The organism is Streptomyces sp. NPDC059875, assembly GCF_042731085.1.
Classification (GTDB): Bacteria; Actinomycetota; Actinomycetes; order Streptomycetales; family Streptomycetaceae; genus Streptomyces.
The window spans coordinates 55,897-113,567 of the sequence record NZ_JBHWJZ010000026.1; the positions used below are offsets into that span (position 1 = coordinate 55,897).

Here is a 57,671-nt window from a genome sequence, read left to right on the forward strand (position 1 = left end):
CGGCCGGCAGCGGGGCGAGGGCGCAGTGGGCCGCGTACGAGGCCCCGACGGCCACCACGCGTCCGTCGCTCCACTCCTGCCCGCGGATCCAGGCAAGCGCCGCGGCGCCGTCCGCCGCTTCGGAGCGGTACGGATGCCAGGCGCCGGCGGACGCGGAGGCGTGCCGCCCCCGGACGTCCTGCCCGACGGCGGCGAACCCGCGGGCCGCCCAGGCGCGCAGCTCGGCGCGGTGGCGGCGCCGGTCGTAGGGGGTGCGGAGGAGGACGGCGGGGTGGGGGCCCGCGCCGTCCGGGAGGCAGAGGTCGGTGGCGAGGCCGTCGATGAGCAGGGTCCTCATCGAACGCCCTGGGGATCCGTGGCACTTGGCGTGCGCGAAGCGCCGTCCGGCACGGCGATTCCCGCGACCTGCGGGACCGGCGTGTCTGTTGTCACCGGCGGGACCGGCGCGATCCGCGCCACCGGCGGGACCGGCAGGACGCGGTGGTCGGTGACCGTGAGCGTGCGCAGGTCGATTCGGCGCAGGGTGCGGCGCACGGCCCGGAAGCGGGGGCCGTCGGGGTCCGTCGCCCAGGCGAGGAGGTCGGCGGTGACGAGGGCCGCGGTGAGGGCGGCGGAGGCCGCCTGATGACCGGGGTCGGAGGCAGCCGCGTACTGGCCCTGCCAGTACGCGGTGAGTTCGCGGTGCGCCGGGGTCGCTGCGAGGCGGCGGAGCCGTATGTCGTGCGAGGTGACGTCGCCCAGCCCGCAGGCCGGCGGCTCCAGCCACACCTGGGCACCCTCGCGGTGGCAGCGCAGCCAGGCCGTGCCCTGGGACGGCAGGCGGTCGGCCTCGTCCCACAGGCCTTCGGGGACGGGGCCGTCCAGGCACCAGACGACCGCGGCCCTCGGGTCCCCGGCGACGTCGCCGAGGTCCTGGGGCGTGCCGGTGCGGACGTCGGCGCCGGCGTCCGCCACCCACCGGGCGAGCGGACCGGTGAGCAGCGGGTCGCCGAGGAGGAGCACGGTCCGCCCGGCGAGCGGAGGCTCCGGCGGCGCGGTCGGTTTCCCCGCGTATCCGGCCTCCTCGAAGGCCGCGGCCAGGGTGTCGAGCGCGGCCGGTCCCCTGCCGCCGTCGGTCAGTCGGGCCACGACGTCCTCGGGGGCGGCTGCCCCGGTGTCGACGCGGAGGAACTCCCCGTCCGGTGTGCGCACCGCGAGCCCCTGGCCGGGGACGGTGACGAGGACGACACCGGGGGCAAGTCGCGCGGTGGTCACGGGGGTTCCTCCAGAAGCGGGTGCGAAGGGGTGGAGACGGATGGAGACGGGTGGGGCCCGCCCGGGAAGGCGATCCGGGCGGGCCCGCGGGCGTCCGGCACGAGGCCGGACGCCGGACTCAGTTGTCCGAGTCGGTGTCCGCCTCGACGGCGTCCTCGAAGGGGTTCTCCACCAGCGCGTTGGAGTGCGTGGCGGACAGGTGGGCCAGCTGGCCCTGCTCCGCGATCGGGCTGAACACCTTGTGCTGCTCCATGAGTTGACTCTCCATTCGTGGATGGTCACGCCGCCGGACCGGCGACGCACCACAGACACTAATGAATATGATTTTCATTTCGCAAGAGCATCATGAGCATCCAGAGGGTGATCCGGGTAACACACGGGCCAGCCGCCCTCCGGATCACGGCCCACCCGGCCCGCCACTCCGAGCACGTCGGCCAGGAGGCGCGGGGTGACGACGTCCTCCGGCCGGCCGTCGGCGGCGACGCGACCTTCCCGCAGGGCGACGATCCGATCGGCGAACCGGGCCGCGTGGCCGAGGTCGTGAAGCACCATCACCACCGTCAGCCCCCGCTCCTCGCGCAGCCGCACCACCGTCCGCATGACCTCCAGTTGGTGTCGCAGATCCAGGTACGTGGTCGGCTCGTCGAGGAGCAGGACGCGGGTGTCCTGGGCCAGGGCCATCGCCAGCCGTACGCGCTGCCGCTCACCGCCCGAGAGGTCGTCCACCGGCCGGTCGGCCCACGCCTCGACGCCCACGTCGGCCATCGCCCGCGCGCAGACGGCGTCGTCCCCGTCGCGGAGCATCCCGAGCGGGCCACGTGCGGCGTACCGCCCTTGCTGCACAAGTCGACGGACCGTCATACCGGGTACGGGCGGCGCGGATTGGTGCAGGATCGCCACCCGGCGGGCGGCCGCGCGCCGGGAGAGCCGCGACAGGTCGACGCCGTCGAGCAGCACCCGCCCCTCGCCGGGCCGCAGCAGCCCGGCGCAGAGCCGCAACAGGGTGGACTTGCCACAGCCGTTGAGCCCCACGAGGGCGACCGACTCGCCGGCGTCCACGGTCAGATCGATCCCGGCCAGCACCTCGCGGCCGGGGTAGCCGAACCGTAGGCCCTCGGTACGGATCGTGCCGGGTGCACCGGGACTCGTACCGGCCACGCGGGGCGGGGACACCTCGCTCCCCGCCTCCACCGCCCGTGTCCCGAGCGACTCCGTGGTCCTTCTCATTTCTCCTCCGTTCCGCGTCGGGCCACGATCAGCAGCAGCGCCGCGCCCACACACGTCGTCAGCGCGCCCGTCGGAATGCTCAGCCGGTCCGTCTCCAAGGCCTCCGCGAGGACGGGCGAGAGCCACTGGGCGCCGGCATCCGCGCCGCCCACGACCACCGCGCCCAGCAGGGCCGAGCCGGGCAGGGCCCGGCGCAGGTCGGCCCCGAACAGGGCAAGGGCCAGGTGCGGGACGAGCAGCCCCACGAAGCCGAGCGCGCCGACCACCGCGACGGCGCCCGCGGTCAGCGCGACCGCGCAGGCGAGCGCGGCGAGCCGGGCGCGGCCGGTGCGCAGTCCGGCCGCCGCGGCCTGTTCGTCGCCGCAGCGCAGCAGGGTCAGCGGCGCGGCGAGCAGGCAGGCGGCCACGGACCAGACCGCGGCCCAGGGCCAGAGGAGCCGCCAGTGCTCCATGACCCGGCCCTCGGTGGAGCCGACGAGCCACTGCACGACGCTGCCCAGTTCGCCGGGCGCGACGAGCAGGACCATGGCGGTCAGCCCGGAGAGGACCGCCGACACCAGCACGCCGTGGACGGCCGTCTGCGCCGGGTCGCCCCGGTCGCGGCCCGCCAGCAGCCAGAGCAGTCCGGCGCCGGTGAAGCCGCCCGCGCAGGCGGCCAGGACCACGGCCATCGGGGACTCCCACCCCGCGAGCCCGAGTCCGGTCGCGGCCACCGCGCCGAGCACGGCGCCCGGGGTCACACCGGTGACCTCGGGTCCGGCCAGCGGGTTGCGCAGCGCCGACTGAAGGACGAGCCCCGCGAGCCCCAGGCAGGCACCGGCGGTCAGCGCCACCAGGGTTCTGGGAAGCCGGAGTTGGAGGACCACGTGCCGCGCGAGCGGATCGCCGCCGCCCCGCAGGACGTCGACCACCGCGGCGCCCCCGACGGCCCGCCCGGCCACCAGCCCGGCGACCACGACGAGGCCGAGGGCGACGATCAGCACCGCGAACAACACCCCCACCGGCACCCGCCGAACGCGCCCCGGCGCCCCGCCCGAGCCCCGACCAACCCGCTCGGCCGGGGTCCCAGAGCGGGTCCGGGGAGCCGGGCCCGGTGCGGGTGCCGCGCCCCGGCCCGGCGCGTCGCCGGCCGATGCCCGGTTCTCTCCGTGCGCCGCCGTCATCGCTTCGCCGCCTTCCGCAGGAGTACGACGCCGGCCGGTACGCCCAGGAGGGCCGTCCAAGCGCCGACCGGGGTTTCGATCGGGGCCAGGAAGAGGCGGGCGGGCTGATCGGCGCAGAGGACGATCAGGGCACCGAGCGCGGCCGACCAGGGCAGCCAGGTCACCGCTCCGGCCTCCGGGCGGAGGCGGCGGGCGAGGTGCGGGGCGAGGAAGCCGACCCAGGCGATCGGTCCGCAGACCGCGACGACCGGGGCGATGAGAAGGACGGCGAGACCCAACGCCGCGAGGCGGGCGCGCCGCACCCGGACCCCGAGGGCGCGTGCGTCGTCGTCGCCGAGCCGCAGCACCCCGAGGACCGGTGCGCACAGCACCAGCGCGGGCAGCGCCGCCGCGAGCCAGGGCCACAGGCCGGTGACGTCGTCCCAGGTACGGGCGGAGAGGCTGCCGAGCAGATAGCGGTAGACGATCTGCAGGTCGAGCTGGTCGGCGAGGACCATCAGGACGAGCAGCGCCGCCTGGAGCGCCGCCGCGACGGCCGCGCCGGTCAGCAGGACGGCGCTGGGACTGCGGCCGAACCCGGCGGCGAGCAGCGTGAGAAGGCCGCCGAACGCCGCGCCCGCCAGGGCGAGCAGCGGCTGTACGGCGAGCGGGACCGGCAGGGCGAGGACGAGCGGGGCGGCGACTCCGAGCGCGGCGCCGCCGGAGACGCCGAGCATCTCCGGTACGGCGAGCGGGTTGCGCAGCGCCTCTTGGAGGACGAGACCCGCGGCGCCCAGACAGGCCCCGGCGACGAGGGCCAGGACCAGTCTGGGCAGGCGCAGTTCGGTGAGGATCACCCGGGCGGTCCCGGTCTCGTCGCCGAGGTCGCCGAGGTCCCCGAGGCGCGGCAGGAGCAGCGCGCAGGCCACTGCTCCGGCCAGGACCACGGCCCCGCCGCAGAGTTGACGTACCGGCAGGGAACTCACCGCAGCGCGGCCGTCGCCTCGTCGAGGACGATGCCCAGCGACCGTGTGCCGCGCCCCTTGGCCCACACCTCGGCGTCGACCTCGTGGACGCGGCCGTTCTTCACCGCCGGGATCTTGGACCAGAGCGGGTTCTTGGCGAGCTTGTCGGAGAGCCGCTGCCCGGGCGCGGCCGGGCCGCCGAAGGAGAGCGTCTCGACGAAGAGGACGTCGACGTCGCGCGCGAGGATCTCTTCCATGCTGTACGTCCCTTCGACGCCTCGGCTCTTCCACGGGTAGTCGGCGACCTCGGGCATCAGTCCGGCGGTGACGTCGTTGCCGGGGGTGGCGACGCCGAAGTTCTCGTCGCTGCCGAAGATGATCAGCGCGGTCTTGTCGCTGCGCGACTCCTCCGCCGCGGCGAGCTTGGTCCGGAAGGCCTTCTCGGCCGCCTCGCCCTGCTTCGTACGGCCGGTGAGCGCGGCGAGGTCGCGCAGATAGCCCACGCTGTCCTGCCAGTTGCCGGGCTGGACGGGCCAGAAGACGGTGGCACCCTTGAGTGCGGGGGCGAGCTTTCCGTGGGTGTCGCCCAGGCCGATCACCAGGTCGGGCTCGTACGAGAGGATCGCCTCGGTCTCGGGACTGAGGAAGCCGCCGGGGACGACGGGCACCTTCGCCGCCTTCTCCTTGCCGAGGAACTTCTCGTGGGCGAGGAGAGCCGAGTTGGTGGCGGCCGGGACGATGCCGAGTTCGGCCAGCATGTCGTCGCACAGGGCGACGAGGCACACGATCCGCTTCGGCGGGGCCGCGGTCGTGACGGTGACGCCCTTGGCGTCGGTGACGGTCCGCGCGGCGGTGATGGGCCGCACGGTCACATCGGTCGTCGGGCCGGCCCCCGCGCCCCCCTTCCCCGCGTCCTTCGCGTCCCCGCCGGTCGTTCCGCAGCCGGCAAGCAGCGCCCCCATGACCGCCGCGGCCGCGAGGCGGCGCGCCTTTCGCAGCATTCTGCGCGACATATGTCCCTCGGTTCCGTTTCATCCCGGGGTGGCGACAGAGAGGTGCAGCGGGCACCCCCGGGCCGACCCGCAACCCCCACAGCGTGTCACATGATAATCATTACCAATAAGACGAATGCCGCCCAGCCCACCGGAGCCCGCCGTGTCTCTGCCTCCCCGCCTCCTCGTCGCCGACCAAGTCGCCGGATCCGTACGGGTGTTGGACCTGCCCAGCGGCGAGGAGAGGGCGGTGCTCGAGGGTCGCCACCTCGCCGAGCACGCCGGGTTCCTCGCCCTGCCAGGCGGCCGCGTCGCCTTCGTCGACGATCTGGCGGGCGAGCTGGTGGTGCTCGACCCCTACGGCCCCGAGGCCGGCCGACCGCTCGTCGAGACGACCGCCCCCGTGGCCTCCCCCGCCGAGCACCTCGCGGCCGACGCCACCGGCCGGCTCCTGGCCGTGACCACCGGTCTCGGCCGGAACTGGGAACCGTGGAGCGACCTCCTCACCGTGATCGACCTGCGCCCCGGACGCCCCCGCTCCGTCCGGATCCGCACCCGGGTCGGCGAGCCGGGGGTCGCCCTGCTCGACGAGCCCGGTGACCCGCGAGTCGGCGCACCGGGCATCGCACCCCTCGACGAGCCGGGTGCCACGCAACCAGGTGACGAGGACCCGCTGGTCGTCCTGCGTCACCGCGAACCCGGCACCCTCACCGCGTACACGTGGGACACCCTGCTCGGCGCTCCTCCCGCCTGCCCGCCCGTCGACCCCGCGCACGAGCTGCCGCTGCCCGATCACGACGGGCACGGCGACGCCCTCGACCCGCACAGCGGACGGCTGTTCGCGGCGGCCGGCTCCGGCGTGCACCGCGCGCGGCGCGAGGGCAGCCGGCTCGTCGTCGAGGAACCGCTCGACTGGGCGGGCCCCGGCCGGGGCTACTACCTGCGGCTCGACCCGGTCCGGCGCACGCTCTGGTCCTGTGTGCGGGGCGGCCCGGCCGACCCCGGGCGGTGGCCGGAGTGGACCAACGACGCCTGGTTCCACCACCTCGGGTCCGGCCGTACGGGACGGGTTCCGCTCGGCCCGGGCCTGGTCTTCCGGCTCGCGGTCACCGCCACCCATGTCGCGTACGCGCGGGTCCACCCCGACGGCGACGAGCTGATCCTGCTCGATCCCTCTGGCTCCGCACCCCGGATCGCGGCGCGGCGGCCGCTGCCCCCGATGGACGGCGCGCCACGTCCCGGCGGCACCCCCTGGGACGGCGTGCAGCGGCGCGCGATCGCGGCCTCGCCGGGCGTGGAGTACACCGCCGTCAGCCGGGGCGGTCACGGGGAGGTTCATCTCTTCGAGGGAACCCGGGAACTGGCCGTACTGAAGGTGCCGACCCCTCTCGACGACGGAGGGCATCTCGCCCTGATCGCGCCAGGAGACGGGGCACAGGCCGATCGGATCGGCCGCTGAGCGCGACCCGGTGGGCCGCGTCCGCATTCCGGTCAACCCCCAGCTCTTGTGAAATGATTCACCTGACCCCTTGGCCAGGCGCACCCGTTCGTGTTGAGATGCGGGCCTGAACTCAACAGCTCAATGGCGCGCTCGGGGAGGGCAATGTGGCGGACACCGCCATGTCTGGTTCCGAAACAACGGGTGGCGACGATCCGTCCCCTGCCTACGGCAGGAAGACCCCCATGGAAACCGCCATATGGCGGCTCCGTTCACGCGGCTGTTGGACGGACGCCGCCGCTCTGCTCGCACCGCGCGCGGCCGAACCGGCGGCGGCGCTGGAGAGGGCGGCCCTGCTGATCGAGCGCTGCCTGTACACCGAGAAGGGCTGGGCCGAGGCGGAGGAAGCGCTGCGGGCGGCCGAGGCGGTGGCGCAGAGCGACGAGGAGCGTGGAGCGGCGGCGTGCGAACGCGGCTATCTCGCCTACGCGTCGACGCTGCTCGGCGTACGGGACCGGGCGGACGAGGCCACGGCGGCGCTCGGCCGCGCGGCCGCGCTGATCGGGCCCTCCGCCGAAGGGCGTCCGCTGCTCGACTTCCGGCGCGGGCTGATCGCCCAGAACCTCGGGGACTCGCCCGAGGCGGCCCGCGCCGCCTTCCGTCGCGCCCACGCGGGCGCGACGGACCGGGGTGACACCCTGCTCGTCTCCTCCACCTGGCGCCATCTGGCCGGAATCGCCCTGCGCGAGGGCGAGTTGGCGGAGGCGCGGCATGGTTTCGCCGAGTCGCTGCGGATCCGCGAGGAGCTCGGTTTCCTGGTGGGCACGGCCCCGGCCCTGACCGCCCTCGCGGACACGGAGACGGAGCCGGAGGCGGGCCGCCTGCGGGCCGAGGCGGGACGGCTCTTCCGTCTCCTGGGTGGTGTACCGACCTGGCTCGCGGCCCAACTGTCGCCCCAACCGGCGACATGACGGAGCTTCACTCCAGGTGACGGTGTGCCTCGTCCAGGCAGAGGAGCGCCTCGTCCATGCCCACGGCCACTCCCCCGTCGGGGGTGACCGCCACCGCACGGACCGGTGGTCCGGGGCGGAAGGACAGGCGCTCCTTCGTGTCGAGATGGCGGAGTTCCACGAGGCCGTCGGCCCAGGCGATCGCGAGTGACGGGCCCTTGGGGGTCGGTGCGGCGTGCAACGCCACGACCGGACAGGGGCGTTCGGCGACCGGCTCCGGGTGAGGGTCCTGGCCGGGGGTCCAGAGCCGGACCGTGCCGTCGAGGCCGCCGCTGCAGAGGAAGGGAGTGGGGGGCGCCTCGACGGCGGTGACCGCGGTGACGCGTCCGCTGTGCAGCGCGGCCTGGTGAATGCCCGTCAGGCCGAAGGCGTGCACGGAGCCGAGCCGGTCCCCGACCACCACGGACCCGCTGATCGCGGCGAGCGCCGTGCCCGGGTGCCGGGTCAGGGTCGCCGTGACGGCCGCGGTCAGCCGCTCCAGGTACGGCGGGCGCGGCCCCGGCCCACGCACCGTGTGCAGCCGGCCCCGTTCGTCCAGGAGCAGGACCGTGCCGTCCGGCGCGGGCGCGAGCGCCTTGATCCGGCGGGCGGGGCTGGTGAACGGCTCGCCCACGGGGACCGCGCCGACCCCGTCCAGCACGTGTACGGCGTCGGTGGGGCCCGCGACGAGCAGACCGTCGCCGACCGTCCCGAGCGCGGTGACGGGACCCGGCCAGGGCGGGGTCAGGTCCCCTCGTACGCGGGTCCACCGCACGCGCCACGGTGCGTCGGCGGCGAGTTGCCGCAGGGCGGGCCGGAGCCGCGGGTCGGCGCTGTCCCCCAGAGCACCGAGCAGGACCAGGGCGCGGTCGGTTGGCTCCTGGTCGCGACAGAGGGACTGTCCGGCACGCAGCCAGGCGGAGCGCAGACCGCCGTGGTCGTCGGCGGCCCCGCTCACGTAGCCTGCGGTGACGAGCAGCGGGTCGGCCGCGCACACGGCGACGGGGTCGGCGAGGTCGACCCCCACCGGACCCGTCCTGTCGACCCCCACCCGGCCGGCCCTGCGGACGGGGCGCTGCTCGCCCTCCCCGCCCGGCTCCTCCGTCAGTTCGACCACCGTGGCGCGGTGGGCGGCGAGGAGAGCGTGGCCGGGGGTGCCCGCACAGACCTCGACGACGAGCCGGATCCGGCCCAACCCGACGAGTTCCGCGATCAGTTCGGCGATCTCCTCCGGCTCTGCGGCGGCGTGCAGATCCGTCAGGACGAGGACCGCGCGGCGGGCTTCGGTGGTGGCGAGGACCTGGACCAGTTCGCCCGGTGTCCTGGCCACGACGCCGAGGCGGTTCGCGATCGTCCAGGCCGTGCCGAGCGCGCTCTGCCCGGCGAGCGGGATCAGTTCGCGCGCCGAACGCCTGCGGCGCGCCCCCGACCGGCCACCGGACCTGCCGCCCGGCCGACCGCCGTGGGCGGTGAGCCAGGAGAGCAGCGCGGACTTGCCCTGGCCGGGGTCACCGGTGACCAGGCAGAGGCGGGGCGCGTCCGGGTCGGTGAGCCAGCCGAGCAGGGCCGCCGCCTGGGCTTCCGTACCGGCGGCGGGGCGCTCCCCGCGGGCGGATCCGGTCACGGGCACCATCCCCATACCGGGGACGGAGTCGCGGACGGCATGGGACACCTCACGGACGGCGCTGTGCGAGCGGGCTGACGGCAACGACCTTAGTCGTCAGCCCGCCGATCCGGTGAAGTGCTCCCGTACGAGTGATTGCACGACGGTCAGATCCTGGGCGATGAGCGCGTCGAGGAGGGCGGTGTGCTCCGCCGCGTCCGCGACCAGTTCACCGTGGCGGGTCGCCGGAGCGCTCACCAGGGGCCACTGGGAGCGGCGGTGGAGGTCGTCCGCGACGGCGAGGAGCTGTTCGTTGCCGGCGAGGGAGAGGACCGCGCGGTGGAAGGCGCGGTCGGCCTCGGCGTAGTGGGCGCGGTCACCGCGGGCGGCGGCGGCCGACGTGGCCTCGGCGAGGGGGCGGAGCTCGGCCCAGCGGGCGGCCGGGATCGTACGGGCCAGCCTCAGCATGACCGGGATCTCGATGAGCGCGCGGACCTCGGCGAGCTCGGCGAGCTCGCGCGGGGTGCGTTCGGTGACGCGGAACCCGCGGTTCGGGACCACCTCGACGGCGCCTTCGGTCGCCAGCTGCTGCATCGCCTCGCGCACGGGGGTCGCCGAGACGCCGAAGCGTTCGGCGAGGACGGGGGCGGAGTAGACCTCGCCCGGGACCAGTTCGCCGCCGACGAGGGCGGTGCGCAGGGCTTGGAGGATCTGGCCCCGCACGGAGTGCCGCTGGACGGTGCGGGGGGCGGGCGGCTCGCTGTGGGTGTGCTCGCCACGGGCCTGCGGGGACGGAGGGGGCGCCGCAGCGCCGCCTCGGGCCTGCTCGGGGACCCGTACGGCGTCACCGAACAGCGGATACGGCTCCTGGTGCGCCCGCTCGCGCGCTCTGCCCTGCTCCACCCGGGTCCTCCTGCGGGGTCGTGCCGGGCCTGGCTCGCGATGGCGAGGCCCCCCGTGCACCATAGGCGAAACGCCGGGGACAGGGGGTCTGGGGGGCGTGCCCCCCAGTTGGGAGGGGCAAACATCGATCGCATCGGGTAAGGTAAGGCTAACCTGCTAACGATCGCGATTCGGTGGTCCCGTATGGCCGTCCCCGCTCTGCTTCCAGCTGCCCCCACCTCGCCCGTCGCGGCTTCGTACGCCCGCCTCGGCGAGGTGTTCTCCGGCCTGCGGATAGAGGAGCTGGGTCACGGCGAGAGGCAACCGCGCGGCGGCGGCTGGGTCGGGGCCGACGAGCTGGCGGCGGGGGGCGCCGCGCTCGACGCCTTCCTGGCCTGGGACAACGCCCAGGTGCTGCGCGACTACGGGCAGCAGGCCCGCGCCGACGTGGTCGCCAGCTTCGGACTGCACCGGTACGCCTGGCCCGCCTGCCTCCTGGTCACGGTTCCCTGGTTCCTGCACCGCAGGGTCCCCCGGTTGCCCGCGCGGAACGTCGCCTTCCAGCGAGCCCTGGGTCGGATGACCGTCCGCATCGAGGAGTTCGCCTGCCTGCCCGGCGACCCCGCCGCCGGGCTGCCCGGCGCCCGGGTCGTCCCTGACGAGGAGGCGCTGCGCGGCGAGGTCCGCGCCTCGCTCGCCGAGCACTTCGAGGACGTCCTGGCCGGCTTCGGACCCCGCATGCGGCGCGGCAGGCGGGCGCTGTGGGGGATGGCGACGGACGAGATCGTCGAGGGCCTCTGGTACATCGCGGCGCTGCTCGGCGAGGAGGAGCGCGGGATGCGCGAGCTGGAGCTGTTGATGCCCGGCACGGCCAAGCCGTACGCGGGGGCCGCGGGCTTCCGCGAGCTGCCCGGCTCCGTGGACGCCGACGGAACGGCCCGCTCCACCCGGGACCGGGCGACGTGCTGCTTCTTCTACACCCTGCGCCCCGAGGACACCTGTCTGACGTGTCCGCGCACGTGCGATGCCGAGCGGGTCCGCCGGCTGGCCGCGACCGCCTGACGTCCCCACCGGATTACGCCACCCGCTCGGGTGGCGTAAATCGAACGCAACTCCCTTGACCCGCCTGGCCGTTCGATCAGATCGCACCTATTCGTATGCTGTGCGACCTCAATGGCGTGCTCTTGCCGCGAAACCCCTTGTCGGCCCTTCGGGGTCGGCCAGTATGGGCGCCCGAAAGGCCCTACTGCGATGCAAGGGACACCGCATGAGACTGACCGACATATCGCTGGACTGGCTGCTTCCGGGTGGCGTCATGGTGGCCGGAGTCCTGACGGCGGTGGCGGTGCTCGCGCGCGGCAAGCGCGCCGGTGACCAGGCCGCGGCCGAGGACTCCTGGGAGCGCAGCGAGGAACGCCGCAGACGCAAGGAAGCGATCTACGGAACCGCCTCCTACGTACTGCTCTTCTGCTGTGCGGCGGTCGCCGCCGCACTTTCGTTCCACGGGCTCGTCGGCTTCGGCCGACAGAACCTCAACCTCACCGGGGGCTGGGAGTACCTCGTCCCCTTCGGCCTCGACGGCGCGGCCATGTTCTGCTCGGTTCTCGCTGTGCGCGAGGCGAGCCATGGTGACGCGGCCCTCGGCTCGCGTCTCCTCGTGTGGACGTTCGCCGGCGCGGCGGCCTGGTTCAACTGGGTGCACGCGCCCCGGGGTCTGGGCCACGCGGGCGCCCCGCAGTTCTTCGCGGGCATGTCCCTCTCGGCGGCGGTCCTCTTCGACCGGGCCCTCAAGCAGACCCGCCGGGCGGCGCTGCGCGAGCAGGGCCTGGTGCCCCGCCCGCTGCCGCAGATCCGGGTCGTACGGTGGCTGAGGGCGCCCAGAGAGACCTTCGGCGCCTGGTCACTGATGCTGCTCGAAGGCGTATCGACGCTGGACGAGGCGGTCGACGAGGTCCGTGAGGACAGGCGGGAGAAGCAGCAGAACCGGCTGCGCCGGCGCGAGCAGGAGAAGCTCGGCCGGGCCAGACTCAAGGCGATCAACCGACAGCACCGGACCTTCGGGCTCGGCCGGGGCGGTGGTCGTCAGGTCGAGTTGCCGGCCCTGACCTCCGGCACGGGCTCCATGGGATCGGCGGGCTCCGCGACGACGTCCGCGGGGACGCCCGTCGCGGAGCCGGCCATAGCGGACCCCGGACAACTGCCGCTTCGACACCGGCCCTCCCTCCAGGCCGTGAAGGGTACTGAGCCGCGGACGGTGGATCTCACCGCCGAGGACGACACCCAGACGCTGCCTCGACTCGACTCCCTCGAGCGCAAACTCAAGGACCTCGAGCAGCAGTTCGGCTGAGATCAGCAGGACAACACTGAACGGCGGGGCCGGCTTTCAGGCGGCCCCGCCGTTCAGTTCGAACCACACCACCTTGCCGACGCCGTGGTCCTCCACCCCCCAGGAGTCGGCCAGTTCCTGGACCAGCACCAAGCCTCTGCCGTGCGTACCGTCGTCGGCGGCCGGTGCGTACGGCTCGGACAGACCGGAGACGAAGTCGCGCACTTCGACGCGGAGGCTCTCGGGGACGACGGTCGCGGTGACGACCGCGCCGTGGTCCGTGTGGATCAGCGCATTGGTGACCAGCTCACTGGTGAGCAGCTCGGCGACGTCGGAGGCGCCCGGTCCGCCCCATCTCCGCAACATCTCGCGCAACGCATGGCGCACCTCCGGCACCGCGGTGAGATCCGCGCATCCCACCTTCCTGAGCAGTTGAGTCGGCTGTCTCGCCTCGCCGGCCATAACCCCCACCCACATGTCGGAACGACACTCCTCGAACAGGCTCACGGGGATGCATGCCCCACCGACCGTCGCGCATTCATGCCGGAGTGTCACCGAACGGACGGGATGTCCTACGGGCAGCTGTTGCGGGTGTCGCCGGCGTCGGTCAGGCAGGTGTCGAAGCCGAAGCCCCCGAAGGCCTGGTCGTTGCCGGTGACGCCGTCCCGGGTGTCGAGGTTGTCGTTGCCCGAGTCGCCGTTGAGGCGGTCGTTGCCGCTCTGGCCGATCAGCCGGTCGCTGCCGTTGCCACCGTTGACCACGTCGTTGCCGGGACCGGCGTGGACCGTGTCGTTGCCGCCGCCTCCGTTGACGGTGTCGCTGCCGCTGAGAGCGCAGATCACGTCGTTGCCGAAGGTGCCGTTGAGCGTCTCGCCGAAGCTCCTGCCGATGATCGTGCAGCCACGGGCGTTGTTCACCGTGGTGGTCGCGGTGGCGCTGTTGTCGGCCTGAACCGGGTCGGTCTCGACCGCTGCCGCCGTCACCCGGTCGGTCAGGGTGCCGGTGGCCCGGGGTTCGGCGACCACCGTGACGGTGGCGGAGGCGCCCGGGGCGATGGTGCCCAGGCCGCAGTTCATGGTGGTGGCGGTCACGGTGCAGGGGCCGCCCTGGCTCGGCGTGGCCGACAGGAGAGTGCCCGAGGCGCCGGTGAGGGTGTCCGAGACGGAGACCGCGGTGGCGTTGGTGGTGGTGCTCGTGTTGGTCACCCGGATCGTGTACGTGGCCTGGTCACCGATGCTGATGGTGGCGGGTCCGGTCTTGGTGACCGACAGGTCCGCGGTGGGTGGCGCGGGCGTGCCGCTGATCGAGTAACGGGCCACCGCGTGGTTGTCGCTGCCGTTGCCGGCGACGACGATCCTGCCGTCGGACTGCAGGGCCACCGCGCGCCCCTCGTCCCAGTTGCCCTCGAAGTCGGTGGTCACCCGGCCGTCGCCGCCGAAGTCGGTGTCCAGGGAGCCGTCGGTGTCGAAGCGGGCGAGTGCGAAGTCGCCGTTGGCCACGCCCGCGACGACGATCCTGTCGTCCTCCTGCAGCGCCATGTCGTGCCCCGTCGCACCGACTCCGCCGAAGCCGGTGGTCACCGTGCCGTCCCCGCCGAAGGTCGGGTCCAGGTCGCCGTTCCCGTCGTAGCGGGCCACCGCGAACTCGGAGCCGACACCGGTCCCCTGGGTCCCCGCGGCGACGATCTTGCCACCGGCCGCGAGCTCCACGCCCTGGACCGAGGTGCCGAACGGGGTGGACACCAGGCCGTTGTCGCCGAAGGTCGCGTCAATCCCGCCGTACTCCATGTAGAGGCGTACCAGCCCGAATCCGGCCGGGCTGGAACCGGCCGCGACGATCGTTCCGCCGCCGTAGACCGTCAGGTCGTGGATCGCCGAGTCGCCGCCCTCGAAGGGGAAGACGGCCTTGCCCGAGTTGTCCTCGCCGAAGATGTCCAGGCCGCCGGAGGGGGTGAGGCGGGTCACCATCGCGTCGCCGCCGAAGGACCCGCCGATGAGGATGTTGTCGTCGAGTCCCATCATCACCGCGTTGCCGACGGTGGGGACGGTCTCCCCGAAGCTGGTGACGACCTTGCCGTCGCCGTCGAAGGTGGTGTCCAGGGAGCCGTCCGCGTTGTAACGGGCCGCCGCGAGCTGGGGCCGGCCTTCGGCGGTGTCGCTCCGGCCCACCGCGACGATCTTGCCGGGGCCCGCCAGGGTCAGGGCGTGGGCCTCGTCGTCGGTGAATCCGCCGAAGTCGGTGAAGACGATGCCGTCGCCGCCGCCGAAGGTCGTGTCCAGGCTGCCGTCGGCGTTGTAGCGCACCAGGACGAAGTCGTTGGGTCCGTCGAAGTCGAAGCCGATGCCGAGCGTGACGATCTTGCCGTCCGGCTGGACCACGACGTCCCGGCTGTCCTCGACGGCGGCCGTGTCGGTGATGACCTTGCCGTCGCCGCTGAACGTGGGGTCCAGATCGCCGGGGGCGGCGGTCGCCGCTCCGGGCAGGCTCACGACGAGCGCGAGGGCCGCGGCTCCGGCCGCCGCGGCGATGCGCCCGGCCCGGCGCGATGGGGAATACAGGGGCATGAGCGAGCACTCCGTCTGTCGGTACCTCGGGCCCCACAGCTTTCTGGGGCGCCGGCGTCTTCCCGGGCACGGCATGACGGGGCTGCGCCCAGTGGACCCCGGGTTCCACCCCCAGGAGTGAGACCTCAGGACCTCAGGGCCGGGGCACGTTGCGGAGGTTGGAGCGGGCCATCTGGAGCATGCGGCCGACGCCGCCGTCCAGGACGATCTTGCTCGCGGAGAGCGCGAAGCCGGACACCATCTCGCGGCTGATCTTCGGGGGGATGGACAGGGCGTTGGGGTCGGTGACGACGTCGACGAGCGCCGGGCCCTTGTGCTTGAAGGCGTCCTGGAGGGCGCCGGCGAGCTGCTTGGGCTTCTCCACGCGGACGCCGTAGGCGCCGGCCGCGCGGGCGATCGCGGCGAAGTCGGGGTTGCGGTTGGTCGTCCCGTACGAAGGGAGTCCGGCGACCAGCATCTCCAACTCCACCATGGAGAGCGAGGAGTTGTTGAAGAGCACGATCTTCACCGGGAGGTCGTACTGGACCAGGGTGAGGAAGTCGCCCATCAGCATGGAGAATCCGCCGTCGCCGGACATCGAGATCACCTGGCGGGTGCGGTCGGTGAACTGCGCGCCGATGGCCTGCGGCAGGGCGTTGGCCATCGAGCCGTGCGAGAACGAACCGATGATGCGGCGGCGACCGTTGGGCGAGATGTAGCGCGCGGCCCAGACGTTGCACATGCCGGTGTCGACGGTGAACACGGCGTCGTCGTCAGCGAGTTCGTCCAGGACGGAGGCGACGTACTCGGGGTGGATCGGCTTGTGCTTCTCCACCTTGCGGGTGTACGCCTTGACGACTCCTTCGAGCGCGTCGGCGTGCTTCTTCAGCATCTTGTCGAGGAAGCGGCGGTCGGTCTTGGCGCGCACGCGCGGGGTGATGCAGCGCAGGGTCTCCCGGACGTCGCCCCAGACGGCGAGGTCGAGCTTGGAGCGGCGGCCGAGGCGTTCCGGCCGGACGTCCACCTGGACGATCTTGACGTCGTCGGGCAGGAAGGCGTTGTACGGGAAGTCCGTGCCGAGCAGGATCAGCAGGTCGCACTCGTGGGTCGCCTCGTAGGCGGCGCCGTAGCCGAGCAGGCCGCTCATGCCGACGTCGAACGGGTTGTCGTACTGGATCCACTCCTTGCCCCGCAGCGCATGCCCGACGGGCGACTTCACCCGCTCGGCGAACTGCATCACCTCGGCGTGCGCGCCGGCCGTGCCGCTGCCGCAGAACAGCGTCACCCGGTCGGCCGCGTCGATCATCCGCACCAGGGCGTCGATCTCGGCGTCCCCCGGACGGACGGTGGGGCGGGAGGTGACGAGCGCGGTCTCCCAGGCCTTCTCCGGCGCCGGCTCGGAGGCGATGTCGCCGGGCAGCGAGACGACGCTGACGCCGCTCTGCCCGACGGCGTGCTGAATGGCCGTCTGGAGGAGCCGGGGCATCTGCTGGGGGTTGGAGATCAGTTCGCTGTAGTGGCTGCATTCGGCGAAGAGCCGGTCGGGGTGCGTCTCCTGGAAGTAGCCGAGGCCGATCTCGCTCGAAGGGATGTGCGAGGCGAGCGCGAGGACGGGGGCCATCGAGCGGTGGGCGTCGTACAGGCCGTTGATGAGGTGCAGATTGCCGGGGCCGCAGGAGCCGGCGCAGGCCGTGAGTCGCCCGGTGATCTGCGCCTCGGCCCCGGCGGCGAAGGCGGCGACCTCCTCGTGCCGGACCTGGATCCAGTCGATGTCGGGGGTACGGCGGATCGCGTCGACGACGGGGTTCAGGCTGTCGCCGACGACTCCGTACAGACGCCGGACACCCGCTCGGACGAGGATGTCGACGAACTGTTCTGCGACGTTCTGTTTGGCCATGGGTCCATCAACACATGGGCCGAAGCGTTACGCCTCCCAGACGGCCACCCCTGTACGGTCATCGGCGTACCCCTTCACCCTGAGCTGGATGTCGGCGAGGAAGGCCGCGAGCCCGGGCGGCTCGGGGGTCGCCCAGCGCCCGGCGAGCTCCTTGGCGAGGGCGAGCTCGCCGCGCATCGGCTCGGCGAGGCCGTTCGACGCGAGCAGCAGGGTGTCCCCGGGGCGGGCCACGGAGGCGCGGAAGCGGAACGGTTCCGCGGGCGGGGGCAGAGGGGCCTCGACGAAGGGGCCGGGGGCCGTGGTGATGCCCAGGTCCATGGTGAGCCGGTCGCCCTCCTCGGTCTGCTCGCCCGGGGACGGAGGCGAGCCGAAGCCGACGACGGGCGCGCCGGTGAGCGCGGCCGGTTCGGGGATCAACGGCTCGATGTCCTGCCAGGCACCGTCGCGGAGCCGGAACAGCCCGCCGCGGCCGATGCCGAAGAAGACGCGGGTACGGCACTGGGGGTCGGCGGCGAGGAGCAGGCAGCGCAGGCTGGCGGTGTACTCCTCGGGCTCCACGCCCAGTTCGACGGCGCGGGCGCGGAGTCTGCCGAAGGTGCGGTCGGTGAGGCGGTGGAGTCCGGACTTGAGGTCGCCGCGGCGGCCGGCCCGGATGTCCTCGGAGAGCCGGGCGTGGCTCCGGCCGACGGCCTCCCCGATCCAGCGGCAGGCGTCGGCGGCGGCGAGGTGGGCGGCCTCGGCGCCACGGGCGCCGCCGGCCACGGCGACGAGGACGAGCGCGGCCTCGTCGTGGCCGAAACGGGCGGTGAGGAGGGCGTCCCTGCGGGGGTCGCCGCGGTAGCGGGCGGAGTCACCGCGCAGGGAGGCGGCGCGCAGGGTGTACGTGCCGTAGCGGGCCCCGTCGAGCACGGTGTCGGCGACCAGGTCGACGAGCTCGTCGGGCCGGGCGGCGGGCAGCGCGGTCGGCTCGGCCTCGTAGGTGGGCGGCCGACTGCCGATGTGTGCGGTACGGGGCCGGGGCACGGGCGGTGGACCGGCGTCGCCCTCGGGCCGGTCGGGGGCGGGGCGCGCCTTGGGCGCGGGTGATGCGTCCGGAGCCGCGGGCGCCGTCGGCGCGGGCGGTGAGGCCGCCGGCGGGCCGGGCGGCGGACCGTCAGAAACCGGTGCCGGAGGGCCGGGCGGCGTGCCGTCAGGAGCCGGTGTCAGTGGCCCGGGTGGCGGCGGGAACGAGCGCGGGCCGGGGGTCGTGCCGTCGAGCGGCTCCCAGGGGGCCCGGGGCGGCTGCGCCGCCCGGCGCGCCTCGCCGCTCGTCGCCTGCGACGCCGAGTCGAAGCGGTCGTCGAGCGTGTCACCCGTCGCGGTCGGCGCCGTGTCCGGGGCCGAGTCGTCGTAGAGCTTGTCCCACCAGTTGTCCCCCTGCTGAGTCATGCCCTTATTGTCCACCGCACAGGCCGCCAGAAACCGGGACATGACGAAAAAGAGGTCCGCCGGGCGACCCCACCCCCCACGGGAAGGACGCCCGGCGGACCGGCGTGATCAGCGCACGTCGTAAGCGCGGACCACGGTCTGGGTGACGGAGTTGCCGTTGGCGTCCGTCAGTTCGGTCTTCAGGGTGACCGGCTTGCCTGCCGCGCCCGCGTGGTTCACGGTCGCGGTCCAGGCGCCGCCCTGCTGCGAGACCTGCGCCTCCGTCCAGGTCGTGCCTCCGTCGTAGGAGTACGAGAGCCTGGCCGAGGTGAGAGCGGCGGGCGTGTAGCCCGCGTGACCCGTCGCGGTGAGGACGATCTTCTGGCCGTCGGTCGCGGCGAGGGTCTTCAGTCCGTCCTCCGGCAGGGTGTACCGGGGAAAGAGAATCGGGATGCCTTGAGAGTAGACGCTCTCGTCGAGCTTGGAGGTGAATTCCCACACCGAGTTGACGGAAGTGGAGCGGTTCCACACCTTGCTGCCGATCTTCATGACGTTCTGTTCGAGCGTGTACGTGCCTCGCTCGGACGGGACTTCGAAGACCCCGAACGGCCATGCGGACTCGCCGAGCACCTCGCCGTCCCTGCTCAGCCGGACGTTGCCGATGTCGCCGAAGGATCCGGGCTGGGCGTAGTGGGTGTTGTCGCCCCACAGGGAGTCGGCGAAGCCGATGAGGTTGCCCTGGCGCTCCGCGACGAGGACCGGCTCACCGGCCGCGTCCTGCGGGGCGGTCGGGGCGACGACGCCGTCGTACCAGCGCTCCGTGCGCTTCTCCCCCGCCTTGTACGCGCGCTTGGCCCCGATCATGAACTCGCCGAACGGGAAGCTGGAGGACAGCACCTGGTCCCACTGGGTGTCCCCGGCCGTGTAGTACTCCGTCCGGGTGCCCGGCGCCGGGACCGGCTCGACCGCGCCGAAGTAGACGGACGTGCCGTTCGGCCGGTACGCCGCCGCGTTGTCGATGAAGTCGGTGGTGACGCCCATCGAGCCGTAGGTGGACTCGGTGCGGCCCAGCTGTCCGTCGCGGACCTGGTAGGTCCTGTCGTCGCGGATCGAACCGGTCTCGGGGAAGGCGAGGTTGTAGAGGTACGGGCTCTTCGCCGTGGCCTTCCAGGAGAGGGTGACCTCGCCGGCGGAGAGCTTGCCGAGCAGCGCCGCGCCCTCGGCGGAGTCGACGGCGAGGACCGGGAACCCGGCTCCCGTGAAGCCTGCCGTCGGGTACCAGCGGGCGGTCGAGGTGCGGTACGCGAGGACCGCGACGGCCCCCGCGGCCTTGGCGGTCCGGGCGACGGTCGCCACGTTGGTGGAGGTGTCCGGGAAGCGGACCAGGGCGACGCGGCCCTGGACGCCGGCGGCCGTCAGCTCCGCGGGGGTTCCGGTGCCCGCGTCGACGAGGCGGGCGGAGTCGGCGCCGTCGAGGTTGTCGGAGCCGAGGGAGCCGGTGACCGGGTGCAGGACGGTGCCGTCACCCGTCTTCAGCTCGGAGATCTGCGGGGCGGCGGTGCGCCAGTAGCTGCCGAACTCGAAGTCGCCCTCGTCGGCGCGGCCTTCGACCGAGGCGTAGTAGCCGCGGATCGAGCGGGTACCTGCGGCCGTGCCGGCATGCAGCCAGGTGTCGTCCCAGGAGCGGGCGAACGCCAGGGTGGTGCCGCGCTGTTCACCGGGCTTGTCGGTCCGCACCGACAGCTTGTGGGCCGTGCGGGCGTCGAGGACGACGGTGGTGTCCTTCTTCACCTCGATCTGCGGGCGGGCCAGGTAGCTGAGCGAGTCGTTCAGCGTGGCGCCCTCGCCCGCGTCCGGGGTGGTGACGAAGGAGGAGAGGAAGTAGCTGCCGGGCCGCACCTGGAAGACCTGGTCGCCGGCGCCCTCGTTGAAGCGACGCTCGCCGCTCGCGGTGTCGGTGCCGATGACGTCGAGGGAGGACGCGCCGTCGGCGGGCTCGCCCTGACGGTCGATCAACTTGACGCGCAGGGTGACCGTTTCGGGCTGGACGTAGAGCGAGAACGGCGTCGAGACGTGCACGCCGCCGGGGCCGGTGGCCACGACGCGGCCGGTGACGTCGCCGTACTGGGCGCGCTCCAGCCGGGCGGCCGGGTCCAGGTGGAGCGGGACCCCGACGGCCGCGCCGGCCGGGACGGTCACGGTGCGCTTGCCGAGCCGGGCGACGGAGGACCGGACGCGCGAGCCGTCGTTGCCGGTGACCTTCTCGACGGCGAGCGTCAGGGTGACGGCCGTGTCCGAGGTGTTGGTGTACGGGACGGCGACGGAGCTGCGGTCGCTGCTGTCCTGGGGCCAGTTGAAGGTGCCGCCCTGGACGGCGTCGGCGCCGAGGACCGTCTGGTCGATCGCGGCCTTGACGTCGAGCCGGCCGCCGCCGACCTCACGGACGTCGCCGGGCACGGAGCTCATTGCGGAGGAGACGAGCGCGGCCTTGATCTGCTGGGCCGTCCAGTCCGGGTGGCGCTGCTTGACGATGGCGGCGGCGCCCGCGACGTGCGGGGTGGCCATCGACGTACCGGACATGGACTGGTAGGCGTACACGCCCCGGCCGCCCGCCGCGGCGGCGGAGATGCCGACGCCGGGGGCCGCGATCTCCGGCTTGAGGGTGTGGTTGACGATCGTCGGGCCGCGGCTGGAGAAGTACGCGGTGGAGTCGTCGCGGTCGGTGGCGCCGACGGTCAGTACGTCGGGGGCGCAGCCGGGCGAGGAGACGGTGTTGAGCGTCGGGCCGGAGTTTCCGGCGGCGATGACGAACAACGTGTCCTTGTTCTGGGCGAGTTCCTGTGCGGCGACGCTCATCGGGTCGGTGCAGTCGGTGGGTACGGAGCTGCCGAGGCTCATGGAGACCACGTCGGCGCCCTGGGCGACGGCCCATTCCATGCCGGCGATGATCCAGGAGGCGGCGCCGGAGCCGTAGTCGTTGAGCACCTTGCCGTTGAGGAGCTCCGCGCCGGGCGCGACGCCCTTCTTCCTGCCGTCGCTCGCCGCGCCGGAGCCGCCGACGGTGGAGATGGTGTGGGTGCCGTGGCCCCCGCGGTCCTCGGAGGTGTCGGAGTCGGTGAAGTTCTCCGAGGCGACGACCCGGCCCTTGAGGTCGGGGTGCTGGGTGTCGGCGCCGGTGTCGAGGACGGCGACCTTGGTGCCCTTGCCGTCGTAGCCGGCGGCCCAGGCCTCGGGGGCGTGGACCTGCTGGGTCGAGCGCTCCAGGGTGGCCTCGACCTTGCGGTCGAGCCAGAGCTTCTTCAGGCCGGCGGCGGACCGGGCGGCGGGGGCGTTCACGTCCGCCCAGAAGGCGGCGGCCTGCTTCTTGTCGGCCTTGAGGGCGACGCCGTCGACGGCCTTGAGGACCTGGCCGCGCTGGGCTCCGCGCGGGGCGGCCGGGACGGAGCGGGCGAGGTCGGAGCCGTAGACCGCGATCAGGGGCAGCGTCTTGGTGCCGGCGTCGTCGTAACCCTGCCGGATCAGGCCGGTGACGTTGAAGAGTTCCTCGTCGACGCGGCCCGCGGCGAGGGCGGCGGTGGCGTCCTCGGGGTAGACGTAGAGGTCCTGGCCGGAGCGGCGGGTCTGGACGAAGGGCACGGTCCCGTCCTCGCGCGGCAGTGCGGCGGCGGCCGGGTTGCCGGTCGCGTCGCGGGTGACGAGGACCCGGTCGCCGGTCACCAGGGTGACGGTCGCGGTCCGTTCCCCGGCGCGGGCCCGGGCCTCGCTGCCGACCAGCGGTCGATTGCCGGTCGGGTCGTCCTGCGGCGCGGCGGCCATGGACGGCGCGACCGCGGTGACGGCCAGGACGGCGGCGGTCGCCGCCCCCAGGGCCGTACGCGAAATCGGGCGCATCGCTCTCCCCATCTGATTCCGGCACAAGGGCAGGCAAAAGCGCCGAGTCCGGAGGCTGTTGGTGCTGCGGTGGCGCCACATTGGCAGAGGTGAGGGTGGTGCAGGGATGATGGGCGCGGCGGGAATGCGCCGTGGCCGATTCCCGCCAGGGCACCAACGGAACGAATGCGTCCGGTGAACGTCCCGGGAATGTCCGGGACGTCCTGGGACGTCCGGCGAGGGGTGGGGCAGCGATGCTGGGAGCGATAGGTCTCGACGAACGGCAGGAGTCCGCGTATCGCGCGCTCGTGGCGCTGGGGGCGGCCGAGGTGACGGATCTGGCGCACCGGCTCGCGCTGCCCGAGACGGACACCGAGCGGGCGCTGCGGCGCCTGGAGTCGCAGGGGCTCGCCGCGCAGTCCTCGGCGCGGACCGGGCGGTGGGTCGCGGCGCCGCCGGGGGTCGCGCTCGGCGCGCTGCTGACGCAGCAGCGGCACGAGCTGGAGCAGGCCGAGCTGGCGGCGGCGCTCCTGGCGGAGGAGTACCGCGCGGAGGCGGCGGAACCTGCCGTCCACGACCTCGTCGAGGTGGTGACCGGCGCGAGCGCCGTCACCCACCGCTTCCTCCAGCTCCAGCTGGGGGCGACGGAGGAGGTCTGCGCGCTGGTGACGGGCAAGCCGATCGCGGTGACCGGCATGGAGAACGACGCGGAGGAGATGGCGGCCGAGCGGGGCGTGCGCTACCGGGTGGTCGTCGAGCGGGAGGTCATGACCCTGCCCTCGGGGATCGTCGAGCTCTCGGCGGCGCTCGGCCGCGACGAGCAGATCCGGGTGGTGGACCGGGTGCCGACCAAGCTGGTGGTCGCGGACCGGGCCCTCGCGATGGTCCCGCTGACGGGCCGCGGCGCGGAGCCGGCCGCCCTCGTGGTGCACGCGAGCGGGCTCCTGGAGTCCCTGATGGGCCTCTTCGAGGCGGTCTGGCGCGACGCGCTGCCGTTGCGGCTCGGCGCGGGGGCGCAGGTCATGGAGACGGAGGTGCCGGGCCCGGACGCCACGGACCTGGAGATCCTCTCGCTGCTCCTGGCCGGCATGACGGACGCGAGCGTGGCCAAGCAGCTCGATCTGGGCCTGCGCACGGTCCAGCGCCGGGTGAAGGGCCTGATGGAGCTGACGGGCGTGACGACGCGGCTCCAGCTGGGCTGGCACGCGTACGAGAAGGGGTGGGTGGCGCGCGGATAGCGCCGGGCGCCGGACCGGCGCGGCCCCCGTCGGTACGCCGGGCGCGCCCCACGCCGTACGTACGCCGGACACGCCCCACGTCGTACGTGACTGTGCCCCCCGTACGTACGCTGCGACCTGCGAGAAGATCATCCGTCCTGCACCCTTGACAGATGGGTGTGTGGCAGCTGTTGCTCGTCGCGATGGTCATGCTGCTCGGCCTGTTCGGGGTGCTGGCTCCCGGCGTGCCGGGGCCGTGGCTGGTGTGGGCCGCCATGCTCTGGTGGTCCCTGAACGAGCAGACCGGGCTCGCCTGGATCCTGCTCGTCGCCTCCACCGCGCTGCTCCTGCTCACCCAGGTGGTCGTGTGGCAGCTGCCGCAGCGCCGGATCCGCGGGGTCGGCATCACCCGGCGGATGGTGACCTACGCCGGGGTCGGTGCGTTCCTCGGCTTCTTCCTGATCCCCGTGCTCGGCGCGATCCCCGGTTTCATCGGCGGGATCTACCTCTCCGAACGGCTCCGCCTCGGTGGCCACGGCCAGGCCAGGGCCTCCACGCGGACGGTGATGCGCGCGGCGGGGACGAGCATTCTCGTGGAGCTTTTCTCCTGCCTGCTGATCGTCGGGGCCTGGTTCGGCGCCGTGATCTCGGGCTGAGGTCCTAGGACCGATCGGCCCCGCGCATCGGCCGGATCGCCGCTGCGCGGGGGCCCGTCGGGGGCGACCCAGGCCCCCTGGTGGGTTTAGAGGGCGTAAACCCCGCGGGGCGCGCCAACCAGCGGGCCCAACGGGATGCCCCGAAGGCCACCGTCGATCCCGGGGGCCAGCCGCAGGCCAACCCGGTCGGCTTCTTCCCACAGGAGGACGGCACGGTCCTGGTGGGCGGGGCTGCCATGGGCAGCTCCAAGAAGTGGCGCAACCTCCGGGCCAACCCCAAGGTGGCGCTGGTCGTCGACGATCTCGCGAGCGTACGGCCCTGGCGGGTGCGCGGGGTGGAGATCCGGGGAGTGGCCGAGCTCCTGGTCGGGCCGCACGAGCTCGGCCCGCACTTCAGCCAGGAGGTCATCCGGATCCATCCCCGCCGGATCCACAGCTGGGGCCTTCCGGCCACCGACGCGACTACTTCGGAAGATCGATCTGGTACTTGATGAAGCCGGTGTCGCGGGCGACCTTGTCGTAGAGGTGCCGTGCGGTGGTGTTGGACGCCTGGGTGTTCCAGTAGACCCGGTCGCAGCCCTGCTCCTTCGCCCACTCCGTCACGGCGGCGATCAGGGCGCGGGCGACGCCCTTGCCGCGCGCCTCGGGATCGGTGAACAGGTCCTGGAGGTAGCAGACGTCCGGTCCCGACGTGCTGGGGTGGACGAAGAAGTGGGTGAAGCCGACGACGCGGCCGTCGAGCCGGGCGGCCAGGGCGTGCAGCCGGGTGCCGTCCTGGAAGGCGGTCCAGGCCCGCTCGTACATCGCGTCGGGCTCGCTGCGACCGTAGAAGTCGATGTACGCGCGGAAGAGCCGCTCCCAGGCGTCGCGGTCGTCGGGTCCGAGCAGGTCTGTGCTGATCATGGGCTCATTCTGCCGCCGCCGGTACGAGCTCCAGATACCGGTGTGCGTACGACCGCCAGGGCCGCCAGGACTCGGCGTCCGGACCGCCCTCGGGGGCCACGTCGGGGTCGCCGAGGGCGCGCATCCGGATGAGGGCGGCCTGGGCGGCCGTGACGCCGGGAAGGGCGCGCAGGGCCCGTTCCGCCTCGTCGCGGTCGGCGCCCGGATCGAGGCGTACGGCCCCGGTGGCGAGCGCCTCCGCGAGCGGGCCTGCCACCGGGTGGGCGGTGAGCGCGGCGGGCGCGGGGAAGAGGTGGGTCAGGGTGCCACAGACGCTGTCGAGGGGCGTGCCGTGGGCCGGGACCAGCCGCGCCGCCTCCTCGGGGCCCACCAGCGTCCGTACGGCGTACTCCTCCGGGTCGGCGGCGCCCGGCGACCGTACGCCGGGGCGGGCCGCGACCCGCGCCGCGAGTCCGGGGTCGGCGCCGAGACGCTCGGCGACGGCGTAGGGATCGGCGTCGAGGTCGAGGAGCCGGCGCAGCCGCTGGACGGCGGTGGTCAGGTCGCGCAGGTCGGTGAGGTGGATCCGGGCCTCCAGCCAGGGCCCGGCGGAGCGCTCGTCGACGGAGACGATGCCGGTGCCGTACGGGAGGCGGAGCGTACGGCGGTAGGTGCGGGTGCCGGGGGCGCCGAGCACCTCCTCGACGTGCGGAAGGGCCTCGGCGGCGAGCAGGTCGAAGACCTCGCGGACGGCGTACGGGCCGCGGTGGGCGAGCCGCAGCGGCACCCCGGCGGCGAGGGCGGTCCGGGCGCCGGCCCCGGTGCCGGACTCGGTGCGCAGCTCGGAGGGGGTACGGGCGTAGATGCGGCGGATCGTGTCGTTGAACTGGCGCACGCTGGCGAAGCCGGACGCGAAGGCGATCTCGGTGATCGGGAGCCCGGTGGTCTGCAGGAGCAGCCGGGCGGTGTGGGCCCGCTGGGCGCGGGCGAGGGCGATCGGGCCCGCGCCGAGCTCGGCCGTGAGCTGCCGCTGCACCTGGCGGGCGCTGTAGCCGAGCCGCCCGGCGAGCCCGGGGACGCCCTCCCGGTCGACGACTCCGTCCCCGATCATCCGCATGGCGCGCCCGACGACGTCGGCGCGGACGTTCCACTCGGCGGACCCGGGCACGGCGTCGGGCCGGCAGCGCCGGCAGGCCCGGAAGCCGTGGCCCTGGGCGGCGGCCGCGGTGGGGAAGAAGGTGACGTTCTTCCGCTTGGGTGTGACGGCGGGGCAGCTGGGCCGGCAGTAGATCCCGGTCGTCTCGACGGCGAAGAAGAACGCGCCGTCGAACCGGGCGTCCCGGCTGCTGACCGCCTCGTACCTGGTGTCCTCGATGGTTGCCTGGTCCGTCACGCGTTCCAGTGTGCGGGAGCCCCGGGTGCTCGGCTGGCGGTTTTCGGACACCGCGCTGCCCCCGGGGCCCCACAGCGGGACCGACGGCCTACCGGCCCGAGTGCCGCGCGCCGCCGCCGCGCTTGGCCTCCATCGCGGCGCGGCCCTCGGCACCCTTCCGCTTCCAGTCCTTGAGCATCTCGGCGCGGACCCGGGCGTCCGTCTTGGCGACGATGCGCTGGTTCTCGCGCAGGAGCTTGCGGTAGCTCTCCAGCCGGCGCACCGACAGCGAGCCGTCCTCGACCGCCGCCGTCACGGCGCAGCCGGGCTCCGCCTCGTGGGCGCAGTCGTGGAAGCGGCACTCCTCCGCCAGCTGCTCGATCTCGGAGAATGCCTGACCGACCCCGGCCTCGGCGTCCCAGAGCCCGACGCCGCGCAGGCCGGGGGTGTCGATGAGGACGCCGCCCCCGGGCAGTACGAGCAGATTGCGCGTGGTCGTGGTGTGGCGGCCCTTGCCGTCCACGTCACGAGCGGCGTTGACGCTCATCACGTCCTCGCCGAGGAGGGTGTTGGCGAGCGTGGACTTCCCGGCGCCGGAGACTCCGAGCAGCACGCTGGTGCCGCTCGCCACGACCGCGGAGAGCACGTCGAGCCCCTCGCCGGTGGTGGAGCTGACGGGCAGCACCTGCACGCCCGGCGCCACGCCCTCCACGTCCTCGACGAGGTACGAGAGTCCGACCGGGTCGGGGACGAGGTCGGCCTTGCTGAGCACGACGAGGGGCTGCGCGCCGGACTCCCAGGCCAGGGCGAGGAAGCGCTCCACGCGGCCGAGGTCCAGCTCGACGGCGAGCGAGACCGTGATGATCGCGTGGTCGACGTTGGCGGCGAGGATCTGCCCCTCGGACCGCTTGGACGAGGTGGACCTCGCGAACGCCGTGCGGCGCGGCAGCAGGGTCCGTACGTACTGGGGGTCGCCGGCCGCGTCGACGGCGACCCAGTCCCCCGTGCAGACGACCTTCAGCGGGTCGCGGGGAACGACGAACTCGGTGTCGCCGCGGACGGTGCCGACGGGGGTGACCACATCGCACCGACCGCGGTCGACCCGCAGGACTCGGCCGGGCAGCAGCCCCTGCTCGGCGTACGGCGCGAAGGCGGCTTCCCAGCCGTCGTCCCAGCCGTAGGGAGCGAGAGCATGCGAAGCCGAAGCCTGAAGAGAAGAAAAAGACAAGGGGTGACCCTTCACAAGGGTGGCCCCGGCACGCGCACTCGGGCGCGAGAAAGATGAAGGAAGGTCAGCCGGAGACCACGGAGGTGGAGTTGATGCACTTCTGGATGAGCGCGGCGCCCGTCGTCATGACAGCCATCGGTCACACCTCCTGGATCACACACAGCGACACGTGCGGACAGCTCACGGCTGCCCGCAGGAACGTCCACACCCTAGCCAGGCCCCCACCGGCCGCGCGAAGCATTTTTTCGCTTTGCATAACCATGCGATCTGTTGCATACTCTCCCTATGTCCAAGGTCCTCACCTCCCTTCCGGCCGGCGAGCGCGTCGGCATCGCCTTCTCGGGCGGTCTCGACACCTCCGTCGCGGTCGCGTGGATGCGCGACAAGGGTGCCGTCCCGTGCACCTACACCGCCGACATCGGCCAGTACGACGAGCCCGACATCGCCTCGGTGCCCGGCCGCGCCAAGACCTACGGCGCCGAGATCGCGCGTCTGGTCGACTGCCGCGCGGCGCTGGTCGAGGAGGGCCTGGCCGCGCTCACCTGCGGGGCGTTCCACATCCGCTCGGGCGGGCGCGCCTACTTCAACACCACGCCGCTCGGCCGCGCCGTCACCGGCACGCTGCTCGTCCGCGCGATGCTCGAGGACGACGTCCAGATCTGGGGCGACGGCTCGACCTTCAAGGGCAACGACATCGAGCGGTTCTACCGCTACGGTCTGCTCGCCAACCCGCACCTGCGGATCTACAAGCCCTGGCTGGACGCGGACTTCGTGACCGAGCTCGGCGGCCGCAAGGAAATGTCGGAGTGGCTCGTCGCCCACGACCTGCCCTACCGCGACAGCACGGAGAAGGCGTACTCCACCGACGCCAACATCTGGGGTGCCACCCACGAGGCCAAGACCCTGGAGCACCTGGACACCGGTGTGGAGACCGTGGAGCCCATCATGGGCGTGCGGTTCTGGGACCCGTCGGTCGAGATCGCCCCCGAGGACGTGACGATCGGCTTCGACCAGGGCCGTCCGGTGACGATCAACGGCGAGCGGTTCGCCTCCGCCGTCGACCTGGTGATGGAGGCCAACGCCATCGGCGGCCGGCACGGCATGGGCATGTCGGACCAGATCGAGAACCGGATCATCGAGGCCAAGAGCCGTGGCATCTACGAGGCGCCCGGCATGGCCCTGCTGCACGCGGCGTACGAGCGCCTGGTCAACGCGATCCACAACGAGGACACCCTCGCCCAGTACCACAACGAGGGACGGCGCCTCGGCCGGCTGATGTACGAGGGCCGGTGGCTGGACCCGCAGGCGCTGATGGTGCGGGAGTCGCTGCAGCGCTGGGTCGGCGCGGCCGTCACCGGCGAGGTGACGCTGCGGCTGCGCCGCGGCGAGGACTACTCGATCCTCGACACCACGGGCCCGGCGTTCAGCTACCACCCGGACAAGCTGTCCATGGAGCGCACCGAGGACTCGGCCTTCGGCCCGGTCGACCGGATCGGCCAGCTCACCATGCGCAACCTCGACATCGCCGACTCGCGCGCCAAGCTGGAGCAGTATGCCGCGATCGGCCTGATCGGCACCGGCACTCCCGCCGTCGGCGCCGCCCAGGCGGCCGCGGCCGGGCTGATCGGCACCATGACGGAGCTGCCGGAGGGCGGCGCCGAGGCCATCGCCTCCCGCGGCGAGGTCTCCGAGGAGGACGCGCTGCTGGACCGCGCCGCGATGGAGTCCGGCACGGACTGACAACTCACCCGAGGAAGGGCCGACTTGGCGCCGCCGGCGTCGAGTCGGCCCTTCCTTGGTGCGGCATGGCCATGTCCTCCCCCTGTCCGTAGCATCGCGTCACACATGCAACATGCCTTTCGGAGACGGGGGATGTACATGGAGGACGTCGAGCTGCACGCGTGGGCCACCGAGCCGGGCACGGTGTACCGATCGGCGCGGGACATGGTCGTCATCCACGGCGGAGTGACCCAACAGCACCACGAGCACTACCACTCCGGTGGCGAGCACGCGTCGAGGACCTCCGCGCCCTCGGAGGGCGAGAACAGTCCGTACCCCGGACTGCGCTCGTTCGACACCGACGAGGCCGAGTGGTTCTTCGGCCGGGAGGCCCTCGTCAGCAGGGTCATGAACCGGCTCGAGCGCTGCCGGGCCGATCACAGCCCGCTGGTCGTCGTCGCGCCGTCCGGGGCGGGCAAGTCGTCCCTGCTCCGGGCGGGGGTCCTGCCGGGCCTGGCCCAGGGCCGTCTGCCGGGATCCCGGCACTGGCCGCACCTGCTGCTGACCCCCACGGCCGAGCCGCTCGCGGCGCTCGCCTCGGGCCTCGGCAGGCTGACCGGAACCGAACCCGCGCTGATGACCGAGGCGATGGAGGCCGGAGGCGACCGGCTGAGCACCTTGGTGCGCGAGCGTCTTGAGCTCCCACCGGACGGCCGGGTCGTGCTCGTCGTCGACCAGCTGGAGGAGCTCTTCACCGTCTGCGCGGACGAGGCCGCCCGCCGCCGCTTCGTCGACGTGCTCGCCGGCCTGACGGGTGCGGCGCCGGCCGAGAGCGATGCACCCGGCAGCGAGACGCCCGTCGCCCTGGCCGTCTACGGACTGCGCGCGGACTTCTACGGCTCCTGCAGCGCCTTCCCCTATCTGCGCGACGCCCTGGTGGAACGTCAGGTCATCGTCGGACCGATGAGCGACGACGAGGTCCGCCGGGCGGTGACCATGCCCGCCGAACGCGCCCGTCTGACGCTCGCGCCCGGTCTCGTGGACGTCGTCCTGCGCGACCTGCGGGGCAGCGCCCCACGCGACGAGGGCGCGTACGAGGCCGGACGATTACCTCTTCTCGCCCACGCCCTGCGGGCCACCTGGCTGGAGCGCAGGGGCGACACGCTGACCGTGGACAGCTACCGCGACACCGGCGGCATCGACGGCGCGGTGGCGGCCACCGCCGAGGAGGAGTTCGGGAAGCTGACGCCGTCCGCGCAGCGGGCGGCACGGCTGATGTTCCTCGGCCTCGTCAGGATCGGCGAGGACGGCGAGGTGACCCGCCGGCGACGGACCCGCGCCGACCTGCTACTCGCCGCCGCCGACCCGAAGGAGGTGCCCGATCTCGCGGAGCGCTTCACCCGCGCCCGCCTGCTCACCCAGGGCGTGGACGGGCGGGAGGGCACGGTCACCGTCGAGGTCACGCACGAGGCACTGCTGTGGGCGTGGCCCCGGTTGCACCGCGACTGGATCGGGACGGGCAGGAGCGGCATACCGGTACGGCAGGAGGTGGAGGAGGCGGCCGTGGCCTGGGAGCGCGGAGGCCGCAAGGACATGACTGCGCTGTTCCGGGGAGCCAGGCTCGAACTGGCCCGCTCCTGGGCCTCGGGGGCGAGCCCGGAGGACCTCGCGCCCCTGGTGACGCCCCTGGTCACACGGTTCCTCGCCGCCTCCGAGCGGCAGGAGCGCCGGGGCCGCCGGCTCCGGCGCGGTGCGGTGGCCACCGTCTCCCTACTGGCGGTGCTGGCCATGGTGGCGGCGACCGTCGCGTTCCAGCAGAGCCGTAACGCCCTCGAGCAGCGCGACAACGCCATCTTCGACCGGGTCAGTGCCGAGGCGGACCGCCAGCGCGAGACCGACGGCGCGCTGGCCGCGCAACTCGACCTCGTCGCCCATCGGATGCGTCCGACGGACCGGCTGAACACACGGCTGACGACTGCGGCAACCTCGGTGCTGCCCTCGACCCTGCCAGGCCATTTCGGCACGGCCCCACCGGTCGCGTTCGGCCCGGAAGGACGACTGGCCACCGGCGGGAGCTCCCTGCGGTTCTGGGACACCAAGAAGGCGCCCCGCCCGGCGCCCCTGACCGCCGAACCCAAGGCGGAGAAGGAGACCCACGCGTCCGCGATCGCGTACAACGCGAAGGGCGACCTGCTCGCCCGCGGCGGCGGGGACGGCAAGGTACAGCTCCTGGACGTCTCCGACCCCAAGCGTCCTGTGGCGCTGAACGCACCGTGGTCGTCGGCCCAGCGGGGCCTCGTGGTGAGCCTGCAGTTCAGCCCCGACAGCCGGACCCTGGCCGTCGTCGTCACGGACATCAGCGGCAGCGAGACCAGCGGGACCGTGTACCTGATCGACGTCAGCGATCCGCGGCGGCCACGAACAGCGAGCACGGTGGTGTCCGCCAAATGGCAGATCATCACGTCCGTGGCCTACAACCGTGACGGCCGCACCCTCGCCGTCACCGGGGGCACGGGACGCCCCGGCAGCGACCGCAGACTCCTCGTGCGGCTGTGGAACGTGTCGGATCCGGCCCGGCCCAAGGCGCTCGGCGGCGAGCTGGGCGAGCATTGGGGCATCGTCAACAGGGCGGCCTTCAGCCCCGTCGCCGCTGTTCTGGCCACCGCCGGGGGTGACGGAAGGGTGCGGATCTGGGACGTGTCCGACACTCGTCGGCCGAAGGTGACCAACACCTTGTTCCCCGGGACGACGGTCACCTCTCTCGCGTTCAGCCCGGGCGGCCACCTGCTCGCCGCCGGGGACAACTCCGGGAACATCAACATCTGGAACATGGGAGACCCCGCACAGGCCAGGTGGCTCGTCCCGACCCTGCGGGGGCACAGCACGCTCGTCAGCAATCTCGCCTTCGCCCCGACCGGGCTCACGCTCGTCAGCGGCGGCGGGGACGGCAAGGTTCACTTGTGGCGGCTGCCCACGGGCCTGTCCGTCCTGGGCGGCGGCAAGGCGGCCGAAGCGCTGGCGCTGACCGACGACGGGCGGCTGCTCGCGGTGGCTTCGGGTGCCTACGTCGCCCTGTACGACCTCTCCGACCCGACCCGCCTGGACTACGTCGGTGGACTGACGGGCTCCTACGGCTCGGTGTCCTCCCTGGCCTTCATGCCCCGCAAACGCGGCTCGTCGGGCACGTCGGAGAAGAACGTGCTGGCCACCGGCGGCTGGCGCGGCGACGTCCGGCTGTGGGACGTGTCCGCCCCCACTCGGCCGGTGGCGATCGGCAACTCGCTGCCAGGGCAGACGAAACCGGTCTCCGCACTGGCCTTCGGCGCCGACGGGAGCACTCTGATCGCGGCGTCGATGGACCTCGACGGCGGTTACTACGGTGGCCTGCGTGCCTGGAACGTGGCCGATCCGACGCGCCCCGCCCCACTCGGCGGCGAGCTGGACGAGGAGGAGCTGGCGACCAAGGCCCTGGCCGTCGGAAGGCGGTCGGGCCACGTCTACTCGGCGGAGGCATTCGGCGACGTCCGGACCTGGCGAACCGGCGAGGGAACCGCTCCCGTCCGGGACGGCCGCGCGCTCGGCTCCGAGGTGGTCATCTCCCTCGACGCCCATCCACGCGCCCCGCTGGTCGCGACGGGCGGTGCGGACAGCCGGATCAGGCTCTGGGACGTGTCCCGGCCGTCCTCCCCCAAGGCCGTCGGCACGCCGCCGGTCACCGGAGGCGCGGTGTGGAGCGTCGGCTTCGCCCCGGACGGCGCCATGCTCGCGAGCGGCAACTCCATCGGCCAGATCCGGTTCTGGAACACGTCGGATCCCGCTCGCATCACCGCGTACGGTCTCCCCGTCACCGGGCACAACGCCGCAGTCAACGCGCTGCGGTACACCCCGCGTGGCGATGTGCTGGTGACCGCAGGCCAAGACGGCACCGTACGCCTCTGGCAGACCGATCCGGCCCGCGCCCGCGCGATCCTGTGCGCGTCGACACGCTCGGCGATGAACGAGACCGTGTGGAAGGAGTACGTGTCGCCGGCCCTGCCCTACGACCCGCCCTGCGGAAAGTGACGCCGACCCGACGCCGGTCCGACTTGCGGTTTCCGTTGCGTCAACTCCTACGGTCTTCTCTGTGGCCGGAGAGACCGGCCCGGCGATGGGAGGCACCGCGATGGACGGCACGTCGATGGGCTGGTCGATCGCGGACGTGGCCCGGATGTCCGGGGTGACGTCCCGGACGCTGCGGCACTACGACGAGATCGGGCTGCTCCCGCACGCGTGGATCGGAAGCAACGGGCACCGCTACTACGAGGAGGCCGATCTGCTGCGCCTGCAGCAGATCCTGCTGATGCGGGAGCTGGGCCTGGGGCTGCGCGAGATCCAGGCGGTGCTGGACAGCCAGGTCGATCGAGTGGCCGTGCTGCGCGAGCATCACCGGCGGCTGCTGAGGGAGCGGGACCGGCTGGAGACGCTGGCCCGCACGGTCGGGCGGACCATCGCCGAACTGGAGGAAGAGAAGGACGACGACAGCATGACGAAGATCAACAGGCCGGAGAACCTGTTCGAGGGCTTCGAGACCCCGGTCGACGAGCCCGAGGTGCGCGAGCGGTGGCCGGAGGCGTGGGAGGAGTCCCGCGCGGCCGTCGAGTCGATGACCGCCGAGGACCAGGAGCGGTGGCAGCGTGAGGTCACGGCGCAGATGATCCGCTTCGCGGAGTTCATGGTGGCCGGCACCCCGGTCGACGACCCGGCCGTACAGGCCGAGGTGGACGCCCACTACCAGGGCGTCTGCCGGTACTGGACCCCGAACGCCGACGCGTACAAGGGTCTCGGCCAGACCTACGTCGACGACCCGCGGTTCCGTGAGAACTACGACAGGATCGCCGACGGCCTGGCCGTCTACCAGCGCGATGCGATGGTCGCCTACGCCGACGCCCGGCTGAGCTGACCGACCACGCATTCCGCCGGGGGGCTGCAGACCCCCGGCGACAGGCGGCTCACCGCCGGCCTCTTCGAGGCGTTCACCCCATCTCGACGGGGGCCCGCACCAGGGAGCCGTACTCCGTCCAGGAACCGTCGTAGTTCTTGACGTCCGGGTAGCCGAGGAGTTCGTGGAGCGCGAACCAGGTGTGCGAGGAGCGCTCACCGATGCGGCAGTAGGCGATGACCTCCCGGTCGGGGGTGATGCCCTTGCCCGCGTACAACTCCTTCAGCTCGTCGGCCGACTTGAAGGACCCGTCCTCGTTGGCCGCCTGCGACCAGGGGATGTTGGCCGCGCCGGGGATGTGGCCGGGGACCTGGGCCTGTTCCTGGGGCAGGTGGGGCGGCGCCAGTCTCTCGCCGCGGTACTCCTCCGGGGAGCGTACGTCGACCATGCGGGCCGCGGACCCGACGCTGTCGAGGACCTCCGTGCGCATCGCCCGGAACTGGGGGTTCTCCTGGCCCGTCACCGTGAAGCCGGTGTGTTGGTGTTCCGTCACCAGCCGGGTCATGCCCCGGCCCTCCAGCTCCCACTTCTTCCGCCCGCCGTCGAGCAGCTTCACCTTGTTGAAGCCGCGCAGCCGGAGGATCCAGTAGGCGTACGCCGCGAACCAGTTGTTGTTGCCTCCGTAAAGGATCACGGTGGTGTCGTCCGCGACGCCCGCCGCGGCGAGGAGATCGCCCAGCGCGTCCCGGTCCAGGTAGTCGCGGCCCACCGCGGTGTGCAGGTCGGTGGTCCAGTTCCAGCCGACGGCCCCCGGTATGTGGGCGTGTTCGAAGACGGTCGTGTCCTCGTCCACGTCGATGACGCGAACGGTCGGGTCGTCGAGGTGGGCGGCCAGCCACTCGGTGTCCACCAGGGTCTCCGGATGTGAATAGCCGTTGGTGACCATCGTCATCTCCGTTCTCCCATGAATTGTGAGCCTCGTTGTGCCTCTTGCACTCTCGCGTCTCTTGTGCGCCTCATGCGTGGGGCATCAGGTCCTGTACGCCTCCCCTCACGACCGCCGTGACGGGGATGCCCGCCCGGTCGAGCAGGCTTGCCGCGATGGTCGCCCGGCGGCCGCTCCCGCAGACCGTCCAGACCTCGCGGTCCCGGGGTATCTCACCCAGCCGCCGGGGCAGTTCGGCGAGGGGGACGGCGTACGAGCCGGGGATTCCGCCCTCGGGGCGCTGCGGCCGGACGTCCAGCACCCACCGGTCGGCGAGGGAGCCGGCCAGGTCGGACGCGTCCGCGGTACGGAAGGAGCGCACCGGCCGGCCCGCCTCGCGCCAGGCGTCGACGCCGCCGGCGAGATGGCCCGCGACGTTCTCGTAGCCGATCCGCAGCAGTTGGAGCATCGCCTCCTCGACGGCGGCCTCGGCGGGCTCCGGCAGGACGAGGACCAGTCGGGTGCCGAACGGCACGACCTCACCGACCAGGCTCGCGAAGCGCTCGTCCAGCTCGTCGCAGAGCGAGTCCGGCAGATGGGCCCTGGCGAAGGTCCGGCGGTCCCGCCCGTCGACGAGCTGCGCGCCGCCCCCGACCAGCCCCTCGACCTCGGTCACCGACAGCGGGCGGACGGCGGGGCGGCCGCCGAGCACGTCGGGGCCGGACCGGTTGATCGGCGCCATGTAGCGGTAGTACGGGGGGTAGGGCCGCAGGCCGGAGAGCCGCTCCCGGACGAACTGCTCCTCGTTCCGGGTGCCGAGCGTGGGGTTGGTGCGCCGTTCGTCGCCCATCGTGGTGGTCCGCTCCCGGGACACCGGACCCGATGCGCAGGAGCTGCCCGCCCCGTGGGTGGGCAGTACGCGGGTGGCATCCGGGAGCAGCGAGAGCCGCCGCAGCGAGCGGAACTGCGCCTTGGTGAGTTCCTGGGTGCGGTCGGGGCCCGACAGGTCGGTGCGGCCCGCGCTGCCGACCAGCAGGCTGCCGCCGGTGAAGACGGCGGTCGGCGCTTCCCGACCGTTCTCGCACACCAGGTAGGCGGTGTGTTCGGCGGTGTGCCCGGGTGTCTCCATCGCCCGTACGACCACGTCCCCGAGGGCGATCTCGTCCTCGTCGGCGAGCGGCAGATGGTCGAAGGCGTAGGGCGCGCGGGCCGGCCCGGCGACCGTGGCGCCGGTGGCGGCGCGGACCTCCAGGGCGCCGGAGACGTAGTCGTTGTGGACGTGGGTCTCCAGGACGTACCGGATGCTCACCCCCCTGGAGCTACAGGACTCGATCAGGCCCCAGCTGTCGCGCTGGGGGTCGACCAGCGCGGCCTCGTCGCCGCTGACGAGGAGGTAGCTGGTGTCGCCGAGCGAGGCCGTGGTCAGGGGCTCGATCTCCATCGCGTGGGCGTTCATGGCGTCACCTGCTCCCGTGTCGTTCGGAGTGCCTGATGTCGGAGTACGGCAGGTGTCAGACGACGACCACGTCGACCGCCGCCACCGGATTGCAGCCGTAGCCCTGGGCGTTCCACGGCGCCCGTGGCGGCTGGGTGTCGCCGTGCGCGTCGGTCGCCCGGGCCAGCAGCCGGTACCGGCCCGGCTTCCGGGGCGTCCACCGGTAGGACCAGCCCGTCCAGGCGTACGGTCCGCTCGGCGGCTCGAGGTCGGCGTCGTGCCAGTCCGCGTCGTCCGCGCGCTCCTCTCCCGGGGCGTCCTCGTCCTCGTGCTCGGCCCGCACCTCGACCCGTCCCACGGCCCGCCCGGCGCCCGACCACGCCCGGCCGCGCACGACGGTCTGCGTGCCGCGCCGGAGGTCGTCGTCCGGCTCGGGCGCGATGATCAGCGATTTGACCCGGATCGCGGCGACGGGACCGTCGGGGATGCCCTCCGATGCGACGTACACGTATTCCTGGGCCTGGAAGACGCCCGTGAAGGGTTCGGTGAGGGCCCTCGCCTCGACCAGCCACTTCACGTCGGCGACGGCGTACCGGCCGGGGACCACCAGGCGGACCGGGGCGCCGTGCTCGGGCGCGAGCGGCTCGCCGTTCATGTGGGTGGCGAGGAGGGTGTCCGGGTGGAGGGCCTCGGCGAGCGGGAGGCTGCGTTCGAAGGCGGACCGGTGGCCGTGCACGCTGCCGGCGTCGGCACCGGCGAAGACGAACTCGACCGTCTCCGGTGCGACACCGGCGCGCTCGGCGGCCAGGTGGAACGGGACGCCGGCGAACCGGGCGCAGCCGACCGCCCGTTGACCCCAGGGAAGTCCCGGCGGGCGGGGGTTCATCAGGGCGCGGCCGTTGCCCGCGCACTCGAGGACGACGTCGAACTCCCGTCGGCCGAGGCGTCCCAGGGCGAGCAGCTCCTCGTAGCCGAGGGTGACCGGCGTCGTCACGGCCCCGCCGATCCGCAGCCGCCACGGGGCGGCGGCCGTCGGCGGCACGCCGAAATGGTCCCGTACGAACAGCGCGTCCGCGGGCGTGAGCCGCTCGGCCAGCGCGGCTCTGGGCGTCTGGGCGTTGTACGGGTCGGTGGTCACCGTCTCGGGTGCCCAGGCGGTGGCACCGGGCCCGCGAGGAACGGCCGATGCGGTCATGACGGCACCTCCGTCAGGCACGGTCCCGTTCCAGCGTAAGCCCGGGCGGGCCGGGCTACCCCACGAGGCCGAGGAGCGCGAGGAGGACCACGGCGAGCAGGCGCCCCTGCCGGGCCGTGGCCGTCGCCGACGCCGCGCCGGTGACCGGTGCGCGTTGCGCGGTGCGCGGAGAGCCGGGGCGGCCCCGTCCGGCGGCCCTGTCCGATCCGTTCAAGACCTGCCCGGCACCGCGTGCCTACCGTGCCCCCATGAACACACCACGATTCGACCTCATCGGCCTCGTCGTCTCCGACATGGCCGCCTCGCTCGCCTTCTACCGTCGGCTCGGGTTGGAGATCCCGGTCGGAGCCGATACCGAGGCCCACGTCGAAGCCTCCCTGCCCGGTGGGATGCGGATCGCGTGGGACACGGAGGAGGTCGTCCGTTCCTTCGATCCCGGCTGGTCCCGGCCCGAGGGCGGCGACCGGATCGGGCTCGCGTTTCTCTGCGGCTCGCCGCGGGAGGTCGACGCCACCTACGAGTCCCTGGTCGCGGCCGGGTACCGCGGGCATCTCAAGCCGTGGGACGCCGTGTGGGGGCAGCGCTATGCCGTCGTGCTCGACCCGGACGGCTGCGGGGTCTCCCTCTTCGCCCAGGCCGAGGCGTAGGCGGACAGGGTCGTGCCGGCCAGGGCGCGCGTCTCGCGCGCCAGGTGGGCCTGGTCGGCGCAGCCTGCGACGAGCGCCGCCTCCGCGAACGGCAGCCCTGCCCTGACCAGGGCGAGCGCGCGCTGGAGCCGGAGGATCCGGGCCAGAGTCTTGGGTCCGTAGCCGAACGCGTCCAGCGACCGCCGGTGCAGCTGCCGCGCGCCGAGCCCGACGGCCTCGGCGCTATCGGCCACGGGCCGGCCCGCCTGGAGCCGCCGTACGACGGCCCGGAGCCGCGGGTCGGGGTCCGGCGCGTCCGTGGCGCGGCGCAGCGCGAGGTCCTCGAGGGCGGCGGCCGGGTCGGCCGCGTCGGTCACGCGCTCGGCGAGCCTCCGCGCCCTCGCCTCGCCCCACAGCACCCCCAGCGCGACCCGTCGGTCGCGCAGCTCGCTCGCCGGTACGCCGAGCAGCGCGGGCGCGTCACCGGGTGCGAAGCGGATCCCGGCGTAGCGGCTGGGGCCGCCCTCGGGGACGTACGCGACGGTGTCGGGTCCCGCGACGAGCAGCCGGCCGTCGCACCACAGCAGGTCCATGCAGCCGTCGGGCAGCACCGGCACCGGATCCTCGGCCACGGACCGTGGCGTGAGGGTCCAGACGACCGCGCCGTCCAAGCGCGCGGGGCGTTCCTCGTACACCCCTCCAGGGTAGGCCGATCCGCTGACATGGACGCGGGCGTCGGACAGAATGGTGTGTGATCCAACTGGTCTTTCCTCGGGGGTTGTTGTGAGCACACTGATGGAGTTCACCACGGAGAGCGGGGCGCAGGTCATGGTGGAGGCGGACGGTCACCAGCCCGGCGCCCAGCTCGTCTCGCGCGGTGGGAACTCCCTCATCCAGGCCGGTCGCACGCTCGACGAGGCGCTCCAGGGCATCCGCTCGGCGGCCGAGTCGGCGCTCACGGTCTTCCGGGAGGGGCCGCTCCAGCCGGACGGGGTGGAGCTGGAGTTCGGCGTGAAGCTGACGGCCGAGGCGGGCGCGGTGATCGCCAAGACCTCGGTCGAGGGCCATCTGACGGTGAAACTGTCCTGGGCGCCCAACGGCGCGGGCGCGAGGACGGGAGCGGGGGCCGGCACCCGGTGACGGGCTCCCCTGCTTGGCATGTTCGCGTCGAGCACGAGGGCGCCGTCTGCGGCTCCGGCTTCCTCGTCGGCGAGGGCACGGTCCTCACCTGCGCGCATGTCGTCCACGGGCTCGACCGGGCCTCGGTTTCCTTCCCCGGCGCCCGTGGCCTCGGCGCGGTTCCGACGCGTGTCGCGGAGCGCGGCGCCTGGGCGGGCGGCCGGACGGACCCGGGCGATGTCGCGGTACTGACCCTCGAAGGCCCCGCCCCCGTCGAGCCGGCCGTCTTCGCGGAGCCGGAGGAGCCGCTCGGCGACGCCGGCCTGTCGGCCCGGCTCGTCACGTACGGCTTCCCCCAGGGGTACGGCGAGGAGGGGGCGCAGAGCGAGCTCCGGGTCACCCACGACCGGCTGTTGATCAGCGGCGAGTGGATCCAGGTGGAGTTCTGGAAGGCGTACGGCCAGGAGCCCTCGCACGGTTTCAGCGGGGCGGCCGCCATGCGGGCGGACAGCGGTGCGGTGGTCGGCATGATCTCCTCGTACGACCCGGTCAGCCGCAACGGGCGGATGATCCCGGCCCGCGTACTGGCCCGGCACGTGCCCACACTCGCCGAACTGGTCCCGACCCCGGGCTGTTCCGCCGAGGAGAAGCGCTGGCTACGGGAGTTGGTCGACCGGGTCGGCGCGCCGCCGTGCCCGGTGGACCGGCTGCTCGACGCGGCGATCGGCCGACTGGGGCGGGCCCCGTACACGGCCCGGTCGAGCGGGCTCTGGGAGGGCGTCTGGTACCTCCTCACCGAGGCGCCGCCGCGCCCGGGACGACTCCCGCTGGCCGAGTTCACGCTGCGGCTCGCGGACCTGGTCGCGGACCACGACCTCGGGCGCGAGCTGCGGGCCTGGTCGCGCGAGTACCGCGGCCGGCACCGGGCCGCCGCGCACGACACCCCGGATCGGGGCCACGGCCGCCCGGACCCGGCCGGACACGACGGACGTCGGGAGCTCGCCCGACAGGACGACGGACACCATGACGACGGACACCATGACGACGGCCGTCACGACGACGGCCGGCACGACCACGCGCGGGACGGCGAGGCCGCGTGCGGGGGAGCAGGAGCACGGTACTGCGCCGGCCCGGCCGCCCCTCCCCCGTGGGCTCCGATACTCGTCGAGATCCGGCGCAGCGGCGCGGACCGCAACGCCGTCATCGCGGAGGTCTCCGTCTACCGGGACGGCGACCGTCTCCTCGTCAACGAGAAGCGGCTCACCACCGCGCACGTGCGCTCATGGGTCCTGGACCGGATCGACGAGGCGTACGACGAGATCGGCGACGGCCGTCCGCTCATCGCGTTCGCCCTCCCCCGCGACTGGCTCAACCGGCCGGTCGACCTGTGGACCAGGAGCAAGGGCAAGGAGGCCCCGCTCGGCTGCACGTCACCGGTCGTCGTGATGGATCACGACCGGCGCGGCAAGGCGCGGCTGCAGTTCCAGCTGAAGCGGATGTGGGAGGAGCTCGACCGGCAGGACGGCTCCTCGTTGCACCGCGTCGCCTGCTCCAGCACCAAGCGGGGTCCTCAGCTGTCCGTGCTGCTCCAGGACGTACGGGGTGCCGTCGGGTTCGCCCGGCCGCCGAAGTCGGCCCGCGACCGGGAGTTGCACGGCGCCGCCCTGAACGCGCCCGCGCCGATCGTGCTGTGGCCGCGCACCGGCTGCCCGCCGGGCGGGCCGTGCGCGGGGGCCTGCTCCGGTGCCGGGTTCCTCGACCGGATCGCCGAGCGGATCTCGCGCCTGCCGCCCACCGAACTGCCGGACCTCGTCTTCCGGTTGCGCAAAGAGGCCTTCCTCCACGAGGGGCCGGAACCGCACTGGGCCGCAGAGCTGTCCCTCGTCTGGGAGGACCCTCGCCGGTTCCCCGACGTCCGCCCGATGCGGCGGTCCCCCGTCGCCTGAGCGACCCTTCCGGCCGAGAGCACTGCATGCCGCACACCGCACGCCGCACGGAGAACCACCGAAACCCCGAAACCCCGAACGACTTCGAAGAACGGGAGCTGCCCCGATGTCCCTGTGGCCCGTCTACACCGGATCGAGCGAGCCGCACGACGGCATCGACGCGCTGCCCGCGCCGCCGCCGTGGCGGGCCTTCGACGGTGGGCCCGCACTGCTCCCGCCGCCCGAGGAGGACGAGCGCGGCGGCTCGCCGGGCGGGATCCACCGGGCGCAGACGTACCAGCCCACGGCGGAGACCGTCCAGCTGGTCAACGCGGCCCTGTATCTGCGCCGCCCGCTGTTGGTGACGGGGCCGCCGGGGAGCGGCAAGTCGAGCCTCCCGTACGCCGTGGCACGGGAGTTGAGGATGGGCGGGGTCCTGCGCTGGAACATCACCAGCCGCAGCGCGCTCACCGACGGCCTGTACCAGTACGACCCCCTCTCCCGGCTGTACGCCGCCGGGCGAGCCGGTGACCGGGGCGATGAGCTCGCGGGGAGCCGGACGGGCGCCGGCGGAGGAGAGCGCGGCGGCGAGCGGGGTGGTGCCGCCCGGCCGACGGCGCCGGACCGCGAGGACACCGCGATCGAGGACCATCTGCGGCTCGGGCCCCTGGGTACCGCGCTGCTTCCGTACGACCGGCCCCGTGTGCTGCTCATCGACGAGATCGACAAGAGCGACCTCGATCTGCCGAACGACCTGCTACACATCCTGGAGGAGGGAGAGTACGAGATCCCGGAGCTCGTCCGGGCGGCGAGGACGCACCCGGTGGCCGAGGTGATGGTCGCCGACTCCGAGGAGCGGATCGCGGTCCGCCACGGTGAAGTGCGGTGCCGCGCCTTCCCGTTCGTGGTACTGACCAGCAACGGCGAGCGCGAGTTCCCGCCGGCCTTCCTGCGCCGCTGCGTCCGTCTCGAGCTGCGGCAGCCGCTGCGCGAGCAGTTGGAGGACATCGTGCGGGCGCACCTCGGCCCCCTGGACGAACGGGACCGCGCGCTGGTCGACACCTTCCTGCACCGCGGCAGCGCCGGCGAACTGGCCACGGACCAGCTGCTCAACGCCATCTATCTGACCCGCACTTCAGGTCTGGACGCGGCCTCGCGGGAGGAGCTGGCGGAGGCACTGATGCCGTACCTGGGCCGTGCGGCGGAGACCTGGGACGTCGATGACGTCTGACCGGAGCGGCTCACTGGACGTCCTCGCCGAGGTCCTGGGCCGGGCGGGCGAGGAACCGCCGACCGGCGGCGAGCTGGCGGAACTCCTGTGGCTGGCCCGGCACATGCGCGGCCCCGAGCGAGCCGGGACCGAGGCCGCGGCCGCCGCCGCCCCGCCGTCCTCGTCCCCGCCGGCCCCGTGGCGACCGCCCGCCGCCCCCACGACGCACGGCCCGGTGGATCCCGTCCTCCCCGTGACGCCGGAGCCGCCGCCTCCCCCGCCCTCCCCGGCGAACATGCCGCCCGCGGCGGAGCCGCCGCCCCCGGCGCGCATGCCGCTCCACACGCCCGCGGCCGGACCGGCACCCGCGCCCGAGGAGCCGGCACCGTCGTCCCGGCACACCCCGCTGCTGGCCCCCGCTCCCCCGATGCTCTCCCACCCGCTCGCCCTCCAGCGGTCGCTGCGGCCGCTGCGGCGCACCGTACCGAGCGCCGCGCGGCGGGAGTTGGACGAGTCGGCGACCGCCCACCGGATCGCCGCGCTCGGCGCGGCACCGGGCCTCTGGCTGCCCGTGCTGCGTCCGCAGCGAGAGCGCTGGCTCCATCTGCGGATCGTCTTCGACTCCGGGCCGACGATGACGATGTGGCGGCCCCTGGTCCGCGAACTGCACACCGCGCTCGCCCAGACCGGCGCGTTCCGCACGCTCGACGTGCTCCAGCTGGGCGAGGACGGGCGGCTGCCCCGGCGCCACCGGGAGCTCGGCCGGACCGCGACGCTGGTCGTGAGCGACTGCATGGGTCCGCAGTGGCGGGACGGTCCGGCGGGGCTGCGCTGGCGCTCCACCCTCGCCGCCCTGGCCCGCGAGCTCCCCGTGGCCGTCCTCCAGCCCCTGCCGGAGCGGTTGTGGCGGCACACCGCCGCCCCGCCCCTGCCGGGCCTGTTCGTCTCCCCCGGCCCCGGCGTGCCCAATTCCGCGCTGGATTTCGCCCCGTACCACGGCGGTCCGGCCCCGGCCGGCATCCCGCTGCCGGTCCTGGAGCCCTCCGGCGCCTGGCTGGGCAACTGGGCCGCCCTGGTCGCCTCACCGGGCGGCACGGAGGTCCCGGGCGCGGCGGCGTTCGTGGGGGCGGGCGACCCGTCGGCGCGGCCGGCGGAGTACGAGGCGGAGTTCGAGAGTGACGAGAGCTTCGATCCGGAGGGGAGCGACCCGGAGGAGCTGGTGCTGCGCTTCCGGGCCATCGCCTCGCCGCAGGCGTTCCGGCTGGCCGCGCACCTGGCGGTGGGCTCGGCGCATCTGCCGGTGATGCGGCTCGTCCAGGCGGCGATCGAGGAGGACCCGGAGCCGCAGCACCTGGCGGAGGTGGTCCTCAGCGGCATGCTGCGGGCGCAGCCGGAGGCGGTACCGGGCGCGTACGAGTTCCGTCCCGGCGTACGGGAGGTCCTGCTCGGGACCCTGCCGCGTACGACCCTCGTCGGCACGGCGGGTCTGCTGGCGCGGATCTCCGCCGAGATCGAGTCCCGCGCGGGAGCCCTGCCGGGCGAGTTCCGGGCGCTGGTGGAGAGCCTGGCCGCGGCGGGCGGCGAACGGGCGGCGGGCCGGCCGTTCGCGCTGGTGAGCGAGGAGAGCGTACGGCTCCTGCGCGGGCCGGAGCGGCGCGGGACGAGCGGCGCGCCCGCCGCGGAGGGCGCCCCCTCCTCGAGCACGACCACCGACTCGGACGGCGGGGCGGCCGGTGCGGCCGGTCTGCCGGAGGGCGAAGTGCCCACCGCCGTGTCCCGGCCCGACGGGGGCGCACCCCGGCTGAACAGCGACCGGTACGAGCTCTCCGAGCGGCTCGGAGACGGGGCCGGCAGGGTGTGGCGGGGCCACGACCGCTATCTCAATCTGCCGGTGGCCGTCTCGTTCTTCCCCTTCCCGCCGGAGCGGGAGCGCCTGCTGACCGGCAGGAACGGCCGCGACGAGCGGTCCGCGGCCGCCGACTTCCTGGCCAGGACCTACGAGGTCGCCCGTGTGGTCAACCCGAATCTGCTCCGGGTGTTCGACGCCGTCGTCCTCGACGAAGGCTGCTGCCTCGTCACCGAGCTCGTCCACGGGCGCTCGCTGCGGCAGTTGCTCGCCACGGCGTCCGAGCCGCTGCCCGTCCCCGAGGCCGTGTCGATCGCCCAGGACATCCTCCGCGGCCTGTGGGCCCTGCACCACGGCGCGGGCATCGCCCACGGCAATCTGTCCCCCGCCAAGGTCCTGGGCATCGACGACGGGGTGCGCCGGCTCTCCGACTACGGCCTGCGCTGGCCGTACTCCGAACGCCCCGGGCCCGCCGACAGGACGGCGCAGTTCCCGCTCGACCCCGGCCCGGACGGCGAGACCCTCCCCGGCACGGCCCGGTATCTGGCGCCCGAACGTCAGTCGGGGGTGGTGCTGCCGGAGGGCGATCTGTACTCCCTGGGCTGCATCCTGTACGAGATGCTGACGGGGGCCCCGGCGTTCCCGGGCGGCGACGTGGCATCCGTACTCCAGCAGCACGCGCGGGCGACGCCGCCGGATCCGGTGCACGTCCGCCCGGACATCCCGCCGGAGCTGGGGCGGGCGGTGACCAGCCTGCTGGCCAAGGAGCCGCGTGAACGGCAGCGCGGAGCGACGGCCCTGTCCCATCTGCGCCACACGACTCTGCTCCGCTACACACCGGCCCACTATCAGCTCCTCGGTCCCCCCAAGGCGGCGATCGCGGGAACGGACGTGTCGGCGCACGCGTTCCAGGACAACGCCTTCCTGTGCCGGCTGCTGCTGGCCCACGGGGCTCCGGTCACGGAGGCGGAGATGCTGGAGGTACTGGAGGGCAAACCGAACATCCGCCCGACGCAGTACGCGCTGCACCTGAAGGCGCTCGGACTGCCGGTGCGGACGGAGAACGACGCGTACCGACTGCCCGTCGCGGCGACCTCCTTCGACGTGGCGCGCGCGGAGTCGCACGCCGACCAGGCGGACCGGGCCATGTCCCGCGGCGACTCGGCGCTGGCCCACAGGCACCTCGATTCGGCGCTGGCGCTCTGGTACGGGGAGCCGCTCGACGGGATCGGGGGGAGTTGGGCCGAGGCGGAGCGGTCGCGGCTGCGGGAGTGGCGGGCCGAGCTCCGCGAGAGGCGGGCCTTCCTCGGCCGGTCCGCGGAGGCGTCGCCGGGCTGGCTGGTGATCCGGCCGCCCTACGGCGCGCCACGACTCTCACGCGAGCACCAGGACCTCGTGGCCGAGATGGCCCGGGGCGCCCTCGGCGGTGCGCGGGGCTGGCCGCAGGGTGGGAACGTGGTCCGTACGCCGCTTCCTCCGGGGTTCACCGCCGAAGCGCTGGTCGAGTGGGCGGTCGACACGTTCCCCGTGGCTCTGGCGCATCGGCTGCCCTCGCACGCCCTGTCGGAGGTCCGGCTGAACGTCGTGGTCCACGAGGACACGGAGACGGCGGCGCGTGTGCTCGGGGAGGCGGCGGACGTACAGGTCGCGGACACGGGGCGGAACGTCCTCGTGGTGACGGTCCTGATCTCCCACGGCCTGCGGGCCCGTCTTCCTCGGGCGCGACAGCGCGACTTCGACCGGATCACGGCGACGGCCGGCGGCTGGCAGCACGTGGTGGTCGTGGAGCCGCCGCCGGACGGCCCCACGGGAGGCGTGGCGACGCTGACGACCTCGGCAGGGCAGCAAGGGGACGTCACGTGGTCGCGCACGGCGCCTCCGGCCGAGGCGCCGACGAAAGCGGAGCCGGACCGGGGTCGCGGCTGGCTCTCCGGCCTCGCCGCCCGCCTGCCCGGCGGCCGGGACAAGGGACGGGACAAGGGACGGGGCAAGGAACCAGGCAAGGATCAGGACTAGGACGGGACGCGGACGGCAGAACCCGGAGAGGTGCAGGCGGCTCTACTAGTCCTTCTCCCAGCCCGAGTGCAGACGGGACTTCACGTCGTCCGGCGGCAGGAACCGCGACCAGCGTTCGGGGAACTCCGACGGCATGTCCGGGTCGTCCTCGTCCACGTCGTCCGCCTCCGCGCGCAGCCGGGCGACGAGGTCGGCGGCCTGGGCGGCGCGGGCGCGGTCGGTGGCCTCGCGGGCCGCGGCGGTGGCGACGGAGGGCCAGACACGGTCGATCGCCGCGTTCACCGCCGCGCCGACGAGGACGGCGAAGGCCGAGATGCCGATCCAGAGCAGGACGGCGATGGGCGCGGCGAGGGAGCCGTAGATGGTCGGTCCCTCGACCTGGCTGGTCAGGTAGATGCGCAGCAGGAAGCTGCCGAGCACCCACATCCCGAGGGCCACCAGGGCGCCGGGGATGTCCTCGATCCATGGGGAGCGGACCGGGACGGACACGTGGTACAGCGTGGTCAGGAAGGCGATGGAGAGCAGGATGACGACCGGCCAGTAGAGGACGGCGACGACTTCCGTGCCCCACGGGATCAGCTCCACCACCCGGTCCGGGCCGACCACGGCGAGCGGCAGGACGACCGCGCCGATGAGCAGCGCCACGAGGTAGAGCAGGAAGGCGAGGAGCCGGGTCTTGACGATGCCGCGGTGCCCGTCGAGTCCGTACATGACCGTGATGGTGTCGATGAAGACGTTCACGGCGCGCGAGCCCGACCAGAGGGCGATGGCGAAGCCGAGCGAGATGAGTTCGGGGCGTTTGCCCTGGGTGACGTCGTCCAGGAGGGGTTTGGCGATGTCGCGGACTCCGCGGTCGGAGAGGACCGTTCCGGCAGCGCGGAGGATGTTCTCCTGGATGCTCGCGACCGTGTCGGTGTTGGTCCAGTCGTCGGCGTAGCCGAGCAGGGCGATCAGGCCGAGCAGCAGCGGAGGCAGGGACAGGAGGGTGAAGAACGCCGCCTCGGCGGCGAGGCCGAGGATGCGGTACTCGATGCACGAGTTGACGGTGTCCTTCAGGAGCAGCCAGACCATCTTCCGCTTGGAGACGTTGCGGTAGAGGACTCGCGCCCGGTGGAGTCTGCTCCCGGGCCGCCGCTCGGGTGTTTCGTTTGCTGCCTGCACCTCCTTACCGTATCGGCATGGCAGCCAGCACCCACACAGTGACCAACCAGGCTCCGCCCCTGGTGGGATACGACGCGTACACGTCCGACCGGGCTCTGGCGGAGGCCGTCGAGCGTCATCTGGCGCCGGAGGTCTTCGCGGAAGCGCGGGAGGAACTCGTGGCCCAGGGCCGGTCCGTCGGTTCGGCGCAGGCGCAGGAGTGGGGGGCGCTCGCCAACGAGAACCCGCCGCGGCTGCGGACGCACGACCGGTACGGGAACCGGATCGACGAGGTCGAGTTCCATCCCGCCTGGCACCGGCTCCTGGGGCGCGCCGTGGGCGCCGGGCTGACCGATGCGTGGGGCCGTCCGGGTGGTCATGTGCGGCGTGCGGCCGGGTTCGTCCTGGCGACGCAGACCGAGGCGGGGCACGGCTGCCCGCTGTCGATGACCCATGCCGCGGTGCCGGCGCTGCGGGCGGAGCCCGCGCTCGCCGCGGTCTGGGAGCCGCTGCTGACCTCGCGCGTGTACGAGGAGGGGCTGCGGCCGCCCGGCGAGAAGGCCGGGGTGCTCCTCGGGATGGGGATGACGGAGAAGCAGGGCGGCAGCGACGTACGGGCGAACACGACCGAGGCGCGCCCGGTGTCCGGCGCGGACGGGGGTGCGTACGTGCTGACCGGGCACAAGTGGTTCTGCTCGGCCCCGATGTCGGACGGCTTCCTGGTCCTCGCCCAGGCGCCCGAAGGGCTGACCTGCTTCCTGGTGCCGCGGGTCCTGGAGGACGGTACGCGCAACGCGTTCGCGATCCAGCGGCTCAAGGACAAGCTCGGGAACCGGTCCAACGCCTCCGCCGAGGTGGAGTTCGACGGGACGACCTGGGCGCGCCGGGTCGGGGACGAGGGGCGCGGGGTCCGCACGATCATCGAGATGGTGGCGGCGACCCGGCTGGACTGTGTGCTGGGCTCGGCTGCGTTGATGCGGCAGGCGCTGACGCAGGCCGTGCACCACACCGCGTACCGCCGTGCGTTCGGCGGTCTGCTGATCGACAAGCCGCTGATGCGCAATGTGCTGGCGGATCTGGCGCTGGAGTCGGAGGCGGCGACGGTGCTCGGGATGCGTCTTGCGGCGGCCTACGACTCCGATACGGAGGCCGAACGCGCTTTCGCGCGGATCGCGGTGCCGGCGGCGAAGTACTGGGTGACGAAGCGGTGCACGCCGATGGTGGCGGAGGCGCTGGAGTGTCTGGGCGGCAACGGCTATGTGGAGGAGTCGGGGCTGCCGCGGCTGTTGCGCGAGTCGCCGCTCAACTCGATCTGGGAGGGCTCCGGCAACGTCCAGGCGCTGGATGTGCTGAGGGCGCTGCAGAGGGAGCCGATGGCGCTGAACGCGTTCCTGACGGAGGTCGGGAAGGCGCGGGGCGCGGATCACCGGCTCGACGGGGCGATCAAGGGGATGCTGACCGAACTGGCCGATCTGGACGGGATCGAGGGGCGGGCCCGCCGGCTGGTGGAGCGCATGGCGCTGGTGTTGCAGGGCTCGCTGCTGGTGCGGTGGGCGCCTGCGGAGGTGGCGGACGCGTTCTGCGCCTCGCGGCTGGGCGGCGACCGGGGCTCGGCGTTCGGGACGCTGCCGACCACCCTGGATCTGCGGGCGGTGGTGGAGCGGGCGCGGGTGGAGGTCTGAGCCGTCTCCTGCAGCGCGGCACGCAAAAGCGGAGGGTGGTGCTGCGCCGACACGGCACCACCCGCCGCTCGCACCACCCTCACCTACGAGAGCGGTTGCGGCCAGAGTTGCAAAGGGTTGCAGGATTCCACGAATCGGGCTCTGCCGGAGAGCACTGGACGGCACGATGGGACCAGGACTCGGGCAGCCTCGATCCAGAAGCAGCGCAGAACCGATACAGCACCGCGGGTGGCTGGGAGAGACCGATGAAGAACACGCAGCTGAACAACACTCGGCTCGACATGAACCGGCTCGCCACCATGGACGCCGCCCAGGCGACCCGCCTGCTGCACCGGGTACGGGAGGAGACGCTGGCCGGCCGGACGCCGCCGATAGCACCCCGTCCGGTCATCGACGCGTCCTGGCAGCGGATGTTCCGGCTCGGTCTCGACCCGGACCAGGGCACGAGCAGCGAGCTGCTCCACCGCGACGAGCTGGAGGAACGGCGGCGCACGACGGTGCTCGGCGAAGTGATGCGCACGCTGAGCACCGGACTCGCCGGGATCGCGGACGCCTCCATGCAGATCATGGTGGTCACCGACGAGCAGGGCCGGGTGCTGTGGCGGGAGGGCAATCTGTCGGTGCTGCGGCAGGCCAACGGCATCTGTCTGGAGGAGGGCGCGGCCTGGACCGAGCACACCACGGGGACGAACGCGGTGGGGACGGCGCTCGCGATGCGGCGGGCCGTCCAGGTCCACTCGGCCGAGCACTACGTCCATACGCTCCACAACTGGACCTGCGCCGCGGCTCCGGTCCACGATCCGCGCGACCAGCGACTGTTGGGGATCGTGGACGTGAGCGGTCCGGCCTCCAGTTTCCATCCGGCGACGCTTGCGCTGGTCGGCTCGGTGGCCCAGCTCGCCGAGGCGGAGATGCGCGACCGCCATCTGCGGTCGATCGAGCGGCTGCGCTCGGTGGCGGCGCCGATCCTGTGCCGGGTGGGCGGCCGGGCGGTCGCGGTGGACACGCACGGCTGGACGGCGGCGGTGACCGGGATGGCTCCGGTGGACCGGCTCGCGCTGCCGAAGTCCTTCCGCGCCGGGCGCACCTGGCTGCCGTCACTGGGGATGTGCGCGGTGGAGCCGCTGCCGGGCGGCTGGCTGCTGCGGGTCGAGGAGGAGACCCGGGCGGCGACCGCGGACGCGGGTGCGGCGAGCCGGGTCGTGCTCGACCTGAGCCGGCCGCGCCGCTGGTCGGTGGCGGTGTCGGGGGCGGCGGGCAGCTGGACTCAGGAGCTGAGCCCGCGCCACGCCGAGCTGCTGTACGTCCTGGCCCTGCACCGCGACGGACGGACGGCGGCGGAGCTGGCGGAGGACGTGTTCGGCGACCGGACGAGGACGGTGACGGTACGGGCCGAGATGTCCCGGGTCCGCCGCAACCTGGCGAGCGTGCTGGCCCACCGCCCGTACCGCTTCAGCGAGGAGGTCGAGGTCCGGATCGTCCCCCCGTCCCACCCGGCCGACCTCCTCCCCCACTCGACGGCCCCAGCGGTCCGCTCGGCCCGCCTGGGCCGCGGGGAGCCCGGGGCGACGGGGTAGGCGGGGGCTCGGCTTCGCGCCGCTGGGATCGGCCGGGCGTACGGCAGCGGCCGTGGCGCGGCGGGCGTCAGACAGGCGCGGTCAGTTCCTCCGCCCGCGGTGGGTTCGCGCCGCGGACCGTGCAGATGGCCGCTGCGACCCTGGTGCCGAAGGTGACGGCCTCGTCCAGGGTCCGGCGGTCGAGGGTGTCGAGTCGGCCGCCGAGTACGCCGGCCGTGTGCAGGCGGTGGAGAAGGCCGGCCGTGAAGGCGTCGCCCGCCCCGACGGTGTCGACGACGTCGACCTGCGGGGCCGGGAGGAGGCTGCGGACGCCGTCGTACGAGACGAGGGCGCCGGCCCCGCCGAGGGTGACGACCACGAGGGGGACGCCCGCGCGATGCCAGGTGTCGCAGGCCGCCTCGGGCGTGGTGCCGGGATGGAGGTGGGCCAGGTCGTCCTCGCTGAGCCGGAGGATGTCCGCCAGGGCGCACCAGCGCGGCAGCCGGGCGCGGTAGTGCTCGGGGGCGACGAGCAGCGGGCGCACGTTGGGATCGAGGGAGATCGTGGTGGTGGGGCGCAGCTCGGCCAGGAGCTCTTCGACGACGGCGGCGCCCGGTGCGCGTACCAGGGCCAGGGAACCGGTGTGCAGGCAGTCGGGATCCAGCCCGGCGACGGGCGCGAGTTCCTGACGGGTCCACTGCCAGTCGGCGGTGGCCTCGGCATGGAAGGAGTACTCGGCCGCGCCGTCGGGGCCGAGGCCCGCGATCGCGAGGGTGCTGGGCTCGGCGGCGTCGGGGCAGAGGTCGATGCGGACGCCGGATTCGGCGAGCCGGCGGCGGAAGAGGCCGCCGAAGACGTCGCCGGAGAGCCGGGTCAGGAAGTGGGTGGGGGTGCCGAGGCGGGCGAGCGCGACGGCGGTGTTCGCGGGCCCGCCGCCGGGCAGCACGTCGAGCCGGAGGCCCGGCCCCCCGGCGGTGCCGGGAGCACCGGGGGCGACGAAGGCGTCGGCGACGCATTCGCCGAGGACGGCCACGGGGCGGCGGGTCGCGGTCATGCGGATTCCTTCCGGATGAGGGTCAGTCGGGCAGGACGCTGGAGCCCAGCGGGGTCAGGGAGGCGCTCTTCAGACGGAGTCGGCCGGTGTCGACGGCGAACTCGACGGCGGTGGACTCGCGGTAGCGCGGGTACACCCGGGCGGTGAGGGCCGCGCCGTCCCCTGTGAAGACCTCGACGGAGGAGCGGTCGACCAGGATGTCGAGGGTGAGGGTGGAGTCGGCGGCGGGCGCGGTCCTGGTGGCGTACGTCGCGGGGGTGCCGTAGCCCGCTCCGGTGGTGTCGAGGGTGAGGGTGCCGGTCGACTTCCGGTACCGCAGCACGGTCGCCTCGGCGGCGGACCCCTTGAGGCGGACGGTGACGGTGTCGGAGGTCGTCTCCTTGAGATCGAGCACCGCCTGCACGCGTACGCTGTCGCCCTGTCCGATCCGCCAGCTTCCGTCGACGGTCTTGTCCTTCACGGCCGTCGTCCGTCCCGAGGCGAGTGACGCGACGGCCGCGACGGGGCGTTGACCGAGACGCCCGTCAGGGGCGAGGAACAGCTCCCGGTGGAGGGACTGGGCGCCGGCCCAACCACCCACCCTCGTGGGTTCCTTGACGTTCCAGTCGCTCATCCAGGCGGTCATCAGCCGGCGCCCGGCGTCGTCCCGATAGCTCTGCGCCGCGTAGACGTCGCCGCCGCCGTCGAGGATCCCGTGCCGCTCCGCGCGGAAGCCGCTGCCGTCGTAGTCGCCGACGGCGTACCGCTGGAGGGACTCGCCGCCCTCGTTGGTGGAGTAGAGCAGGACCCACTTCCCGTCGAGCTGGAAGAGGTCGGGGCACTCCCACATCGCGCCGGTCGTGCCGTCGCCCTCGGCGAGGACGCCGGCGTACGTCCAGGTGCGCAGGTCGTCGGAGGCGTACAACTGCACCTTTCCGCGCCCGCCGTCGCCCGATCCGACGACCATCTTCCAGCGACCGTCGACGGGGTCTCGGAAGAGCTTGGGGTCTCGGAACCCGGCGGACGAGCCGGGCGGCGCCTGGGTGATGACCTCGACCCCGGGGGTGAAGGCGACCCCGTCCGTACTGGTCGCCACGGCGACGGTCTCCGGGGTGGCGCCGGGGTGCGCGCGGGTGTCGGTGGACTTGGTGTACGCGACGGTCAGGGTGCCGTCGTCGTCGACCGCGCTGCCGCTGAAGATCCCGCTGTTGTCGGTGGGGGTCGCGCGCGGCGGTGGGGTGAGGGCGACGGGGAGGTCGCGCCAGTGGACGGCGTCGGGGCCCTCGGCGTGGGCCCAGTGCATGGGTCCCCACGTGGGGGCGTCGGGGTAGTACTGGCTGAAGAGGTGGTGGCGGCCGCGCCACTGGATCACGCCGTTGGGGTCGTTGATCCAGCCCTGGTAGGGCGTGTAGTGGAACTGCGGGCGCAACGGGTCGGCGGTGAAGTCCCCTGTGGTGGTGGGCTGGTTGGCCTGGCCGAGGGTGCGGAAGGTGAGGCCGTTGTCGTCCCGGGCGGCGGCCTCTCCGGTGCGTACGTCGTCGAGGTTGAGGTGGCCCCAGCCGCCGGTCCTGCGGTCGACGACTTCGAGATGGACGCCCTGGCCGCGCCAGGCGGAGGTGTCCCAGACGATCCGGACATACGCCTCGTCCTCGGGGCCGGTCTGCTTGTGGAGCACCCGGCCGTCGCTGTCCCTGACCAGGGCGACGTAGAGGCGTTCGGGGTCCCAGCCGCCGCCGATCAGAAAGCTGATCCGCGCAGGGGCGGCGAAGGAGGAGGAGCGGAGGGTCCCGGTGGCGTCGTCACCGGCGGCGGCGTAGCCCCAGAGGTGGTGGCTGCCCCGGTGATGGAAGGGGCCTCCCCAGTAGGTGTCGGTGGTGGTGACGGCGGCGGGGCCGAAGGCGGTGCCCTCGGTGACCGTCCAGCCGGTGAGATCCCCGGTGTCGAAACCGGGGTTGACCGGGCCGGTGGCGAGGGGGCGGGGGGTTGCGGGCGGTACGGCTGCGGGTGCGGGCGGTGCGGCTTTCGCGCTGATGGGAGTGGACGCGGCGACGAGCAGGGCCGCGATGGCGGTCAGTTGCGGTGCGTTCCAGCGGCTCATCCGGAAGCCTCCGTTGCCAACTCGTAACGAGTGAGGGGCATTGACGTTGCTCGCGGCGGAGTCCATCATCCTGGCCAGTCGATGTCAACGTTGACATAAGTCAACGATGACACCCCTGCGTCCCTGAGGAGCCGCGCCATGAAGCGCACCTTCCGCACCGCTCGCACCGCACCCCCCTCACGGCCACCCTGCTCTCCGGAGCTCTGCTTCTCACCGCCTGCGGCGAGGGGGCCAAGGGCTCCGCCGGGGCCGGGGGCAGCGGTGGGCCCGTCAAGGTCGGGCTGATCACCAAGACCGACACCAACCCGTTCTTCGTGAAGATGAAGGAGGGCGCGGAGGGCGCCGCGAAGAAGGCGGGAGCCGAACTCACCACGGCGGCAGGAAAGTTCGACGGCGACAACGAGGGCCAGGTCACCGCGATCGAGAACATGGTCGCGTCCGGGGTCAAGGGCATCCTGATCACCCCCAACGACTCCAAGGCGATCGTCCCCGCGATCGAGCAGGCCAGGAAGAAGGGCGTGCTCGTCATCGCGCTCGACAGCCCGACCGATCCGCAGGACGCCGCCGACGCCCTGTTCGCCACCGACAACCTCAAGGCCGGCGAGCTGATCGGCCGGTACGCCAAGGCGGCCATGGCGGGGAAGACCCCGAAGATCGCCACGCTCGACCTCGCCCCCGGTGTCGCCGTCGGACAACTGCGGCACGACGGTTTCCTCCAGGGGTACGGGATCAAGGAGGGCGATCCGGCCGTCGTCTGTTCCCAGGACACCGGCGGCGACCAGGCCAAGGGCCAGACGGCCATGGAGAACTGCCTGCAGAAGGCCCCGGACATCAACGTCGTCTACACGATCAACGAGCCCGCCGCGCTGGGCGCGTACACGGCGCTCAAGGCGAAGGGCCGCGAGAAGGACGTCCTGATCGTCTCGGTGGACGGTGGCTGCACCGGCACGGACGCGGTCAAGAAGGGGAGGATCGCGGCCACTTCGCAGCAGTACCCGCTGCTCATGGCCGCCAAGGGCGTCGACGCGGTCGTCGCCTATGCCAAGAACGGCACGAAGGCCTCCGGTTACGTCGACACCGGCGTCACCCTCATCACGGACGCGCCGACCTCGGCGGTCCCGGCCAAGGACACGATGTACGGCCTGGAGAACTGCTGGGGCTGAGCACCCACCCCACCATCCCTTACAAGGAGCCCCAGTTGACCACCACGACCGCACCGCCCACCACCGCACCGCCGGCCGCGCCCGGTACCCGGACCCGCCGCACGGCGGGCCGACTGTTCACCCATCCCACCGCCGGCCCGCTCGTCGCGCTGCTCGTCGCCTGCGTGTTCTTCTCCTTCCAGAGCGAGCAGTTCCTCTCCGGCGGCAACCTCTCCCTCGTCGTCCAGCAGGTCATGGTCGTCGGCACCCTCGCCCTCGGCCAGACCCTGATCATCCTCACCGCCGGCATCGACCTGTCCTGCGGCGCCGTCATGGCCTTCGGCTCGATCGTGATGGCCAAGCTCGCCGCCGAGGGCGCCCTCCCGCCCCTCGTGGCGATCGCCGCGGGCATCGGTGTCTGCGCCCTCTTCGGGCTCGCGAACGGCGCGCTCGTCACCTTCGTCAAGCTGCCGCCGTTCATCGTGACGCTCGGGATGCTCAACGTCGCCTTCGCGCTCACCCACATCTACTCCGAAGAGCAGACCGTCACCGAACTTCCCGGCCTCCTCACCGGGTTGGGCGAGACGTTCCCGCTGGGGCGTACCGACATCACGTACGGCTCGGTGCTCACCATCGCGCTCTTCCTCTGCTTCGCCTACCTCCTCGGCCAGACGGCCTGGGGAAAGCACACCTACGCGCTCGGCAACAGCCCCGAGGTCGCCCGGCTCACCGGTATCCGCACCACCCGTCTCCAGCTCGGCATCTACACCCTGGCCGGGGTCGTCTACGGCATCGCCGCGCTGCTGCTGATCTCCCGGACCGGTGTCGGCGACCCCAAGGCGGGCCAGACCGACAACCTGGACGCGATCACGGCGGTGGTGCTCGGCGGCACGAGCCTCTTCGGCGGGCGCGGTGCGGTCCTCGGCACGCTCGTCGGGGCGCTGATCGTCGGGGTGTTCCGCAACGGTCTCCAGCTGATGGGTGTCGGCTCGATCTACCAGACCCTGATCACCGGCGGCCTCGTCATCCTCGCCGTGACCGTCGACCAGTTCTCCCGCAGGAAGGTCCGCCGATGACCCCGCAGGAACGTCAGCCGATGACCACCGCTCCCGGGGCGACCCCCGTCCTCAAGGCCCGCGGACTCGTCAAGCGCTACGGCCAGGTGACCGCGCTCGACGGCGCCGACTTCGATCTGATGCCCGGTGAGGTGCTCGCGGTCATCGGGGACAACGGCGCCGGCAAGTCCAGTCTGATCAAGGCGCTCACCGGGGCGCTCCAGCCCGACGAGGGCACCCTCGAGCTCGACGGGGCGCCCGTACGGTTCCGCGATCCGGTGGACGCGCGCCGGCACGGCATCGAGACCGTCTACCAGGATCTTGCGGTCGCGGCCTCGCTCGACATCGCGAGCAACATGTTCCTGGGCCGCGAGGTCCGGCGGCGCGGCCCGCTCGGCTCGGTGCTGCGGATGCTCGACAACAAGCGGATGCGCGAGGAGTCCGCCGCGCACATGGCCGATCTGAAGATCGGCCTCCGGTCCCTCACCCAGGCCGTGGAGACGCTCTCCGGCGGCCAGCGGCAGGGCGTGGCGGTGGCCCGCGCGGTCGCCTGGGCCCGGCACGTGGTGGTGATGGACGAGCCGACGGCCGCGCTCGGGGTGAAGGAGTCGGGCCAGGTGCTCGACATGATCCGGCGGGTCCGGGACCGGGGCCTGCCCGTGGTCCTCATCAGCCACAACATGCCGCACGTCTTCGAGATCGCGGACCGCATCCACGTCCAGCGGCTCGGCCGCCGGGTGGCGCAGATCCGGCCGTCGGACCATTCGATGGCGGAGGTGGTGGCGATCATGACCGGGGCCCTGACCGTGGAGGGGGCGGACGGCGGTACGGTCGTGGGCGACCGAGCCTGAAGCGACGACGGAGATGCGGTGACCATGGGGAGCACCCGGCGGCCGACCCTGGCCGATGTGGCGGCGCGGGTCGGCGTGACCCCGAAGACCGTGTCCCGGGTGCTCAACGAGGACGGGCCGGTGTCCGAGGCGACCCGGGCGAAGGTGCTCGCGGTCGTCGAGGAGCTGGGCTTCCGCCCCAATCTCATGGCCCGCAACATGCGGGTCGGGGCACGGGACTCCACGGTCGGCCTGGTCGTGCCGGACATGGGCAACCCCTTCTTCGGCACGGTCGCGAGCGGCGTCGAGGA

General features: G+C 73.1%; 45 protein-coding genes and 1 pseudogene (2 of these 46 only partly in view). 21 read left to right on the top strand and 25 right to left on the bottom strand.

What is annotated here, in order from left to right:
• The 7 genes and pseudogenes from ACFV9D_RS28020 to ACFV9D_RS28050 all read right to left on the bottom strand — a co-directional run.
• Positions 1-337: the beginning of a CocE/NonD family hydrolase gene (locus ACFV9D_RS28020; protein WP_385151916.1), read on the bottom strand. 1,154 nt of this gene lie to the left of the window's left edge; 337 of the gene's 1,491 nt are visible here — the first part of the coding sequence; it begins with the start codon at positions 335-337; its stop codon lies off the left edge, out of view.
• On the bottom strand, positions 334-1,254 hold the full coding sequence (locus ACFV9D_RS28025) for a hypothetical protein (protein WP_385151919.1): 921 nt from the start codon (positions 1,252-1,254) through the stop codon (positions 334-336). Before ACFV9D_RS28025 ends, ACFV9D_RS28020 begins: the two co-directional genes overlap by 4 nt.
• A gap of 118 nt (positions 1,255-1,372) precedes the next feature.
• A complete protein-coding gene (amiA, locus tag ACFV9D_RS28030; RefSeq protein WP_361864291.1) occupies positions 1,373-1,507 on the bottom strand; it encodes a streptamidine family RiPP in 135 nt (44 codons plus the stop codon).
• 58 nt (positions 1,508-1,565) lie between these two features.
• Positions 1,566-2,481, bottom strand: a pseudogene (locus ACFV9D_RS28035) (ABC transporter ATP-binding protein).
• Positions 2,478-3,488: a FecCD family ABC transporter permease gene (locus ACFV9D_RS28040; RefSeq protein ID WP_385151922.1), complete on the bottom strand. Its 1,011-nt coding sequence runs from the start codon at positions 3,486-3,488 to the stop codon at positions 2,478-2,480. Before ACFV9D_RS28040 ends, ACFV9D_RS28035 begins: the two are co-directional and overlap by 4 nt.
• A gap of 152 nt (positions 3,489-3,640) precedes the next feature.
• Complete coding sequence (locus ACFV9D_RS28045) at positions 3,641-4,534, bottom strand: FecCD family ABC transporter permease (RefSeq protein WP_385152055.1); 894 nt, start codon at positions 4,532-4,534, stop codon at positions 3,641-3,643.
• A 71-nt stretch (positions 4,535-4,605) separates the two neighbouring features.
• Positions 4,606-5,601 carry an ABC transporter substrate-binding protein gene (locus ACFV9D_RS28050; protein WP_385151925.1) on the bottom strand — a complete coding sequence of 332 codons (996 nt, stop codon included), beginning with the start codon at positions 5,599-5,601 and terminating at the stop codon, positions 4,606-4,608.
• Positions 5,602-5,716: 115 nt separating this feature from the next.
• Here ACFV9D_RS28050 and ACFV9D_RS28055 point away from each other — a divergent pair, with 115 nt between their 5' ends.
• Together ACFV9D_RS28055 and ACFV9D_RS28060 are read left to right on the top strand one after the other, a co-directional pair.
• Positions 5,717-7,039, top strand: a complete 1,323-nt coding sequence (locus tag ACFV9D_RS28055; protein WP_385151928.1) for a hypothetical protein — start codon at positions 5,717-5,719, stop codon at positions 7,037-7,039.
• A 161-nt stretch (positions 7,040-7,200) separates the two neighbouring features.
• Positions 7,201-7,989, top strand: coding sequence for a hypothetical protein (locus tag ACFV9D_RS28060; RefSeq protein WP_385151930.1), 789 nt, complete (start codon positions 7,201-7,203; stop codon positions 7,987-7,989).
• 7 nt (positions 7,990-7,996) lie between these two features.
• Here the strand turns inward: ACFV9D_RS28060 and ACFV9D_RS28065 are convergent, their stop codons facing one another.
• Together ACFV9D_RS28065 and ACFV9D_RS28070 are read right to left on the bottom strand one after the other, a co-directional pair.
• Positions 7,997-9,631, bottom strand: a complete 1,635-nt coding sequence (locus ACFV9D_RS28065) for a WD40 repeat domain-containing protein (protein WP_385151933.1) — start codon at positions 9,629-9,631, stop codon at positions 7,997-7,999.
• A gap of 96 nt (positions 9,632-9,727) precedes the next feature.
• Positions 9,728-10,513 (bottom strand): GntR family transcriptional regulator, encoded by a 786-nt coding sequence (locus tag ACFV9D_RS28070; protein ID WP_385151936.1) that lies wholly within the window; start codon positions 10,511-10,513, stop codon positions 9,728-9,730.
• Between the two features lie 183 nt (positions 10,514-10,696).
• Between ACFV9D_RS28070 and ACFV9D_RS28075 the strand changes: the two genes are divergently transcribed.
• Both ACFV9D_RS28075 and ACFV9D_RS28080 read left to right on the top strand, forming a co-directional pair.
• The gene (locus tag ACFV9D_RS28075; RefSeq protein ID WP_385151939.1) at positions 10,697-11,554 is read left to right on the top strand and encodes a (2Fe-2S)-binding protein; all 858 of its coding nucleotides are present in this window, start codon (positions 10,697-10,699) and stop codon (positions 11,552-11,554) included.
• A gap of 205 nt (positions 11,555-11,759) precedes the next feature.
• Entirely contained in the window at positions 11,760-12,839 is a 1,080-nt protein-coding gene (locus ACFV9D_RS28080) for a DUF2637 domain-containing protein (protein WP_385151942.1), read from the top strand.
• 36 nt (positions 12,840-12,875) lie between these two features.
• On the opposite strand, the gene ACFV9D_RS28085 is transcribed toward ACFV9D_RS28080, so the two are convergent.
• The 5 genes from ACFV9D_RS28085 to ACFV9D_RS28105 all read right to left on the bottom strand — a co-directional run bounded on the left by ACFV9D_RS28085 (position 12,876) and on the right by ACFV9D_RS28105 (position 22,556).
• Positions 12,876-13,295: an ATP-binding protein gene (locus tag ACFV9D_RS28085; protein ID WP_385151944.1), complete on the bottom strand. Its 420-nt coding sequence runs from the start codon at positions 13,293-13,295 to the stop codon at positions 12,876-12,878.
• A 95-nt stretch (positions 13,296-13,390) separates the two neighbouring features.
• Complete coding sequence (locus ACFV9D_RS28090; RefSeq protein ID WP_385151947.1) at positions 13,391-15,382, bottom strand: calcium-binding protein; 1,992 nt, start codon at positions 15,380-15,382, stop codon at positions 13,391-13,393.
• 133 nt (positions 15,383-15,515) lie between these two features.
• Positions 15,516-17,258: a pyruvate dehydrogenase gene (locus ACFV9D_RS28095; RefSeq protein WP_385151950.1), complete on the bottom strand. Its 1,743-nt coding sequence runs from the start codon at positions 17,256-17,258 to the stop codon at positions 15,516-15,518.
• Between the two features lie 27 nt (positions 17,259-17,285).
• Positions 17,286-18,686 (bottom strand): protein phosphatase 2C domain-containing protein, encoded by a 1,401-nt coding sequence (locus tag ACFV9D_RS28100; protein WP_385151952.1) that lies wholly within the window; start codon positions 18,684-18,686, stop codon positions 17,286-17,288.
• A gap of 108 nt (positions 18,687-18,794) precedes the next feature.
• A complete protein-coding gene (locus tag ACFV9D_RS28105) occupies positions 18,795-22,556 on the bottom strand; it encodes a S8 family serine peptidase (protein WP_385151955.1) in 3,762 nt (1,253 codons plus the stop codon).
• A 233-nt stretch (positions 22,557-22,789) separates the two neighbouring features.
• Between ACFV9D_RS28105 and ACFV9D_RS28110 the strand changes: the two genes are divergently transcribed.
• The 3 genes from ACFV9D_RS28110 to ACFV9D_RS28120 all read left to right on the top strand — a co-directional run bounded on the left by ACFV9D_RS28110 (position 22,790) and on the right by ACFV9D_RS28120 (position 24,899).
• Complete coding sequence (locus tag ACFV9D_RS28110; protein ID WP_385151958.1) at positions 22,790-23,773, top strand: helix-turn-helix domain-containing protein; 984 nt, start codon at positions 22,790-22,792, stop codon at positions 23,771-23,773.
• 152 nt (positions 23,774-23,925) lie between these two features.
• Positions 23,926-24,408, top strand: a complete 483-nt coding sequence (locus tag ACFV9D_RS28115; protein WP_385151961.1) for a DUF456 domain-containing protein — start codon at positions 23,926-23,928, stop codon at positions 24,406-24,408.
• Positions 24,409-24,488: 80 nt separating this feature from the next.
• Positions 24,489-24,899 carry a PPOX class F420-dependent oxidoreductase gene (locus ACFV9D_RS28120; protein WP_385151964.1) on the top strand — a complete coding sequence of 137 codons (411 nt, stop codon included), beginning with the start codon at positions 24,489-24,491 and terminating at the stop codon, positions 24,897-24,899.
• Here ACFV9D_RS28120 and ACFV9D_RS28125 read toward each other — a convergent pair.
• From ACFV9D_RS28125 to rsgA, 3 genes are all read right to left on the bottom strand, one after another.
• Positions 24,871-25,311 carry a GNAT family N-acetyltransferase gene (locus ACFV9D_RS28125; protein WP_385151967.1) on the bottom strand — a complete coding sequence of 147 codons (441 nt, stop codon included), beginning with the start codon at positions 25,309-25,311 and terminating at the stop codon, positions 24,871-24,873. The two genes, ACFV9D_RS28120 and ACFV9D_RS28125, sit on opposite strands and share 29 nt — an antisense overlap.
• Before the next feature lie 4 nt (positions 25,312-25,315).
• Positions 25,316-26,683, bottom strand: coding sequence for a bifunctional transcriptional activator/DNA repair enzyme AdaA (locus ACFV9D_RS28130; RefSeq protein WP_385151970.1), 1,368 nt, complete (start codon positions 26,681-26,683; stop codon positions 25,316-25,318).
• Between the two features lie 88 nt (positions 26,684-26,771).
• Positions 26,772-27,890, bottom strand: a complete 1,119-nt coding sequence (gene rsgA / locus ACFV9D_RS28135) for a ribosome small subunit-dependent GTPase A (protein ID WP_385151973.1) — start codon at positions 27,888-27,890, stop codon at positions 26,772-26,774.
• Between the two features lie 285 nt (positions 27,891-28,175).
• On the opposite strand from rsgA, the gene argG reads away from it, so the two are divergent.
• The 3 genes from argG to ACFV9D_RS28150 all read left to right on the top strand — a co-directional run bounded on the left by argG (position 28,176) and on the right by ACFV9D_RS28150 (position 34,548).
• The gene (gene argG / locus ACFV9D_RS28140; protein WP_385151975.1) at positions 28,176-29,630 is read left to right on the top strand and encodes an argininosuccinate synthase; all 1,455 of its coding nucleotides are present in this window, start codon (positions 28,176-28,178) and stop codon (positions 29,628-29,630) included.
• Between the two features lie 132 nt (positions 29,631-29,762).
• Positions 29,763-33,671, top strand: coding sequence for an AAA family ATPase (locus tag ACFV9D_RS28145; RefSeq protein WP_385151978.1), 3,909 nt, complete (start codon positions 29,763-29,765; stop codon positions 33,669-33,671).
• A 115-nt stretch (positions 33,672-33,786) separates the two neighbouring features.
• Positions 33,787-34,548 (top strand): MerR family transcriptional regulator, encoded by a 762-nt coding sequence (locus ACFV9D_RS28150; protein ID WP_385152058.1) that lies wholly within the window; start codon positions 33,787-33,789, stop codon positions 34,546-34,548.
• Positions 34,549-34,621: 73 nt separating this feature from the next.
• Here the strand turns inward: ACFV9D_RS28150 and ACFV9D_RS28155 are convergent, their stop codons facing one another.
• The 4 genes from ACFV9D_RS28155 to ACFV9D_RS28170 all read right to left on the bottom strand — a co-directional run bounded on the left by ACFV9D_RS28155 (position 34,622) and on the right by ACFV9D_RS28170 (position 38,296).
• A complete protein-coding gene (locus tag ACFV9D_RS28155; protein ID WP_385151981.1) occupies positions 34,622-35,479 on the bottom strand; it encodes a sulfurtransferase in 858 nt (285 codons plus the stop codon).
• Positions 35,480-35,543: 64 nt separating this feature from the next.
• Positions 35,544-36,908: a rhodanese-like domain-containing protein gene (locus ACFV9D_RS28160; protein WP_385151984.1), complete on the bottom strand. Its 1,365-nt coding sequence runs from the start codon at positions 36,906-36,908 to the stop codon at positions 35,544-35,546.
• A 55-nt stretch (positions 36,909-36,963) separates the two neighbouring features.
• Entirely contained in the window at positions 36,964-38,082 is a 1,119-nt protein-coding gene (locus ACFV9D_RS28165; protein WP_385151987.1) for a molybdopterin-dependent oxidoreductase, read from the bottom strand.
• A 55-nt stretch (positions 38,083-38,137) separates the two neighbouring features.
• Positions 38,138-38,296: a hypothetical protein gene (locus tag ACFV9D_RS28170; protein ID WP_385151990.1), complete on the bottom strand. Its 159-nt coding sequence runs from the start codon at positions 38,294-38,296 to the stop codon at positions 38,138-38,140.
• A 34-nt stretch (positions 38,297-38,330) separates the two neighbouring features.
• Between ACFV9D_RS28170 and ACFV9D_RS28175 the strand changes: the two genes are divergently transcribed.
• Entirely contained in the window at positions 38,331-38,729 is a 399-nt protein-coding gene (locus tag ACFV9D_RS28175; protein ID WP_385151993.1) for a VOC family protein, read from the top strand.
• On the opposite strand, the gene ACFV9D_RS28180 is transcribed toward ACFV9D_RS28175, so the two are convergent.
• Complete coding sequence (locus ACFV9D_RS28180) at positions 38,666-39,403, bottom strand: helix-turn-helix domain-containing protein (RefSeq protein ID WP_385151996.1); 738 nt, start codon at positions 39,401-39,403, stop codon at positions 38,666-38,668. The genes ACFV9D_RS28175 and ACFV9D_RS28180 overlap by 64 nt on opposite strands.
• 88 nt (positions 39,404-39,491) lie before the next feature.
• Here ACFV9D_RS28180 and ACFV9D_RS28185 point away from each other — a divergent pair, with 88 nt between their 5' ends.
• From ACFV9D_RS28185 to ACFV9D_RS28200, 4 genes are all read left to right on the top strand, one after another.
• Positions 39,492-39,848 carry a CU044_2847 family protein gene (locus ACFV9D_RS28185; protein WP_385151999.1) on the top strand — a complete coding sequence of 119 codons (357 nt, stop codon included), beginning with the start codon at positions 39,492-39,494 and terminating at the stop codon, positions 39,846-39,848.
• Entirely contained in the window at positions 39,845-41,773 is a 1,929-nt protein-coding gene (locus ACFV9D_RS28190) for a trypsin-like peptidase domain-containing protein (RefSeq protein WP_385152002.1), read from the top strand. Before ACFV9D_RS28185 ends, ACFV9D_RS28190 begins: the two co-directional genes overlap by 4 nt.
• A gap of 106 nt (positions 41,774-41,879) precedes the next feature.
• Complete coding sequence (locus ACFV9D_RS28195; protein WP_385152005.1) at positions 41,880-42,983, top strand: AAA family ATPase; 1,104 nt, start codon at positions 41,880-41,882, stop codon at positions 42,981-42,983.
• Positions 42,973-46,824: an SAV_2336 N-terminal domain-related protein gene (locus ACFV9D_RS28200; RefSeq protein ID WP_385152008.1), complete on the top strand. Its 3,852-nt coding sequence runs from the start codon at positions 42,973-42,975 to the stop codon at positions 46,822-46,824. Before ACFV9D_RS28195 ends, ACFV9D_RS28200 begins: the two co-directional genes overlap by 11 nt.
• Before the next feature lie 45 nt (positions 46,825-46,869).
• Here the strand turns inward: ACFV9D_RS28200 and ACFV9D_RS28205 are convergent, their stop codons facing one another.
• Positions 46,870-47,985, bottom strand: a complete 1,116-nt coding sequence (locus ACFV9D_RS28205; protein ID WP_385152011.1) for a YihY/virulence factor BrkB family protein — start codon at positions 47,983-47,985, stop codon at positions 46,870-46,872.
• Between the two features lie 17 nt (positions 47,986-48,002).
• Here ACFV9D_RS28205 and ACFV9D_RS28210 point away from each other — a divergent pair, with 17 nt between their 5' ends.
• Together ACFV9D_RS28210 and ACFV9D_RS28215 are read left to right on the top strand one after the other, a co-directional pair.
• Complete coding sequence (locus ACFV9D_RS28210) at positions 48,003-49,646, top strand: acyl-CoA dehydrogenase family protein (RefSeq protein ID WP_385152014.1); 1,644 nt, start codon at positions 48,003-48,005, stop codon at positions 49,644-49,646.
• Between the two features lie 245 nt (positions 49,647-49,891).
• Positions 49,892-51,223, top strand: a complete 1,332-nt coding sequence (locus ACFV9D_RS28215) for a GAF domain-containing protein (RefSeq protein WP_385152017.1) — start codon at positions 49,892-49,894, stop codon at positions 51,221-51,223.
• Positions 51,224-51,290: 67 nt separating this feature from the next.
• On the opposite strand, the gene ACFV9D_RS28220 is transcribed toward ACFV9D_RS28215, so the two are convergent.
• Together ACFV9D_RS28220 and ACFV9D_RS28225 are read right to left on the bottom strand one after the other, a co-directional pair.
• Positions 51,291-52,256 (bottom strand): carbohydrate kinase, encoded by a 966-nt coding sequence (locus tag ACFV9D_RS28220; RefSeq protein ID WP_385152020.1) that lies wholly within the window; start codon positions 52,254-52,256, stop codon positions 51,291-51,293.
• 22 nt (positions 52,257-52,278) lie between these two features.
• A complete protein-coding gene (locus ACFV9D_RS28225) occupies positions 52,279-54,333 on the bottom strand; it encodes a glycoside hydrolase family 32 protein (protein WP_385152023.1) in 2,055 nt (684 codons plus the stop codon).
• Positions 54,334-54,521: 188 nt separating this feature from the next.
• On the opposite strand from ACFV9D_RS28225, the gene ACFV9D_RS28230 reads away from it, so the two are divergent.
• The 4 genes in view from ACFV9D_RS28230 to ACFV9D_RS28245 are tightly spaced (at most 35 nt apart) and all read left to right on the top strand, a layout consistent with a single transcriptional unit that may run on beyond the window.
• Positions 54,522-55,496, top strand: a complete 975-nt coding sequence (locus ACFV9D_RS28230; RefSeq protein WP_385152061.1) for a sugar ABC transporter substrate-binding protein — start codon at positions 54,522-54,524, stop codon at positions 55,494-55,496.
• A 35-nt stretch (positions 55,497-55,531) separates the two neighbouring features.
• On the top strand, positions 55,532-56,551 hold the full coding sequence (locus tag ACFV9D_RS28235; protein WP_385152026.1) for an ABC transporter permease: 1,020 nt from the start codon (positions 55,532-55,534) through the stop codon (positions 56,549-56,551).
• 20 nt (positions 56,552-56,571) lie between these two features.
• Complete coding sequence (locus tag ACFV9D_RS28240; RefSeq protein ID WP_385152028.1) at positions 56,572-57,381, top strand: ATP-binding cassette domain-containing protein; 810 nt, start codon at positions 56,572-56,574, stop codon at positions 57,379-57,381.
• 24 nt (positions 57,382-57,405) lie between these two features.
• Positions 57,406-57,671: the beginning of a LacI family DNA-binding transcriptional regulator gene (locus ACFV9D_RS28245; protein ID WP_385152031.1), read on the top strand. Its footprint extends 766 nt past the window's final position; 266 of the gene's 1,032 nt are visible here — the first part of the coding sequence; its start codon is at positions 57,406-57,408; the stop codon falls past the right edge of the window.

What these genes read in the sequence shown, in the direction of transcription:
- ACFV9D_RS28220 (WP_385152020.1), bottom strand. Translation starts at nt 52,256, where the DNA reads ATGACCGCGACCCGCCGCCCCGTGGCCGTCCTCGGCGAATGCGTCGCC.
- ACFV9D_RS28165 (WP_385151987.1), bottom strand. Translation starts at nt 38,082, where the DNA reads ATGACCGCATCGGCCGTTCCTCGCGGGCCCGGTGCCACCGCCTGGGCA.
- ACFV9D_RS28195 (WP_385152005.1), top strand. Translation starts at nt 41,880, where the DNA reads ATGTCCCTGTGGCCCGTCTACACCGGATCGAGCGAGCCGCACGACGGC.
- ACFV9D_RS28095 (WP_385151950.1), bottom strand. Translation starts at nt 17,258, where the DNA reads ATGGCCAAACAGAACGTCGCAGAACAGTTCGTCGACATCCTCGTCCGA.
- argG (WP_385151975.1), top strand. Translation starts at nt 28,176, where the DNA reads ATGTCCAAGGTCCTCACCTCCCTTCCGGCCGGCGAGCGCGTCGGCATC.
- ACFV9D_RS28215 (WP_385152017.1), top strand. Translation starts at nt 49,892, where the DNA reads ATGAAGAACACGCAGCTGAACAACACTCGGCTCGACATGAACCGGCTC.
- ACFV9D_RS28145 (WP_385151978.1), top strand. Translation starts at nt 29,763, where the DNA reads ATGTACATGGAGGACGTCGAGCTGCACGCGTGGGCCACCGAGCCGGGC.
- amiA (WP_361864291.1), bottom strand. Translation starts at nt 1,507, where the DNA reads ATGGAGCAGCACAAGGTGTTCAGCCCGATCGCGGAGCAGGGCCAGCTG.
- ACFV9D_RS28225 (WP_385152023.1), bottom strand. Translation starts at nt 54,333, where the DNA reads ATGAGCCGCTGGAACGCACCGCAACTGACCGCCATCGCGGCCCTGCTC.
- ACFV9D_RS28075 (WP_385151939.1), top strand. Translation starts at nt 10,697, where the DNA reads ATGGCCGTCCCCGCTCTGCTTCCAGCTGCCCCCACCTCGCCCGTCGCG.
- ACFV9D_RS28160 (WP_385151984.1), bottom strand. Translation starts at nt 36,908, where the DNA reads ATGAACGCCCACGCGATGGAGATCGAGCCCCTGACCACGGCCTCGCTC.
- ACFV9D_RS28060 (WP_385151930.1), top strand. Translation starts at nt 7,201, where the DNA reads ATGTCTGGTTCCGAAACAACGGGTGGCGACGATCCGTCCCCTGCCTAC.
- ACFV9D_RS28085 (WP_385151944.1), bottom strand. Translation starts at nt 13,295, where the DNA reads ATGTGGGTGGGGGTTATGGCCGGCGAGGCGAGACAGCCGACTCAACTG.
- ACFV9D_RS28175 (WP_385151993.1), top strand. Translation starts at nt 38,331, where the DNA reads ATGAACACACCACGATTCGACCTCATCGGCCTCGTCGTCTCCGACATG.
- ACFV9D_RS28125 (WP_385151967.1), bottom strand. Translation starts at nt 25,311, where the DNA reads ATGATCAGCACAGACCTGCTCGGACCCGACGACCGCGACGCCTGGGAG.
- ACFV9D_RS28110 (WP_385151958.1), top strand. Translation starts at nt 22,790, where the DNA reads ATGCTGGGAGCGATAGGTCTCGACGAACGGCAGGAGTCCGCGTATCGC.
- ACFV9D_RS28090 (WP_385151947.1), bottom strand. Translation starts at nt 15,382, where the DNA reads ATGCCCCTGTATTCCCCATCGCGCCGGGCCGGGCGCATCGCCGCGGCG.
- ACFV9D_RS28210 (WP_385152014.1), top strand. Translation starts at nt 48,003, where the DNA reads ATGGCAGCCAGCACCCACACAGTGACCAACCAGGCTCCGCCCCTGGTG.
- ACFV9D_RS28240 (WP_385152028.1), top strand. Translation starts at nt 56,572, where the DNA reads ATGACCACCGCTCCCGGGGCGACCCCCGTCCTCAAGGCCCGCGGACTC.
- ACFV9D_RS28105 (WP_385151955.1), bottom strand. Translation starts at nt 22,556, where the DNA reads ATGCGCCCGATTTCGCGTACGGCCCTGGGGGCGGCGACCGCCGCCGTC.
- ACFV9D_RS28080 (WP_385151942.1), top strand. Translation starts at nt 11,760, where the DNA reads ATGAGACTGACCGACATATCGCTGGACTGGCTGCTTCCGGGTGGCGTC.
- ACFV9D_RS28055 (WP_385151928.1), top strand. Translation starts at nt 5,717, where the DNA reads ATGCCGCCCAGCCCACCGGAGCCCGCCGTGTCTCTGCCTCCCCGCCTC.
- ACFV9D_RS28150 (WP_385152058.1), top strand. Translation starts at nt 33,787, where the DNA reads ATGGGCTGGTCGATCGCGGACGTGGCCCGGATGTCCGGGGTGACGTCC.
- ACFV9D_RS28050 (WP_385151925.1), bottom strand. Translation starts at nt 5,601, where the DNA reads ATGTCGCGCAGAATGCTGCGAAAGGCGCGCCGCCTCGCGGCCGCGGCG.
- ACFV9D_RS28200 (WP_385152008.1), top strand. Translation starts at nt 42,973, where the DNA reads ATGACGTCTGACCGGAGCGGCTCACTGGACGTCCTCGCCGAGGTCCTG.
- ACFV9D_RS28155 (WP_385151981.1), bottom strand. Translation starts at nt 35,479, where the DNA reads ATGACGATGGTCACCAACGGCTATTCACATCCGGAGACCCTGGTGGAC.
- ACFV9D_RS28115 (WP_385151961.1), top strand. Translation starts at nt 23,926, where the DNA reads ATGGGTGTGTGGCAGCTGTTGCTCGTCGCGATGGTCATGCTGCTCGGC.
- ACFV9D_RS28100 (WP_385151952.1), bottom strand. Translation starts at nt 18,686, where the DNA reads ATGACTCAGCAGGGGGACAACTGGTGGGACAAGCTCTACGACGACTCG.